The sequence below is a fragment of the Fusobacterium sp. FSA-380-WT-3A genome, from assembly GCF_012843705.1.
GTDB lineage: Bacteria > Fusobacteriota > Fusobacteriia > Fusobacteriales > Fusobacteriaceae > Fusobacterium_B.
Map to the genome: position 1 here is coordinate 115,343 of NZ_JABAFQ010000003.1, position 53,657 is coordinate 168,999.

At 27.1% G+C, this 53,657-nt stretch carries 45 protein-coding genes, 1 pseudogene, 1 riboswitch and 1 other annotated feature (1 of these 48 cut by a window edge); of the genes and pseudogenes, 23 read left to right on the top strand and 23 right to left on the bottom strand.

All coding sequences use genetic code 11. The features are described 5' to 3' along the window. From HF862_RS03695 to HF862_RS03705, 3 genes are all read right to left on the bottom strand, one after another. A protein-coding gene (locus HF862_RS03695) for an autotransporter outer membrane beta-barrel domain-containing protein (RefSeq protein ID WP_170186582.1) crosses the window boundary here: on the bottom strand, positions 1–1,376 show its beginning. It extends 2,719 nt beyond the left edge of the window; only the first 1,376 of its 4,095 coding nucleotides appear in the window; its start codon is at positions 1,374–1,376; the stop codon falls past the left edge of the window. A 798-nt stretch (positions 1,377–2,174) separates the two neighbouring features. Then, complete coding sequence (locus HF862_RS03700) at positions 2,175–2,801, bottom strand: LysE family translocator (RefSeq protein WP_170186583.1); 627 nt, start codon at positions 2,799–2,801, stop codon at positions 2,175–2,177. 14 nt (positions 2,802–2,815) lie between these two features. Next, positions 2,816–3,442 carry a DUF1847 domain-containing protein gene (locus HF862_RS03705; RefSeq protein WP_170186584.1) on the bottom strand — a complete coding sequence of 209 codons (627 nt, stop codon included), beginning with the start codon at positions 3,440–3,442 and terminating at the stop codon, positions 2,816–2,818. 173 nt (positions 3,443–3,615) lie between these two features. On the opposite strand from HF862_RS03705, the gene HF862_RS03710 reads away from it, so the two are divergent. From HF862_RS03710 to topA, 13 genes and pseudogenes are all read left to right on the top strand, one after another. Further along, positions 3,616–4,449, top strand: coding sequence for an MBL fold metallo-hydrolase (locus tag HF862_RS03710; RefSeq protein WP_170186585.1), 834 nt, complete (start codon positions 3,616–3,618; stop codon positions 4,447–4,449). 45 nt (positions 4,450–4,494) lie between these two features. Then, positions 4,495–5,040: a nitroreductase family protein gene (locus HF862_RS03715; protein ID WP_170186586.1), complete on the top strand. Its 546-nt coding sequence runs from the start codon at positions 4,495–4,497 to the stop codon at positions 5,038–5,040. 301 nt (positions 5,041–5,341) lie between these two features. Continuing rightward, positions 5,342–6,865, top strand: coding sequence for a YifB family Mg chelatase-like AAA ATPase (locus tag HF862_RS03720; RefSeq protein ID WP_170186587.1), 1,524 nt, complete (start codon positions 5,342–5,344; stop codon positions 6,863–6,865). Between the two features lie 11 nt (positions 6,866–6,876). Then, the gene (locus tag HF862_RS03725) at positions 6,877–7,833 is read left to right on the top strand and encodes a YheT family hydrolase (protein ID WP_206038997.1); all 957 of its coding nucleotides are present in this window, start codon (positions 6,877–6,879) and stop codon (positions 7,831–7,833) included. Positions 7,834–7,933: 100 nt separating this feature from the next. Then, a complete protein-coding gene (gene galE / locus HF862_RS03730) occupies positions 7,934–8,947 on the top strand; it encodes a UDP-glucose 4-epimerase GalE (protein ID WP_170186588.1) in 1,014 nt (337 codons plus the stop codon). A gap of 237 nt (positions 8,948–9,184) precedes the next feature. Next, positions 9,185–11,923: a DEAD/DEAH box helicase gene (locus HF862_RS03735; RefSeq protein WP_170186589.1), complete on the top strand. Its 2,739-nt coding sequence runs from the start codon at positions 9,185–9,187 to the stop codon at positions 11,921–11,923. 10 nt (positions 11,924–11,933) lie between these two features. Further along, positions 11,934–13,694, top strand: coding sequence for a hypothetical protein (locus HF862_RS03740; protein WP_170186590.1), 1,761 nt, complete (start codon positions 11,934–11,936; stop codon positions 13,692–13,694). Positions 13,695–13,869: 175 nt separating this feature from the next. Next, positions 13,870–14,898, top strand: a pseudogene (locus HF862_RS03745) (asparaginase); the annotation flags it as partial. Between the two features lie 457 nt (positions 14,899–15,355). Continuing rightward, a complete protein-coding gene (uvrB, locus tag HF862_RS03750) occupies positions 15,356–17,341 on the top strand; it encodes an excinuclease ABC subunit UvrB (RefSeq protein ID WP_170186592.1) in 1,986 nt (661 codons plus the stop codon). Continuing rightward, complete coding sequence (gene xseA, locus HF862_RS03755) at positions 17,341–18,543, top strand: exodeoxyribonuclease VII large subunit (RefSeq protein WP_206038999.1); 1,203 nt, start codon at positions 17,341–17,343, stop codon at positions 18,541–18,543. Before uvrB ends, xseA begins: the two co-directional genes overlap by 1 nt. Further along, the gene (locus HF862_RS03760) at positions 18,543–19,304 is read left to right on the top strand and encodes a tetratricopeptide repeat protein (RefSeq protein ID WP_170186593.1); all 762 of its coding nucleotides are present in this window, start codon (positions 18,543–18,545) and stop codon (positions 19,302–19,304) included. Before xseA ends, HF862_RS03760 begins: the two co-directional genes overlap by 1 nt. A gap of 11 nt (positions 19,305–19,315) precedes the next feature. After that, complete coding sequence (gene dprA / locus HF862_RS03765; protein WP_170186594.1) at positions 19,316–20,377, top strand: DNA-processing protein DprA; 1,062 nt, start codon at positions 19,316–19,318, stop codon at positions 20,375–20,377. 30 nt (positions 20,378–20,407) lie between these two features. Next, entirely contained in the window at positions 20,408–22,717 is a 2,310-nt protein-coding gene (gene topA / locus HF862_RS03770; protein WP_170186595.1) for a type I DNA topoisomerase, read from the top strand. Between the two features lie 73 nt (positions 22,718–22,790). On the opposite strand, the gene HF862_RS03775 is transcribed toward topA, so the two are convergent. The 6 genes from HF862_RS03775 to HF862_RS03800 form a co-directional block, all read right to left on the bottom strand. Beyond that, positions 22,791–24,494 carry a carbon starvation protein A gene (locus HF862_RS03775; protein ID WP_170186596.1) on the bottom strand — a complete coding sequence of 568 codons (1,704 nt, stop codon included), beginning with the start codon at positions 24,492–24,494 and terminating at the stop codon, positions 22,791–22,793. Positions 24,495–24,516: 22 nt separating this feature from the next. Beyond that, positions 24,517–25,041 carry a hypothetical protein gene (locus HF862_RS03780; RefSeq protein WP_170186597.1) on the bottom strand — a complete coding sequence of 175 codons (525 nt, stop codon included), beginning with the start codon at positions 25,039–25,041 and terminating at the stop codon, positions 24,517–24,519. Positions 25,042–25,050: 9 nt separating this feature from the next. Continuing rightward, positions 25,051–26,115 carry a branched-chain amino acid aminotransferase gene (locus HF862_RS03785; protein WP_027128062.1) on the bottom strand — a complete coding sequence of 355 codons (1,065 nt, stop codon included), beginning with the start codon at positions 26,113–26,115 and terminating at the stop codon, positions 25,051–25,053. 331 nt (positions 26,116–26,446) lie between these two features. Further along, positions 26,447–27,175: a DNA/RNA nuclease SfsA gene (sfsA, locus tag HF862_RS03790; protein ID WP_170186598.1), complete on the bottom strand. Its 729-nt coding sequence runs from the start codon at positions 27,173–27,175 to the stop codon at positions 26,447–26,449. A gap of 209 nt (positions 27,176–27,384) precedes the next feature. Then, entirely contained in the window at positions 27,385–29,016 is a 1,632-nt protein-coding gene (locus HF862_RS03795) for an amidohydrolase (protein WP_170186599.1), read from the bottom strand. A 2-nt stretch (positions 29,017–29,018) separates the two neighbouring features. Then, entirely contained in the window at positions 29,019–30,404 is a 1,386-nt protein-coding gene (locus tag HF862_RS03800) for an APC family permease (RefSeq protein ID WP_170186600.1), read from the bottom strand. 165 nt (positions 30,405–30,569) lie between these two features. Here HF862_RS03800 and HF862_RS03805 point away from each other — a divergent pair, with 165 nt between their 5' ends. Further along, positions 30,570–31,112: a flavodoxin family protein gene (locus tag HF862_RS03805; protein ID WP_170186601.1), complete on the top strand. Its 543-nt coding sequence runs from the start codon at positions 30,570–30,572 to the stop codon at positions 31,110–31,112. A 196-nt stretch (positions 31,113–31,308) separates the two neighbouring features. Here HF862_RS03805 and HF862_RS03810 read toward each other — a convergent pair whose 3' ends face one another. Beyond that, positions 31,309–32,706 carry a Na+/H+ antiporter NhaC family protein gene (locus tag HF862_RS03810; RefSeq protein ID WP_170186626.1) on the bottom strand — a complete coding sequence of 466 codons (1,398 nt, stop codon included), beginning with the start codon at positions 32,704–32,706 and terminating at the stop codon, positions 31,309–31,311. Positions 32,707–32,860: 154 nt separating this feature from the next. Then, positions 32,861–33,034: riboswitch (Lysine riboswitch) on the bottom strand. 202 nt (positions 33,035–33,236) lie between these two features. On the opposite strand from HF862_RS03810, the gene HF862_RS03815 reads away from it, so the two are divergent. From HF862_RS03815 to gpmI, 7 genes are all read left to right on the top strand, one after another. Then, positions 33,237–33,845 (top strand): ribonuclease HII, encoded by a 609-nt coding sequence (locus HF862_RS03815; protein WP_170186602.1) that lies wholly within the window; start codon positions 33,237–33,239, stop codon positions 33,843–33,845. A 19-nt stretch (positions 33,846–33,864) separates the two neighbouring features. Then, positions 33,865–34,239, top strand: a complete 375-nt coding sequence (locus tag HF862_RS03820) for a YraN family protein (protein WP_170186603.1) — start codon at positions 33,865–33,867, stop codon at positions 34,237–34,239. Further along, positions 34,223–34,441 carry a zinc ribbon domain-containing protein gene (locus HF862_RS03825; protein ID WP_170186604.1) on the top strand — a complete coding sequence of 73 codons (219 nt, stop codon included), beginning with the start codon at positions 34,223–34,225 and terminating at the stop codon, positions 34,439–34,441. The genes HF862_RS03820 and HF862_RS03825 overlap by 17 nt, the downstream gene beginning before the upstream one ends. Continuing rightward, positions 34,413–35,084 carry a ComF family protein gene (locus HF862_RS03830; RefSeq protein WP_170186605.1) on the top strand — a complete coding sequence of 224 codons (672 nt, stop codon included), beginning with the start codon at positions 34,413–34,415 and terminating at the stop codon, positions 35,082–35,084. Before HF862_RS03825 ends, HF862_RS03830 begins: the two co-directional genes overlap by 29 nt. Further along, on the top strand, positions 35,068–35,670 hold the full coding sequence (locus HF862_RS03835) for a hypothetical protein (protein ID WP_170186606.1): 603 nt from the start codon (positions 35,068–35,070) through the stop codon (positions 35,668–35,670). Before HF862_RS03830 ends, HF862_RS03835 begins: the two co-directional genes overlap by 17 nt. Positions 35,671–35,792: 122 nt before the next feature. Further along, a complete protein-coding gene (tpiA, locus tag HF862_RS03840) occupies positions 35,793–36,548 on the top strand; it encodes a triose-phosphate isomerase (protein WP_170186607.1) in 756 nt (251 codons plus the stop codon). Positions 36,549–36,579: 31 nt separating this feature from the next. After that, positions 36,580–38,097 (top strand): 2,3-bisphosphoglycerate-independent phosphoglycerate mutase, encoded by a 1,518-nt coding sequence (gene gpmI / locus HF862_RS03845; RefSeq protein ID WP_170186608.1) that lies wholly within the window; start codon positions 36,580–36,582, stop codon positions 38,095–38,097. Positions 38,098–38,145: 48 nt separating this feature from the next. Here the strand turns inward: gpmI and HF862_RS03850 are convergent, their stop codons facing one another. Continuing rightward, positions 38,146–39,030: a LysR family transcriptional regulator gene (locus HF862_RS03850; protein ID WP_170186609.1), complete on the bottom strand. Its 885-nt coding sequence runs from the start codon at positions 39,028–39,030 to the stop codon at positions 38,146–38,148. A gap of 153 nt (positions 39,031–39,183) precedes the next feature. Between HF862_RS03850 and HF862_RS03855 the strand changes: the two genes are divergently transcribed. Next, the gene (locus tag HF862_RS03855; RefSeq protein ID WP_170186610.1) at positions 39,184–40,350 is read left to right on the top strand and encodes a M20 family metallopeptidase; all 1,167 of its coding nucleotides are present in this window, start codon (positions 39,184–39,186) and stop codon (positions 40,348–40,350) included. A 26-nt stretch (positions 40,351–40,376) separates the two neighbouring features. Next, positions 40,377–41,747, top strand: coding sequence for a YfcC family protein (locus tag HF862_RS03860; protein ID WP_170186611.1), 1,371 nt, complete (start codon positions 40,377–40,379; stop codon positions 41,745–41,747). Positions 41,748–41,907: 160 nt separating this feature from the next. On the opposite strand, the gene rplT is transcribed toward HF862_RS03860, so the two are convergent. The 12 genes from rplT to HF862_RS03920 all read right to left on the bottom strand — a co-directional run bounded on the left by rplT (position 41,908) and on the right by HF862_RS03920 (position 53,539). Continuing rightward, entirely contained in the window at positions 41,908–42,258 is a 351-nt protein-coding gene (gene rplT / locus HF862_RS03865) for a 50S ribosomal protein L20 (protein ID WP_027128077.1), read from the bottom strand. Between the two features lie 35 nt (positions 42,259–42,293). Continuing rightward, a complete protein-coding gene (rpmI, locus tag HF862_RS03870) occupies positions 42,294–42,503 on the bottom strand; it encodes a 50S ribosomal protein L35 (protein WP_170186612.1) in 210 nt (69 codons plus the stop codon). Positions 42,504–42,532: 29 nt separating this feature from the next. Beyond that, positions 42,533–43,045, bottom strand: coding sequence for a translation initiation factor IF-3 (infC, locus tag HF862_RS03875; protein ID WP_170186613.1), 513 nt, complete (start codon positions 43,043–43,045; stop codon positions 42,533–42,535). A gap of 17 nt (positions 43,046–43,062) precedes the next feature. Next, positions 43,063–43,192, bottom strand: a sequence feature (ribosomal protein L20 leader region). A gap of 62 nt (positions 43,193–43,254) precedes the next feature. Further along, a complete protein-coding gene (locus HF862_RS03880) occupies positions 43,255–43,833 on the bottom strand; it encodes a nucleotidyltransferase family protein (RefSeq protein WP_170186614.1) in 579 nt (192 codons plus the stop codon). Then, the gene (locus HF862_RS03885) at positions 43,833–46,112 is read right to left on the bottom strand and encodes a xanthine dehydrogenase family protein molybdopterin-binding subunit (RefSeq protein WP_170186615.1); all 2,280 of its coding nucleotides are present in this window, start codon (positions 46,110–46,112) and stop codon (positions 43,833–43,835) included. Before HF862_RS03885 ends, HF862_RS03880 begins: the two co-directional genes overlap by 1 nt. Then, positions 46,112–46,576: a (2Fe-2S)-binding protein gene (locus HF862_RS03890; protein ID WP_170186616.1), complete on the bottom strand. Its 465-nt coding sequence runs from the start codon at positions 46,574–46,576 to the stop codon at positions 46,112–46,114. The genes HF862_RS03885 and HF862_RS03890 overlap by 1 nt, the downstream gene beginning before the upstream one ends. Position 46,577: 1 nt before the next feature. Then, entirely contained in the window at positions 46,578–47,369 is a 792-nt protein-coding gene (locus tag HF862_RS03895) for a xanthine dehydrogenase family protein subunit M (protein ID WP_170186617.1), read from the bottom strand. 184 nt (positions 47,370–47,553) lie between these two features. Continuing rightward, positions 47,554–48,861: a uracil-xanthine permease family protein gene (locus HF862_RS03900; RefSeq protein WP_170186618.1), complete on the bottom strand. Its 1,308-nt coding sequence runs from the start codon at positions 48,859–48,861 to the stop codon at positions 47,554–47,556. Between the two features lie 175 nt (positions 48,862–49,036). Then, complete coding sequence (locus tag HF862_RS03905; RefSeq protein WP_170186619.1) at positions 49,037–49,414, bottom strand: RidA family protein; 378 nt, start codon at positions 49,412–49,414, stop codon at positions 49,037–49,039. A 31-nt stretch (positions 49,415–49,445) separates the two neighbouring features. Further along, on the bottom strand, positions 49,446–50,654 hold the full coding sequence (locus HF862_RS03910; RefSeq protein ID WP_170186620.1) for a Xaa-Pro peptidase family protein: 1,209 nt from the start codon (positions 50,652–50,654) through the stop codon (positions 49,446–49,448). 167 nt (positions 50,655–50,821) lie between these two features. Then, positions 50,822–52,333, bottom strand: a complete 1,512-nt coding sequence (locus HF862_RS03915) for a sodium-dependent transporter (protein ID WP_170186621.1) — start codon at positions 52,331–52,333, stop codon at positions 50,822–50,824. Between the two features lie 24 nt (positions 52,334–52,357). Continuing rightward, on the bottom strand, positions 52,358–53,539 hold the full coding sequence (locus HF862_RS03920) for a YgeY family selenium metabolism-linked hydrolase (protein WP_170186622.1): 1,182 nt from the start codon (positions 53,537–53,539) through the stop codon (positions 52,358–52,360). Positions 53,540–53,657 lie beyond the last annotated feature (118 nt).

The following is a 53,657-nucleotide window of genomic DNA, read 5'->3' on the forward strand; positions in this document are numbered from 1 at the left end:
TCTTTTCCATTTATTTGTTTTCCAGTACTTTTAATGTTAAGAGTATTTCCAGTTAATGAAGTATTACCACCTTTAGCATAAATTCCAAATGTATTATTATCTTCTGACATAGAATAAATATTTATATTTCCAGAAGTAGAAAGATTTATTGCTCCGTTATCTGTATATAAAGATTTTTCTGTAGCTGCTATATAAAAATCTTTTCCTATAGAATTTTCATTATTTTTTACATCAACTACTCCTTTAGAATAAATACCATTTTTAGATTTTGCTATAATATTTCCTTCTTCATCAGTTTCTCCAATTAAAAGAGAAGTTGTTTTAATATTTGTTGTTCCATCTTTTTCATTCATTATTCCATTTTCTAATGTATTTATTACTACACTATTTTCTGAAGTTATATCTACTTCTCCTATATTATTTTGTATTCCATTAGTTGATGAATTTATTGATAAACTGCTAACAATTATTGTTGTTATTCCACTTGTATCAGTACTGTCTCCTCCAAAAAATCCTTTTTTAGAAAAACATCCATTTATTATCCCACTTCCGTCCATTGCTTCAATATTTATTATTCCACTTTTTTCTGCTTCACCTTTTACTTTTATATTCAATGTTCCATATATATTTTCTATTCCATTTTTACTTGCATTTATATCTAAACTATTTTTTAAACTTAAAGTTGTGTTACTTTCAATTTCTTGTGCTTTTGTAATAAAAGAACCAGCTTCATTTAATCCATTTATTATTCCATTTCCTTTTTCAGCAGTTAAATTAAGTTCCTCTCCATTTATGATAACTTCTCCATATTTTTTATCTCCATTATTATTAATAGCTGCTTGATTAGTATAATATCCTGATGTTCCTTTTGAATGAATATCTATTTTTCCACTTACATAAATTTCTGTTTTTCCTTTTTTATTATCAATACCCTGTCCACCAGAAGTAATTGTTAAACTTCCTACTTTTCTATCTTCACTTCCTATCTCTACATTTCCTTTACATGTTCTATCATCTCCCCAAGAAGTAAAAATTCCATTATCTCCTGAATTAATAGTTATTTCATTAGCAAAAACTTTTACTACTGGATTTATAGCATCACTACTTTGTATTCCATTTGAAGCTGCATTTACAGTTAGATTTCCACTTACATCTATATTCCCATTAAATCCTATTCCTATTTTAGTTCCTTCTGGTTTTGTGCTTACAATCAAATCTCCTTCTACTGTTTTATTTATATTTGATCCCCATAAAGGTCCTATTTCTTCCCCATATCCAATACTACCAGTTATTAAAAAAGTAGTTATCAATGCCAATGTTATTTTAACTTTTTTCTTAAGCCATCTCTTTAAACTTTTCTCAATATTATCTTTCATAATACACCCCCACAGTAATAAATAAATTTTTTTAAAAAAAAAGCAATCTAAAACAGATATAAAAAAACTCTCGTTTTTTTTTATACCATCTCAAATTGCAATCATTACATTTATCCCTTAATAGAAGTTTACTACAAAAAAAAAAATCAATACCCTCTCTATTAAAATAACACTTAATTATCCAAAATATTATTTATATTAAGTAATTTTTATATTAAAATATTACAAAAAATATTTTTTTAGATTACATTTATTTTTTATATTTATATTATAACAAATGACAAAATTTGTCTTTATGCTTTATATTAAATTAATATTATTAGATAATTAAATTTTTATTCTTAATCCTACTCTTAATAAATAAAAAATTTGGTAACAAATAATATAAACTTCTAAAATTTTGGCACAACTTTTATAATCTATATTTGCAATAGTTACATCTATTTTTTATAATTTGTGCCAAAGTGCCACTTTTTCCTATACTCCTATTTTTTTTATAAAATACTTCACAAAAAAATTTTATATATAAGAGAGAGTGATTTTTTTGAAGTTTTGGTAACAAATTCTTTTTAACTTATTTAATATTAATAGTTTATAACTATATTTTTGTAATATTTTTTGGCAACACTTTGGCACATATTTATTATAACATATTATTTTATCTGAAATTAAAAATTTTAAGTTTTGGCACACTTTTGGCAACAACTGGCACATTTTTATTAAATTAGCAAAAAACAAAAAAAGAATATATATTATATAATTTAATTATAAATATATAATATACATTCCTTAATAATATTAATTTAATTTTGCTTTTAATAACATAACTCCCAAAATAATATAAATTATTCCTGAAACTTTTCTCATTATATTTGTTTTTTCTATACCTTTTAAAAGTTTTGAAGCAAATAAAACTAAAATTATTCCATATGTACTACTTGTTATAATAAAACTAATTCCCAAAATTAAAAAAGGAATTATTCCATAACTACTATTTTCATCTATAAACTGTGGTAAAAAAGCTAGAAAAAATATTGCTACCTTTGGATTTAATATATTAGTTAAAATTCCCTGTTTATAGATTTCTAATAATTTTTTTCTTGGAAGATTTATATTTATAATATCTTTTTCTATCTTTTCTTTTTCTAATATACTTCTAAATCCTAAATAAATTAGATAGAAAGCTCCTAAATATTTTATTAAATTAAAGGCAAAAATAGATTTTACCAATATAGTTGAAAGCCCGAAAGCTATTAATAAGGTATGAAAAAGTACCCCTGTAGATATTCCCAAAACTGATACAATTCCAGAACTTTTCCCACCAGATATAGTTCTTCCTAAAATATACATTGTATCAGCTCCTGGAGTTAAATGTAAAATTATACAAGAGGTAAAAAATACTCCATAATTAATTATTCCAAACATTTTTTCTCCACCTTTTACTTATTAAAAAGTTTTTTGTTATAATATCCCTCTGCCAAATAAATAGCTGCCAAAGGATTATGGCCTAAAACTCTATCTTTTACAGCAAGAACTGTTATTGGAGCATCTGAATGTTTTATAAAAAGTGTATCATGCCCAACACATAGACCTAATAATATATTAAAATCTGTTTTCTGTGAATTTAAAAATTCTGCCTGTCCAATGGGATTACACATAGCCTCAAACTCACAATTTGGTCTTACTTGTTTTTCTCTTTCTATTCCTATAAATTTTTTGCTCACTCCACCACTTTTACAAATTATAGAATTTATTTGAAAACCATGATGCCTTAAAATTTTTCCAACTATTTTTGCTTCTTTTGATAATCCTAAACAAAAAGCTAAACCTATTTTTTTATAATTCATTCTTTTAGCAAAATCTAATATTTCTTGAATTCTTGTTAATTGACAATAACCTTCAGATTCCACTAAGGCTGAATTATGAGCTATCTCTAATTCTTCATCTTTATATAAAGATTTTATCTCTTCTAATTTTTCTAATTCTCTACAAGGACAATTAGTTGGTGATGATTCTATATCTCCCTTTGTACAACTATGTTTTTCACATAAATCACAAGTATACATAAATTACCTCCTAAAACTTTTTATAACTGTTATTCTTTAGAATCTTATGTTTTCCTTTTTTCTTTTTACTATTCAAATTATTAGTCAAAGATTAAAAAATTTGAATTTAATATGTTTATATAGTAAAATATTATTACTGAACAAACTATTAACTGAAACGTAGAAAGGCAAAGATGAAAAAAGAAAATTATTACAAAATATCCAATCCTTTTAAAAATATCTATAGGATTTATGAACCAGGAGATATTTTTTCTACTTTAATTATAGGAGAGGAGAAAGCTCTACTTATAGACACAGGACACGGATTTGAAAATTTAAAAGAGGTGGTAAAAAAAATAACCTCTCTTCCTTTAATGGTTCTTAATACCCATGGACATTTAGACCATACAGGAGGAAACTATCTTTTTGATGAAATATATATCAATCCAAAGGATATTCCACTATATTATAAATATGAAAAAGAAAAAAAGATGATGATTGAAACCTACAAAGAATTATATAAAGAAAGAAATCTAGTAATGTGGGCAGATGATTTTAATGAGGAAAAGTTTTTAAAAACAACAACAAAAGCTTTTATCCCTTTAGAAAATAATCAGATTATAGATTTAGGAAATAGAAAATTAGAGGTTATTGAAGTTCCAGGGCATACTCTTGGACATGTGGTTATACTTGATTACGAAACAGGAATAGTGTTTTCTGGTGACGCAGTTTCTACTTCTATATGGATATATTATAACAATGGAATTTCTCCAGAAGAATATATTGAAAATTTAGAAGTTTTAAAAAAATATCCAATAAAAGGATTTTTATCTGCTCATGTAGAAAATTTACTTCCTCAATCTCTAATAACAGAATTACAAAATTTAATTAGAGAGAGAGACCCTGAAAAAAGTAAAGTTTTCACTCATAGAAGAAATGGAGAAAAAGCTCTAATTTTTAGAAAAGATGTTGAAACTTTAGGTAGGCTTTATTTACTTTATTCTATAAAAGAAAAATATAAAGTATAATTTTTTATTAAATCTGGGGTTAATCCCTTTTAGTGAGGTGAGATTATGGATTTTAAAAATTTACAAAATTTACGTGAAAGTTGTCGTGTGTACAAACAAGACAAAGTTCCTAGAGAACTTTTAACTGACTTAATTGAGGTTGCTCGTCTTAGTCCTAGTGGTTGTAACTCTCAACCTTGGCATTTTATCATAGTTGATGAGCCAAAAGCTCTTTCTAATGTAGTAGAAGCTCTTGATGATAACGGACTTACAGGTTGCCCTTGGGGAGATAAAGTTCCAGCTTTTATAGTTATCTGTGAAGAAAAAGCAAAATTAATGCCTGGCGTAGCTGAACATTATGGTTCACAACATTTTGCTCAAATGGATATTGGTATGGCTGCAATGGCTATCTGTTATGAAGCTACTGCTCTTGGTCTTGGAACTTGTATGATTGGAACTATAAATCAAGAAAAAATAAAAAAATCTTTAGGAATTCCTGAAGATAAAATAGTTCGTCTTCTTATTACTGTTGGTTATCCTGCAACTAATGGAGAGCCTAGACAAAAAAGAAGAAAAAATTTAGATGAGATTTTATCATATAATAGATGGTAAAATAAAATTTTTCTAAAATTTAATCAAAAAATTAATAAAGTAATTAAAATAAAAGCTCAAGATTTTTCTTGAGCTTTTATAATTTATTTTTTATCTTTTTACTAAGTTTTTTCATTTATTTTGAGAAAAATATTTTTTAAAATCTTTTTTAGATATCCTTTTTCGTTATAAATCAATTCTTTTTATTTATAATATTTTATATTAATAAAAATTTTTTTATAAAAAACTATTGAAAATATAATATACAAGGAATATAATTAATAAAAAACAGGTATAATATATTAATTAGGAGAAAATATTTATGATAATAAAAGTCAAAAGTTTAGGTTACTTTGGAATTGAATCTTTTTTAACAGAAGTAGAAGTTGATATTTCTAATGGATTACCAACTTTTAATATAGTAGGACTTGGGGATACTGCTATAAATGAAAGTAAAGAAAGAATAAAGGCTGGAATAAGAAATAGTGGCTATAAATTAGACCCAAAAAGAATTATAGTAAATCTTACTCCAGCAAATATAAAAAAAGTAGGAACTCATTTTGACTTGCCTATAACTGTTGTAATTATTTGTGGACAAAAAGCTTTTGACTATAAAAAAGAAATCTTAGAAAATTATCTTTTTATGGGAGAAATCTCTCTTAGTGGAGATTTAAAAAGAACTCAAGGAATAGTAAATGGTGCTATATTAGCTAAAGAGTTAGGATATAAAGGAATAGTAATTCCTTTTGATAATTTAAAAGAGGGAAGTCTAATAAAAGGAATAGATGTAATTGTTGTAAAAAATCTAAAAGACATCGAAATTTTTTTGACAACAGGAGAATTTCAAAAAATAGAAAATTCTACTAATATTGATAAAAAATTAGAAGATATATATAATGAAGATTTAGATTTTTCTCATGTAAAAGGTCAAGAAAAAGCAAAAAGAGCCTTAGAAATTTGTGCTGCTGGTGGACATAATTTTTTAATGGTAGGAACTCCCGGTTGTGGAAAAACTATGTTAGCTAAAAGAATAATGTCAATTTTACCACCTCTTACAGAAGATGAAAAAATAGAACTTACAAAGTTATATAGTATTGCAGGAAAATTAACAGAAGAAAATCCAATAATTACAAAAAGACCTTTTAGAAGTCCACATCATACAAGTAGTGGAGTAGCTATTATTGGTGGTGGAAGAACTCCAGCTTTAGGAGAGATTACTTTAGCCAACAAAGGAGTTTTATTTTTAGATGAAATTGTAGAATTTAAAAAAGATATTCTTGAAAATTTAAGAGAACCTTTAGAGGAGAAAAAAATATCTATAACAAGAGCTGGTTATCGGGTAGAGTTTCCAAGTGACTTTATTCTTCTAGCCTCATGTAATCCTTGTAAATGTGGTATGTACTTTGAACCTAATGGACTTTGCACTTGTACACCTAATGAAGTTTCAAATTATATGAAAAAATTATCTGGACCAATTTTAGATAGAATTGATTTAAAAATAGAGATGACTAGATTATCAGAAGATGAACTTTTAGACAATTCTTTAAAAGAAACTTCTGAAGAGATTAGAAAAAGAGTTATAAATGCTAGAAATCTTCAAAAGAAAAGATTTAATTCAGATAAATTAAATAGTCATATGACGAGAAATGATATTGAAAAATTTATAGTTTTAGATGAAAATTTAAAAATTTTATTAAAGACTGCTATAAAAAATCTTAATTTATCAGCAAGGGCTTATGATAGAATATTAAAAGTAGCTCGTACAATAGCTGACTTATCTAATAGTAAAAATATAGAAAGGGAGCATTTATTTGAAGCTATCTCATATAGAATAACTGAAAGGTAGATGAAAGAAAAATGATAGAATATAAACCAAACTGGCTTTTTAAACACAGACATATAAATACCTGTTTTCCAACTTTATTTAGAAAAATAAGTTTAAACTACACAGAAAGAGAAAAAATAAATACCTATGACGGAGATTTTATCTATATTGATTGGGTAAAAAATAATAATAAAAAACTTTTAATACTTTGTCATGGATTAGAGGGAAGTTCTAAAAGCAAATATATTCAAGGACATGGAAAATATTTTTCTGAAAGAGGTTGGGATATAATAGCCATAAATTATAGAGGTTGTGCTGGGGAAAATCAAAAACCCTCTGCTTATCATGGAGGACTTACAGATGATTTAAAAATCTTGGTAGAAGAAAAAGGAAAAAATTATGAAACTGTTGTAATAGGTGGTTTCAGTTTAGGTGGAAATATTGTACTTAAATACTTAGGAACGGAAAAATATCCTGATAATTTAAAGTGTGGTTTTGCTGTTTCTCCCCCTTGTGACTTCTTTTCGTCTAATAATCAATTAAAGAAAACAGAAAATAAAATCTATGCAATAAGATTTTTAAAAAAGTTAAAAAACAAATGTGAAGAAAAATATATAAAACATCCTGAATGGAGAGAAGTTATAGATATTGAAAAAATAAGGAAAACTAAAACAATAGAAGAGTTTGATGACGTTTTTACAGGAAGATTTTTTGGATTCAATGGGTATAAAGATTATTATTCAAAGGTGAGTAGTAAAAAAGATATGATAAATATTTCTATTCCTACTTATATATTAACTCCATTAGACGACCCTATGATGGGAAAAGAGTGTTATCCTTATGAAGAAGTTAATCAAAATAAAAATATAACTTTAGAAACTCCAAAATATGGAGGACATGTTGGCTTTTCATCTTTTAAAGATTATCCATATGTGTTAGAAGAAAAAACTTACGAGTTTGTAATAAAGACTTTAGAAAAATCTTTTTAAATAAAGTTGATTAAGTTGTAAAAAAAATAATAAATTTTTTTTGAAAAACCTATTTAATAAAGTATAATTATGGTATAAATATTTATTGTGAGGTGAAAATATGGCAGTTTTAGTAACAGGTGGAGCAGGTTATATTGGAAGTCATACAGTAGTTGAGCTTTTAGGAGCAGGAAAAGAAGTTATCATAGTAGATGATTTAAGTAACAGTTCAGAAAAAGTAATTGACAGAATAGAAGAGATTACAGGAAAAAGACCTAAGTTTTATAAATTAAATATTCTTAATAAAGAAGAATTTAAAAAAGTATTTATGGAAAATAAAATAGATTCTATTATTCACTTTGCAGCTTTCAAAGCTGTTGGAGAATCTGTAGCAAAACCATTAGAGTATTACACAAACAACCTTGTAAATACTCTTACAGTTTTAAATACAATGAGAGAATTTAATGTTCATAACTTTGTATTTAGTTCTTCAGCAACAGTTTATGGAAATCCTCATACTTGTCCTATATTAGAAGATTTCCCATTAAGCACAACAAACCCTTACGGAAGTACAAAACTTATGATAGAAGATATGTTAAGAGATATTTGTAAGGCTGATTCTACTTTAAATGTAGCAATCTTAAGATATTTTAATCCAGTTGGAGCTCATGAAAGCGGAAAAATTGGAGAGGAACCAAATGGAATTCCTAACAATTTAATGCCTTATATTACAAAAGTTGCTATAGGAAAATTACCTGTTTTAAGTATATATGGAAATGATTATCCTACTCACGATGGAACAGGAGTTAGAGATTATATTCACGTTGTAGACTTAGCAAATGGACATCTTAAAGCATTAGAAAAATTAGAAACTAGTCCTGGACTTGTAACTTACAATTTAGGAACAGGAAAAGGATATAGCGTCTTAGATATGGTTAAAGCATTTAGTAAAGCTTGTGGACATGACATTCCATATAAAATTGTTGAAAGAAGACCTGGAGATGTTCCTATGTGTTATGCTGACCCTACTAAAGCAAAAACTGAACTTGGTTGGGAAGCTAAATATGATTTAGATAGAATGTGTGCTGACTCTTGGAGATGGCAAAGTAATAATCCTAACGGATATAATGACTAATTAATCAAATATTTTTATTAGACTGTTGTAAGATTTTTACAACAGTCTTTTTTATATATTAAATAATTTTTATAAAATATTTTTTTATTTTAAAAATTTTATTTATCCTTTAAAACTTAAAAAATTTATAATCAGAGGCACTCTTTCAAAAGTATTAATAAAAAAATACCTTCCTTGTCAAAATTAAATTATTATGATATAATATCCATTGGAAATTTTTTTAAAAGGAATGAAAACATGGATAATTTAATAGATGAAAAAAATATATATTTTATGTTATGTTCTGATGAAAATGGTGGTTTTATAAGAGCTATAGACAATCAAAAAAATAAAATCACAGATTTTTCTAATTATAATATAAAAAATGAACATATACAAAATATTATAGCTATACTAAAAGATGTTGAACAGGATGACTTCTTTTCAGGTTGGGGAGATGAGCCTAATAATAAGGAACTTTATTTAGAAGATGCTGCAGAAGTTATTAATAATTTAAAAAATATAGATACCTTTGTAGATGAAAATTTTAATAAAATACTTTGGAGTTTTGAAGAAAATACTCTTACTTTAAAGATTGAAGATATAGAGAATAATGATGCAATTTTAAAATCTCAATTATTACTTAATAAAAAGTATACTGATTTTAAAGTTATAAGTGAAAACCTTATTTTTAGAAAGGGAATTATCTATGTATTTGATAATTTTATAGATGATATTCACTTTATTCAAGAGATGAATACAGAAATTCCAAAGGATTCTGTTGAAGCATATTTATCTCTTGCAAACCACTATATAAAAGATTTAGAAATTTTATATAACGATTTTTCTTTAGAGGAAAAAAAAGATATAGAAGCTATTCCACAACTTTCTATCGAAAAGATTTCAAAAGACAACAGCTTATTTTTAAAAATTGAAACTTTCTTTTCCACAATAAGTGATTCTTTCATAAAAGAACATGATTTAGAAAAATTAATACTTATTAATAATTTGGAAAAGAAATTACTTCTTTGTGAAGTAAATCATAAAACTTTTGAATATGTAATAGATGAAATTATAAAACTTTTATTAAAACATCAAAGAAGTTTTTCTATCCGTTCTGGATATTATTTAGATGAAGGAAATCTTTTAATAATTCAAGAGGATATTGCAAAAGAATTCATTACAAAAGATTTATTTCAACTAGCTTCAAAATATAGAATAGTTGGTTCTGATAAACTAAAAAAATATAATATTAAATTTATAAAACCAAAATTAATCGGAAAATTATCAACTTCTATAGACTTTTTAGAAGGAAATTTAGAGGTTGAAATAGGAAATGAAAAGTTTAGTATCATAGAACTTTTAGCTAAACTTAAAAAAGATTCATATATTGTGCTTGGTGATGGAAGTAGTGCTATCATTAATAAGAAATATATAGAAAAATTAGAAAGAGTATTTGAAAATACAACTTCTAATAATGTAAAAATCTCTTTCTTTGATTTACCTATAATAGAAGATTTAATAAATGAAAAAATATTTGAAGATGGACATAACCCTCAAAGAGATTTCTTTGAAGGAATCAACAATATATCTTTAAATAGTAATCTTCCAAAAATCAATGCTACTTTAAGAGAATATCAAAAATATGGTTACCATTGGATATCATACTTATTAGAAAATAATTTAGGTGCTTGCTTAGCTGACGATATGGGACTTGGAAAAACTTTACAAGCAATCTCAGTTATAACTAATTTACATAGTAAAAAACTAAGTGAAAAAACTCTAATTGTAATGCCAAAAAGTCTTATTTTTAACTGGGAAAGTGAAATCAATAAATTTAGTCCAAATTTAAAAGTAGGAATTTATTATGGTACTAACAGAGATTTAGATACATTTAAAAAATTTGAAGTAATATTAACTACATATGGAACTATTAGAAATGATATAGAAATTTTAAAAGATATAAAATTAGATTTTGTAATTCTTGATGAATCTCAAAATATAAAAAATATTTATTCACAAGCTAATAAAGCTATAATGCTTTTAAATACTAGATATAGATTAGCTCTTTCTGGTACTCCAATAGAAAATAATCTTTTAGAGCTTTATTCTCTATTTAGATTTTTAAATCCAACTATGTTTGGCTCTTTGGATAATTTTAACAGATATTATATTCTTCCAATCCAAAAAGATAATGATAAAAATGCTATGGAAGAGTTAAAGAAAAGAATTTATCCATTTATTTTAAGAAGAGTTAAAAAAGAAGTTCTTAAAGACTTACCAGAAAAAATTGAAAAAACTCTGTTTATAGAAATGAATAAAGAACAGAAGAAATTCTATGAAGAGAGAAGAAGTTATTATTATAATCTAGTTCATATGAGTATCAAAACTCAAGGAATAAATAAAAGTCAATTTAGTATTTTACAAGCTCTTAATGAATTAAGACAAATTGCAAGTTGTCCTGAAAATAAAAATCCAAATATTTTCTCTAATAAAAAAATAGCCGTCATTGAAAATGCTATTGAGGCAGTTGGAAATAACCATAAAGTTTTAATATTTGCTAACTATCTAACTTCTATAAATAGTATTTGTAAAGAATTAGAAAGCAGAGGAATAAAATATTTATCAATGACAGGGGATACTAAGGACAGACATATTTTAGTTGATAAATTCCAAACAGACCCAACTTATAAAGTATTTGTTATGACTTTAAAAACAGGTGGTGTTGGACTTAACCTTACAGCAGCAGATACTATATTTATCTATGACCCTTGGTGGAATAAAACAGTAGAAAATCAAGCAATAGATAGAGCTTACAGACTTGGGCAAGACAATACTGTATTTGCTTATAAGATGATACTAAAAGATACTATTGAAGAAAAAATATTAACATTACAAAAAGCTAAAAGTTTACTTATAGAAAATTTAATATCTGATGAAGGGGCGGATTTCAAATTCTTAAGTGAAGAGGATATTGAATTTATCTTAGGTAATTAAGGAGTAAAAATTGGGAATTAATAAAGATAGATTTAGAAAAGCCTTAGATAATTTTTATACACAGGAGATGTTGTATAATCTTTTTAAAACATATTTTATAAAATGGATTGCTGATGGATATATCGGTATAAATTTAGGACTTTTTGAAGTTTCTCTTTTAACTGAAAATAGTCCTAAAATAAAATTTTTAGATTTAATTGAGCAAGTATTTTCAAAGGAAAAGATATTTTTAACTATTTTTCATACCTTACCAGAAAACATACAAAAAATCTTTACAGAAATTGCTTGGAATGGAAAATATCTTATTTCTCCAGAAGAGAGAGATGTATTTTTTAAAACAAATCAAAAATTTTCATCTATTGTAAATCTAAATGAGAATTATTCTTTCTTTAAATATGGTGAAGATAACAAAAAAAATGAGTTTTTATATTTAGACAATGATATTGTAAGATGGTATAGACAATTCCTACCTAAAAATAAAGAATGTTTTATCTATACAATAAATAAAGTAGATGGATACAAAGTAGGAAATAATGAAGAAAGTATTATTGAAAATTTAGGAAAATATTTTAATTTCTTTAATGATAACAAACTAGAAATCTCTTCTAGTGGAAAGTTATTAAAATCCTCTAAAATTGGAATGCATAAATATTGTAATATTGAGGAATATTATACTGACTTAAATGATTTGGACTTCTTAAAAACTGAAACTATAGCACTTTTCTTTTATATATTAAAAAAAGAATATTTAACTTCTACATATATGAAAGGAAATAACTTAAAGACAATTATATTAGACTTCTTAGATGGTAAAAATATTATAGATGATAATTATACCTTCCCAAGATTATATTTAAATTATCTAAAAGGATATGCAAAACCTAAAAAAACTAATAGTGAAGTTATAAGAGGAATTCATACAATTAGAGATATTTTACAAAATATATCTCCTAATAAAATTATAAGTGTGGATAATATTATAAATTATATAATTTATAATGATAAATTTATTGAAATTTTAAATGTTGATGAAGTATATGAACGTGTATATATTAATGAAGCAAATTATGAAAGAACAAAACTTTTAAATTATGAAGCTTATAGAGACTATATTATAGAGCCCTTTATAAAATCTATACTTTTTATTTTAGGTACTTTTGGAGTTTTAGAGATTTATTATACTGCTCCAAATGGAAAAAATTCTCTTTATCTTAGACACGGTTACTTATCCAAATATGATGGAATAAAAGCTTTTAAACTTACTGAATTAGGGGAATACATCTTTGATAAGAGAGATTCTTTTGAATTTAAGCAAGAGGAAGAGGGAGTTGTATTCTTAGAAGATGATATTTTAATAGCAAGTATTGTTGGGGAAGCTCCTACTAGAGCTTTATTCTTAGAAAGTATTGGTAATAAGATAGCTCAAAATAAATATAAACTTTCATATGAAAGTTTCTTAAAAAAAGTTTCTAATAAAAAAGAAGCTGAAGAAAAAATCAATGAATTTAGAAAGAAAATTTCTGAAACTCCTGGAGAAATTTGGGAGGAATTTTTTGAAGGAGTTAAAGAGAGAATGTCATCTGTAAAATTATTACAAGATTATAGTGTGTTACAACTTAAACAAGATAAGGAATTAATAAGTTTTATTTCATCAAATAAAGAGCTATCTAAAATTATATTAAAAGCTGAAAATTTCCACATTATAATAAAAAATGAAAATATAGATAAATTCCAAGAAATTTTAAATAGTAATGGATATTATTTATCATAAAATAATAATTTTTAAATTTTTATTCTTATAACAATAAGGCTATTGCATTTTATAAAAAAGAATATGCAATAGTCTTTTTTATTTGTATATTATCAAAAATAATAGTTTTTATTTTGTTTATTCTTATAATTTTTTATGATATAATTTTATTGAAAAATATTTTTTGGAGGTACAAATGCTAGAAAAAGTATTAATAATAAATACAGGTGGAACAATTGGGATGGTTCATAATGACCCAAAAGACCCAACTAGCCCATTAAGACCAGCAAATGATTGGAATGAAATAGCAAAAGAACATCCTATTTTAAAAAAATTTCCAACAGATTATTATCAATTTAATCCTTTAATAGATTCTTCTGATATGTCTCCAGAAGTTTGGATAAAAATAGGGGAGCTTATAGAAAAAGAATATGATAATTATAGAGGGTTTGTAATTTTACATGGGACAGATACAATGGCTTTTACAGCTTCTGCTCTTTCTTTTATGTTTAAAAATCTTTCTAAACCAATAATACTTACAGGTTCTCAAGTTCCCCTTCAATTCCCAAGAAGTGATGCTTTACAAAATCTTATAACAGCTATTCAAATAGCTGGAAATGAAATTTATGGAGTTAGACTTGTTCCTGAAGTTGCTATATTTTTTAGAGATACTTTGCTTAGAGGTAATAGAGCCAGAAAAATAGATGCTACAAATTATTTTGGTTTCTCATCTCCAAACTATCCAGCTATTGGAGAGATTGGTGGAGATATAAAAATTATAAAAGATAGAATTTTAAAACCTAGTAATGATAAATTTTATGTAGATAAAAGAATATCTAATCAAGTTATTGTATTAGAACTTTTCCCAGGACTTAACTTTAATTATTTGAAAAAAATCTTTGATGATAATTGTGATATAAAAGGGGTTATCCTAAAAACTTTTGGAAATGGAAATGCTCCAACTAATAAGGAATTTCTTGAAATATTAGAATATATCTCTTCTAAAAATATTGTTATTATTGATATTACTCAATGTACAAAAGGTTTTGTTAAAATGGGATTATATGAAGCTAGTGCCAAACTTACAGATGTCGGAGTTATAAGTGGAGCTGATTTAACTCCAGAAGCTGCTGTAACAAAACTTATGTATTTATTAGGAGCTTATAAAGATATTAAACAAGTAAAAAGAAAAATGCAAGTTGATATTAGTGGAGAACAAACATTAAGTCAATATGATTTTGTGATTGAAAATGATAAAGAGTTTACTGATAATTTTTCTATGGAAATTGTTGTACCTAAAAAATTAAAAAAAGAATATTTAGTAAAAGCTGTTGTTCGTATAAATAAAATTATTGAAAGGGAGTTTGATGATAGAGAGTTAGAAATAACAATGTCTATGGAAAGTTTAGATGACTATAACGATAATTTTATAGAATCAAGTAGCAAAATAAAGAAAAAAATAGACACAACACAAAAAAGTGCCCATATTCTTTTTAATAACTCTGTTAAAAGAATTTTAGATAGTAGTAAATCTGTTAAAATTTCTATGAATAGTAATATGAAAATAAAATGGGAAAATATTAGTTTCTCTATTTTCTCTGAATTAATTTAATTTTTTTGACTTTATTTTATCTATAAAATATTATACAATAGTGTATATGATTTTTTGTTTAGGAGATTTTATGTTTAAATTACATTCTAATTTTAAGCCTACAGGTGACCAACCTCAAGCTATAGAAACTTTGACAAAAAGAATAAAAGAGGGAGTAAAAGACCAAGTATTATTAGGTGTAACAGGTTCTGGTAAAACTTTTACAGTGGCTAATGTTATTGCCAATGTTGGAAAACCTACTCTTATTTTAGCTCCTAATAAAACTTTAGCAGCTCAGCTTTATTCTGAATACAAAAAATTTTTTCCAGAAAATGCTGTTGAGTATTTTGTTTCTTATTATGATTATTATCAACCTGAAGCTTATATAAAATCTACTGACACATATATAGAAAAAGATTCATCTGTAAATGATGATATAGATAGACTTAGAAACTCAGCTACTGCTGCTCTTATAAATAGAAAAGATGTTATAATTGTAGCTTCTGTATCAGCTATTTATGGATTAGGTTCTCCTGAAACTTATAAAAAAATGACTATACCTATTGATTTAAAAACAGGATATGATAGAAACAAATTAATAGAAAAATTAATAAATTTAAGATATGAAAGAAATGATATTGCCTTTGAAAGAGGAAAATTTAGAATAAAAGGTGATGTTATTGATATATATCCATCATATATGGAGATTGGATATAGATTAGAATTTTTTGGTGATGATTTAGATGAAATTTCCACTATAAATACTTTGACAGGACAAAAAATTCAAAAGAATATACAAAGAATTGTTATATATCCCTCTACTCATTATTTGACAGAAGAGGAAAAACTTGAAAAAATAATTGAAGAAATAAAAAATGATATGAATGTAGAAGTTCAAGCTTTTAAAGATAAAGGAAATATTTTAGAAGCTCAAAGATTAGAACAAAGAACCAATTATGATATAGAAATGATACAAGAGATTGGTCATTGTAAAGGGATTGAAAACTATTCAAGATATTTAAGTGGTAAAAAACCTGGAGAAAGACCAGATACTTTAATAGATTATTTTCCAAAAGATTTTTTAATATTTATAGATGAATCTCATATAGGTGTTCCACAAATTGGTGGAATGTACAATGGAGATAGAGCTAGAAAAGAATCTCTTGTAGAAAATGGATTTAGATTAAAAGCTGCTCTTGATAATAGACCTTTAAAATTTCAAGAATTTAGAAATATTTCAAATCAAACAGTTTTTATTTCAGCAACTCCTGGAGATTTTGAAATAAAAGAATCTAAAGGAAATATTGCAGAACAACTTATTAGACCTACAGGGCTTCTTGACCCTGAAATTGAAATAAGAAAAACTGAAAATCAAGTTGATGATTTACTAAATGAAATAAGAGAAAGAGTAAAGAAAAAAGAGAGAGTTTTGGTTACAACTCTTACTAAAAAAATGGCTGAAGAGCTTACAGAATATTATTCTACTTTAGGTGTAAAAGTAAAATATATGCATTCAGACATTGATACTCTTGAAAGAATTGAAATAATTCGTGAATTAAGATATGGAACTATTGATGTTATAGTTGGAATCAACCTTTTAAGAGAGGGGTTAGATATTCCAGAAGTTTCTCTTGTGGCTATTCTTGAAGCTGACAAAGAGGGATTTTTAAGAAGCCGTCGTTCTCTTATTCAAACCATTGGAAGAGCTGCTAGAAATCTAAATGGGAAAGCTATTCTTTATGGAGATATTATAACAAAATCTATGGGACAAGCTATTGAGGAAACTGAAAGAAGAAGAAAAATACAACATGAATATAATGTATTTAATAATATAGACCCAAAATCTATAATTAGAGAGGTTTCTGAAGAAATTTTAAATCTTGATTATGGATTAGATACAGAAGAAATCTCTAAAAAATCTCCTACTAAGAACTTCACTAGTAAAGAAGAGATTGAAAAAGAGATTGAAAAACTTTTAAAAGAAATTAAGAAATGTTCTGAAGAACTTGATTTTGAAACTGCTATAGTAAAAAGAGATAAAATGAATCAGTTAAAAAATATATTATTGGAGTTATAATGAAAGATAGAATCTACAATGTTTCTGAATTTAATAAAATAGTAAAAGAATATGTAGATGAAATTCCTGAATTTCATAATTTTTTTCTAAAAGGTGAGTTATCAGGCATAACTTATTATAGAAGTGGACATCTATATTTCACCTTAAAAGATAAAAAATCTCAGATAAAATGTGTAGCATTTAATTATAAATTAAAAAGAATTCCAGAAGATTTAAAAGAGGGAGATAATGTTACACTTTTTGGAGATGTTGGATTTTATGAGGTTCGTGGGGATTTTCAAATACTTGTCCGTCACATTGAAAAAGAAAATTCAATAGGTGAGTTGTATAGAAAATTAGAGAAGTTAAAAATCAGAATGGAGGAAGAGGGATATTTTTCTCCACTCAATAAAAAACCTCTACCAAAATATCCTACTACAATAGGAATAGTTACATCTTCTATTGGAGCAGGACTTTATGATATAATAACTACAGCTAGAAAGAGAATGGATAATATTAATATTTATGTATATCCAGCTAAAGTTCAAGGAGAAGGTTCCGTTGAAGAGATTATAAAAGGGATTGAAACTCTTGATAAAATTCCAGAGATAGATTTAATTATAGCTGGAAGAGGTGGAGGAAGTATAGAAGATTTATGGTCTTTCAATGAAGAAAAAGTTGCTCTTGCTTTCTTTAATTGTAAAAAACCTATAATATCAGCTGTTGGACATGAAACAGATTTCCTTTTAACAGATTTAGTAGCTGATGTTAGAGCAGCAACTCCTACTCAAAGTATAGAAATCTCTGTTCCTGTAAAAAAAGAGATTTTATCATTATTAGATGATGATAAAAGATATCTTACAACTCTTATAAATGAAAAAATAAAAAATTCAAAATTAATTTTAGAAAATAAGACTCAATCATATGTATTTAAAAATTTTAATAAAAAAATTGAGAATGCTAGAGAAGATTTATATGAAAGAGAATTACTTTTAGAAAAAAATCTTAAACTAATATTGGAAAGAAAAAATCAAAATTTAAAATTACAAGTTGAAAAACTTATAGCCTTAAACCCTTTGAATATTCTTTCGAGAGGTTTTTCTGTGGTTAAATCTAATGATAAAATAATAAAGTCATCTAAAGAGATTAAAAATGGTGATGAACTTTTTATAAAACTATATGATGGTAGTCTAAAAGCTACTGTAAAGGAGATAAAAAAATAATGAAATATTTTTATAAAATTTTATTAATCTGTATTTTAACAGTAAATATTTTTGCTAGTCCTCTTTATTCAAATTCTTCAAAAGATAAAAAGGATGAAAATGTAAAGATTGCCCTTGAATTACAATATCGTGATAAGGATAATCATAATAGACTTACAAAATTTAAAATTCCTATAAAAGTAAAAGAAAAAGATGACCCAAGACCAGCTGATATTGCTACTATTGAAGAGTTAGTAAATAGAGAGAGAGTTAGAGAAAAAGCTGCTGCTATGCTTGAATATTATGAAGAAGCTTTCCGTTATCATATTGAATCTATCAGTAATGATTCAAAAGAGGTATATAAATTAGGAAATTATTATTTTACTCATGGAAAATATGAAAAAGCAAGAGAAGTTTTTAGTAAAAATATAAATAGTATTGAAAATCTTTTTGGAGCTGCTGTAACAAATAGATTTTTAGGTGATTATGATACAGCCATTTTATATTATAGTGAAGTTATTGATATGAATCCAAACTTAGCAGAACCTTATCTTGAAAGAGGTTTGTGTTATAGAAATCAAGAAAAATATAGAGAAGCATTAGCTGATTTGTTAAAATATAAGAAAATGAGAAATACAGAGGAAGCTTATGCTGCTTTAGGAAATCTTTATATTTTGAAAAAAGATTATTCTAATGCTAGATTTGTTTTGAATGATGGAAAAATATTATATCCTAATTCAAAAATTATAAATGAACTTTTAATAAAATCTCATGGTAAATAATAGGTGAAAATATGGATTGGTATAGATTAAGAATTGTGGGAATTAAAGATAGTATTATAGCTAAACTTATGCTCCGTTTTGAAAAATATGAAGATATTTTTTCATTAGATAAAGAATTATTAAAATTATATTTTAAATTTGATGAGGAAACAATTTCTTTAATATATCAGTCTAAAAAAACAAATTTAGAAAAAGAATTGACTTTTCTTAAAGAAAAGAATATAAATATTATATCTTTAAAAGATAAAAATTATCCAACGAGTTTAAAAAATATTTCTCATCCACCTTTATTTTTATATTATAAAGGAGATATATCTATTGCAAATGAAAAAACTATTGGAATTGTTGGAACTAGGCAACCAACTACATATGGAAAAAGAGTATGTGAAAAAATAACAAGTGATTTAGTGAAATCTCAAGTTACTATTGTAAGTGGATTAGCTTTAGGAATTGATACAATTTCTCATAAAACTGCTCTTGAAAATAATGGAAAAACTATTGCTGTTATTGGCTCTGGTTTAGATATAATTTATCCTAGAGAAAATAAAAAATATTGGGAAAAGATTGGAGAAAAAGGGCTTTTAATATCTGAATTTCCTTTAGGTACTGAGCCACTATCATATAATTTTCCTATGAGAAATAGAATAATTGTAGGTTTATCCAAAGGAATTATTGTAGTAGAAAGTAAAGAAAAAGGAGGAAGTCTTATAACAGCTTCTTTAGCTTTAGAAGAGGGAAGAGATGTCTTTGCTATACCTGGAGATATTTATTCTCCTGTCTCATCAGGAACTAATAATTTAATAAAAAATTCTGAAGCTAAACTTATCACTTCTAGTGAAGATATACTCAAAGAATTTAACTGGCCTATAGAAAAATATGATAAAATAAGTTTAAATCTATCAGAAGATGAAACTAAGATATATAATATTTTAGAAAAAGAAAAATCACTAGATGAATTAATTGTAATTACAGGAATAAAAGCTAAAATTTTATTAGCTATATTAATGGAAATGGAAATAAACGGATACATTCTAAGTATTAGTGGAGGAAAATATATTAGAAAAATAAAATAAATTTATTTTATTTTGGAAAGGTTTGATATTATGAAGAAGAATGATAAAAAAAATCTAGTTATAGTAGAATCACCAGCAAAAGCTAAAACTATTGAAAAAATACTAGGAAGTAATTTCCAAGTAACAGCTTCTTTTGGGCATATTAGAGATTTGCCTAAAAGTTCTTTAGGTGTTGATATAGAAAATGGATTTACTCCAAATTATTCAACCATCAGAGGAAAGGGAGATGTTACAAAAAATTTAAAAGCTTTGGCTAAAAAATCAGATAAAGTTTATCTTGCTTCTGACCCTGATAGAGAAGGAGAGGCTATAGCTTGGCATATTGCTCATACTTTAAAACTAGATGAAAATGAAAACAATAGAATAGAGTTCAACGAAATTACAGCTTCAGCTATAAAAGAAGCTATAAAACATCCTAAAAAAATTGATATAAATAAGGTTAATGCTCAACAAGCTAGAAGAATTTTAGATAGACTTGTGGGATATGAAGTTAGCCCTCTTCTATGGAAAACTGTTTCATCTAATACAAGTGCTGGTCGTGTTCAATCAGTAGCATTAAAATTAATTTGTGAATTAGAAGATAGTATAAAAGCCTTTGTACCTGAAAAATTTTGGGATATAAATGGAGAATTTGAAAATAAAATTAAACTAGCTTTATACAAAGTTGATAATAAAAAAATTGATAAATTAAAAGATGAAAAAATAGTTGAAAAAATTAAATCTCTTAAGGGAGAGGAATTTTTAGTAGAAAGTGCTAAGGTTACTAAAAAAACTAAAAATCCACCTGCTCCATTAAAAACAAGTACTCTTCAACAACTTTCATCTTCATATTTAGGATTCTCAGCTACAAAGACTATGAAAATAGCTCAGGGTTTATATGAGGGAGTTAATATAAATGGAACTCATAAAGGACTTATTACATATATGAGAACTGACTCTATAAGAATTTCAGAAGAAGCTTCAAAAATGGCAAAAGATTATATTCTTGAAAATTTTGGAAAAGAGTATGTTGGTGGAGAAGTTAAAAAATCTACTAAAAAACAAGAGAATATTCAAGATGCCCATGAGGGAATTAGACCTACAACTATAGAATATACTCCTGATTATTTATCTAAATTTTTAGATAAAGACCAATTAAAATTGTATACTCTTATTTGGGAAAGATTTTTAATCTCTCAATTAGCTCCTATGAAATATGAGCAATTTGAACTTATCTGTTCAAAAGAAAATATCCAATTTAGGGGAGTTTTAAATAAAATCCTATTTGATGGATATTATAAAATATTTAAAGATGAAGAAGATATTCCATTAGGAGATTTCCCTAATATTAAAAAAGATGATTTATTAAAACTTTTAAAATTAAATATAAAAGAAGATTTTACAAAACCACCTGCAAGATTAACAGAATCATCTCTTATTAAAAAATTAGAATCTGATGGAATTGGTAGACCATCTACTTATGCTACTATTATCAATACTTTAAAAGACAGAGAATATGTTACTCTTAAAGGAAAAAGTTTTATTCCTACAGAATTAGGATACCAAGTTAAACATGTACTTAATGAAAATTTCAAAAGTTTTATGAATGTTAAATTTACTGCTGACATGGAAAATAAACTTGATGATATAGCAGAAGGTAAAGAACAATGGCAGGAAGTTCTTGAAAAATTCTATTCTGAACTTTCTAAATATATTGAAAAATACAAAAAAATTGTTGACGAAGATGAAAATAAAATCATTGTTTCAGATGTTATTTGTCCTTGTGGTAAAGGATATATGATAATGAAAAATGGTAGATTTGGTAGATACCTTGCTTGTAATGAAGAAGGTTGCAAACAAAATATCTCTCTTCGTGGAATAGATATTCCTATGGAAGATATACAAAAAGGAAAAATATTTGTAAAAGATATTTTAGAAGCAAAATTAGAAGAGAAAAAAGGAAAATTAACTGATGTTTTCAGTGATGATGGAGCTAGATTATTACTTAAAGTTGGACGTTTTGGAAGTTACTTAGAAAGTGAAAATTATACTAATGATAATATTAGAGTTCCTCTTCCTGGAGAAATAAAGAAAGCTTTAATGCAAAATCAAGTTTTAATAGAAGATGGTGTTGTAAAATTAAATGAAAGATTACAGGCAATAAAATCTGAAGAAAAGGCTATTCTTGATAAAGCTGGAGTTTGTGAAAAATGTGGACGTCCATTTAGAATTGGTAAAAGTAGATTTGGTAGATACCTTGCTTGTACAGGATACCCAGAATGTAGAAATATCAAAACTTTAGATAAAGATGGAAATATTATAGAAAAAAAGGAAAAAATACCTACTAAAAAGAAAAAATAATTATTAAAACAAAAGCCACCCTTTCGAGTGGCTTTTGTTTTTTAACATTACAAAGGATTTATACCGAAATCAACTACTTAGTTGAATTAGTATTTTTTTTAAGGTCAATTAAAACTTTTGTTCCTTCTACAACTAACATAAAAGCAAGAATAAAGATAAAGAAAATTACAACTGATTGTAATCCATGTACTGCTAATTTTCCTTGACCTGAAATTAATAATGCTATATTAGTTTTAAATGAAATTAATAAAGAACTCATAGTTGCACAAATCATAAATATCATAGGAATAAATAACATTTTATTATTTCTTCCTGTTTTTGCTAACCATACAGAAACTCCTAAGAAACATGGTACAGCAACCAATTGGTTACATGCTCCAAATATAGGCCAAATATTTTTATATCCTCCAAGACATAGTAATCCACCTAAGAATACTGTAATGATTGTAGCTACATACATATTACTAAATGATTTTTTAATTCCTACATTTTCTTCTGGATTTTTAGAAGTAAATAACTCTTGGAATAAAAATCTTCCTAATCTTGTAGCTGTATCTAATGAAGTTAAAGCAAAAGCTGAGAAAGCTAGAGAGATTACTGTAAATGTAGTTCTAACAGCTACATCATTAAATCCCATTGCTCCAAAGAATCCTGAAACTCCTGTAGCGAATACAACAGCTGGTGAACCAGCTGGCATTTGCCCATCTTTAAATAAAACTCCTACTGTAATTAAAGCAATAACAGCTAATACACATTCTATTAACATAGAACCATATCCAATCATTTTAGCATCTTTTTCATTGTCTAATTGTTTTGAAGTTGTTCCAGAACCAATTAATGAGTGAAATCCTGAAATAGCTCCACAAGCTACTGTAATAAATAGATATGGAAATACAAATTGTCCATTAAAACTATTTTTTAATCCTGTAAAGCTTGGTAAATTAATTGTTGGATTTGTAAATACAACTCCAATAAAAGCAGCTAAAATCATAAAATATAATAAGAAACTATTTAAATAATCTCTTGGTTGTAATAAAATCCATACAGGTGTTACTGAAGCAATAATAATATAGACAAACACAAATCCTAACCAAAAATTTTTACTTAAATAAATAGGGAATTTTAATCCTATGTATATACATAAAATTAAAAGAGCCACTCCAACAACTGAAGAAATAACAAGTGGAGCATTTTTTCTATATACTAAGAATCCAAAAGCTATAGCTAGTGGGATAAATAATACAGAAGCTGTAGCTACTGACCCATTAGCTTGAATATATGTTTTTGTTCCATCAGCTGCTATTGTATATCCTTGAAAAGTACTAGCTACAATATCAGCAAAGGCAGCAATAACTAATAAAATTACTAACCAAGCAAATGTTGTAAATAATACTTTACATTTATGCCCAATATATTCTTCTATAACTTCTCCTAAAGTTTTTCCTCCATGTTTTATTGAAACAATGATAGATGAAAAATCTTGAACTCCTCCAAAGAATATTCCTCCAATAACAATCCATAAAAATACAGGAATCCAACCAAAAACTGCTGCTTGAATAGGTCCTGTTATTGGTCCTGCTCCAGCAATAGAAGCAAAATGATGTCCTAATAAAATAGGAGCTTTAGCTGGTACATAATCTACTCCATCTTCCATTGTATGAGCTGGAGTTACTTGTTTTGGGTCTACTCCCCATTGTTTTGCTAACCATGAACCATATGTTACATAGGCTACTAAAAATAAAATAATAGCTAATGATAAAATTAATAAACTACTCATATAAATTTCCCTCTCCTTATCATCAAATTTTTAAACTTTTTTCAAATACACTTATAATTTCTTTAGATGATTTATTATAGTATATTTTATTTTTTATTAAATCTACACCTATAAATCTAGTTGTTAAAAAACCTCTTATAGAAAATAGATATGTTTTCTCAAATTTAAATTTTTCTATTTTTCTTTTTACATTTTCTGAAATTTCATTTGAAGATATAAAAACTATTGATATATAACTTGTCATATGATTTTTAGGAGGATATTTTTCCCCTTTTCTCACATAATCTTTTTCAATACTATTTTTTATTAAAAATTCTATGTTATCTATATCTTTTTCGTTAAGTTTCTCTACTTCTAAGAAAAAAATATATTCAAAATTATTAACTTCCCAAAGATTAACTTCTTTAACTAACACATATTTTTCAGCCTTGGAATTAAAATATCCATAGGCTGAAAAATTATACTCATCAATTTTAAGATTTTCTTCTATATCAAAACAACTTTTATATACTTCCAATAAATTATTTAAATACTCTTTTGATTTCATAAACCTCTCTTATTTAACTTCTCTTGTCCAATTTTTTGTATCTTCTAGTTTACCCCATTGAATACCTGTTAGAGTATCATATAATCTTTGAGTTAAAGCTCCTGTTTTAAAATCATTGATAACAGCAGTTTCTCCTCTATAGAATAATTCTCCTACTGGAGATATTACAGCGGCAGTTCCTGTTCCAAAAGCTTCTTGAAGTTTTCCATTTCTAGCTGCTTCCATTAAGAAATCTATAGTAAAATGTTCTTCATGTACTTTATATCCCCAATCTTTTAAAAGTTGAATACAAGAATCTCTTGTTACACCTGGAAGAACTGTTCCATCAATAGGTGAAGTATAAACTTCTCCATCAACTAAAAACATAACATTCATTGTTCCAACTTCCTCTACATATTTACGTTCAGCTCCATCTAACCAAAGAACTTGTGTATATCCTTTTTGTTGAGCATTGTATTGAGCTAGGATACTAGCTGCATAGTTTCCTCCACATTTTGTAAATCCTGTTCCACCTTTACAAGCACGAACTAATTCTTCTTCAACATAGATTTTTACAGGACTAACTCCTTCTGGATAATAGTTTCCTACAGGTGATAAAATTATTGCAAATAGATAATTACTTGCTGGATGGACTCCTACTGTAGCTTCAGTTGAAAACATAAATGGACGAATATATAGAGAAGTTCCCTCTGCTGATGGTATCCATTCTTTTTCATATTCAACTAATTTTTCTATAGCTTCAACAAACATATCTTCTGGAAACTCTGGCATACAAAGTCTTTCACAAGATTTTTGCATTCTTCTGGCATTCATTTCAGGACGGAATAATAAAACTTTTCCCTCTTTTGTTCTATAAGCTTTTAATCCTTCAAATACCTCTTGAGCATAATGTAAAACAAATGAAGCTGGGCTTAAAGATAGTGGTCCATAAGGAACTATTCTTGCATCATGCCATCCTTTTTCTTTTGAATAATCCATTAAAAACATGTGGTCAGTAAAATATTTTCCAAATCCTAATTTGTTTTGGTCTGGTTTCTCCTTTAACTCTTTAACTCTTTCAACTCTGATTTCCATAAACTTCCTCCTTGTAATGTCTATAAAAAAAACAGCCTTGAGCCAAGGCTGTTTTTTATTTTTTACTTAATTTTTTATAAAATTTTTTTCATTTTATCCCTAGTAAAAAACGGTTACACTAAACAACTCTTAGCACTTATTTTTTGTACGTCAAAACTTCTGATATTCATGCATATCAGATTTATTATACTTATGACAAATATTATGCTAAGTAGTTTAAACATATAACCCTCCCTAAAGTTTTCTTGGGTAAAGTATAAAACATTCTTTAAAAAAAATCAAGTGTTTTTTTTAATTTTTTTGTTTTTCTTAAATTTTTAGTATTTTTTTCTTAAAATATAGTATTTTCTTTAGAAATAATATTAATTTTTTTATCAGTAAAATAAATTTTTCCATTTTTTAATTTTAATTGAATTGGATATACTTCTACACCTTTAGTTAGAGCTTTATAAAAAGTCTCAAAAAATGATTTATCTGTTTTATAATTTGGTATAAAACTATAAGAATCTCTAAAAATTAAAAGTATTACTGCTGCTCTTTCTCCTTTTTCTTTAATTTCCATTAAAGTTTCTAAATGTTTTACTGCTCTTTCAGATGGGGCATCTGGAAATATAGCTATTTTATTTTCTGAAAGTGAAACTCCTTTCACTTCAACCCAAATTTTTTCTCCTTTTTTTTCTAAATAATAATCAAGACGACTATGTCCATTTTTTACTTCAGCTTTCACTAAATCCACTTCTCCAAAAGGTGATATTGAAAAATCTCTTAAAATATTTTCTGAAATATATCTATGAAAAGATGAATTTAAAAGAATATCCTCTCCATCAGGTGCTTTAGCTGAAATTAAATCCCATTCTGTTTTTCTTTTTGTTAAATCTTTAGCTTTTCTAAGAGAAACTTCATTCCCTTTATAAAGTAACTCTTTTATTCTTCCACTATCATGTACATGAACTGTTACAATACCTTTATTTTTTAATTCTACTTTTGAAATAAATCTATTGGGTCTTTCTAAAAACTTTCCCATTTCATTTATTTCAATCTCATATATAACTTTTTCCATTTTACCTCCATAAGTTTTTTTATATTTTATCATAAAAAAATAGATTTTATAATTGGTAAGTATGAAATAAAATTTAAATAATCTATGAAATAATTCAATAAATAGGAAATAATTTATTGAAATATAATTATTTCTTTAAAATAAATGAAATAAAAATAATATTTTTATAAAAAAAGCTATTGTAAAATTTACAATAGCTTTTTAATCTTTTATTTTTGAGAATAAACTATTTTTCCACCAACCATAGTTATAACAGGTTTTATATTTCTAATTTCCATAGGGTCAACTGTAAATATATCTTTATCTAATATAACTATATCTCCATAATAATTTTCTTTTATTCTTCCTTTTCTATCTTCACAAAATTCAGCATAAGCACTACCTATTGTATAGGCATCTATTGCTGTATAAATATCTACACATTCTTCAGGATAAAATCCATTTATTGGTTGTCCATTAGCATCTTTTCTTGTTACAGCAGAATAAATATTTGGGAATGGATTACAAGATTCTACAGGACAATCTGTTCCATAAGATATTTTGCCACCTAATTTATCAAGAGTATTAAAAGCATATGAAGTAGAAGCTAATTCTTTTCCACATCTATCCTCTACTATTTTCATATCATAATCTAGGAATATTGGTTGGTACATAACAAGCATTCCAGACTTTGCAATATCTTCTAACATCTCTCTATCAGTAATTTGACAATGAACAAGAGCATGTCTTAATTTATTTTCACCATCAATAAAAGCTTTTTTATAACATTCTATTGTTTCTTTTATAGCTCTATCTCCAATAACATGGGTAACAACTTGAATTCCATGTTCTTTAGCAATAGCACAATATTGCTCCATCTCTTCTGTTGTTGTAAAATGTTCTCCTGTTGTTGTTGGGTCATCATTATATGGTTTACACATAAGAGCAGTTCTTGCTCCTAAACTTCCATCTTTAAAAAGTTTTAAAGGTCCTAAAGTTATCCAATTTTCTTCTGAATAACCATCTCTAGTAAATTCTCCCTCTGTTACATATTTTTTAAATTCTTCTACATCTGTAAAACAAACTTGATGTCTATAACGAAGAAGTCCTTTTCCCTCTTTAAATAATTTTTTAAACATTGCAAAATGTTCATCTGTTGATTTTACTATTGTCGTTCCTATATCATTACTTTGTACACTTGTAAGTCCATAAGAAACTGCTTGTTCCATACTTTTTATAAGCATTCTCTCTCTATCTTCCATTGTATAATCTGGAATAAGTTTTTTTACAAAGTTACAAGCATTCTCTGTAAAGATTCCATTAGGATATCCATCTTCTCCTATCATAAAAGTCCCACCAGGCCATTGAGGAGAATTTCCATCAATTCCTAATAATTCTATTGCTTTTGTATTTGTTGATAATATATGACCACAAACACGCTCTAATATAATTGGAATTTCTGTAGAAATTTTATCTAAATCAAATCTTGTTGGTATTCTTTTATCTGGAAAATAATCTTGATTCCAACCTATAGCATGGATACAATGTTTTGTTAACTCAGGATTTTCTTTTTTAAATTTTATACATCTTTCAACTAAATCTTCTACTGAAGTACAATCAAAAGTAGATACTTCTTGTAATACTTCAGCAAATTGTATAAGGTGTAAATGAGAATCATTTAATCCAGGAATTACTGTTTTCCCTTCACAATCTATTTTATTACAATCTTCTAAACATAATGGTAAAAGCTCCTCTTTTTTTCCAACTTTTTTTATAATTCCATCTTCTATAAGTATAGCTTCTGTAAATTTTTCTCTTTCAAGATAAACTTTCCCATTAAATATTAAAGTTTGTTTACTCATAACTACTCACCTTTTTTTAATTTTTTATCAAAATACATATAGAAAAATACTCCAACTACTAGAACTAAAGTTCCTAATATAGAGTTTGTTGTATCTTCTATAAATGTATTAATAACTAGTCCTAAGAAAATTACTGCAGTTATTATTACTGATACAGGATATGCCCAAACTTTATAAGGACGCTCTAGAGTAGGATATTTTTTACGACATCTCATTACTGCTACTATTGATAAGAAACTAAATATCATACTTGAGAATACAACTAAAATTGTTAATTGTTCTAAGTTACGTAATAAAACTAAAATTACAGAGATAACTCCTTGAATAACTATAGCAACTGTTGGAACTTTATATTTTGGATGTAAATAAGCATAAGATTTAAAGAAATGTCCCTCTACTGCCATAGCATAATACATACGAGGTTGAGCCATTATTAATCCATTAAGAGCACTAAACATAGCTAATACCATTCCTATAACAACTACTGAAGCTCCAACATTTCCAAGAACTTTTTTAGCTACAGCAGTTCCTAAATAAAAATCTCCACTACCTATCATAGATACAATTTCTTCATGAGGAAGAACTTTAAATATTGAGAAGTTAAATAATACATAAAGTAAAGTTACTCCACCTATACCAAAAATTAAAGATAAAGGTAAATTTCTTTTTGGATTTTTTATCTCTTCTGCTAATGTATTTAAGTTTGTCCAACCTTCATAAGCCCATAAAGTAGCCACAACAGCAAAAGCTATCATTCCAATTAAGCCTCTTTCACTAGTTTCAACAGCAGTTGATACACTAGCTAAAGAAAAATCTGGTTTTACATCTCCTACAAAAATAGCCACAAACATTATTAATAAAATAGGTATTAATTTTGCCACCATTGAAGCATTTTGAAGCCAACTTGAACCTTTAACTCCATAACAGTTATATATAGTTAATACAACTATAAGTACAATAGCTATCATTTTTATTGTAAAATCACTCATATCAAAGAAAGTTCTTAAAGCTGTAGGTAAAGCAATAGCTATACTAGCTACAGAACCTGGTCCACCAATAGCCCAATCAGTAAATCCTGTTAAAAAACCAACTATTGGATGAAAAGCCTCTGTTAAATATACAGTTCTTCCCCCAGCCTTAGGCATTAAAGTTCCTAATTCTGCATAACAAAGCCCTGCCATTAATGAGATTAATCCTCCTATAAGCCAACATAAAAGAGCTAAACCTAAATTCATATTAACTCTTTCTAATACATAAGAACCAAGATAGAAAATTCCTGACCCTATCATGATTCCTCCAATAATACTAACTCCCCCAAAAACTCCAATTTCTCTATTAAATTGAGTTTCTTCAGAGGTTAGATTTTTTATTCTCTCTTGTTCATTCATAAAAACTACCCCCTCTTTTATTTAATTAAAATAAAGTATATTATATATTCTTTCCATTGTCAAGAATTAATATTATAGTAGTTATATTAAATTCTCCTTGACTTTATAATGAAAAAGAGGTAAATATAAAATATGGGTAGAAAACTTTTATTAGGAGGATAAAAAATGAAAATATTACTATTAAATGGAAGTCCAAGATTTGAAGGAAATACAGAAATAGCTTTAAAAGTTTTAAAAGAAGAGATAGAAAAAAATATAAAAGGTGAAATAGAAACTATTAATCTTTCAAAATTACAAATAAAAGGATGTTTAGGTTGTGATTATTGTAAAACATCTGGTGGAAATTGTATTACAAAAGATGATGGACAAATGATAGCTGAAAAAATCCTTGAATCTGATGTTATTATTTTTGGTTCTCCAGTTTATTGGTGGGGAATAACTTCTCAAATGAAGGCAGCAATAGATAGAATATATATGAAAGGCGAATTTTTAGGAGGAAAATCTAAAAAAATAGGTTTGGTTACTGTTGGAGCTGCTGAACTAAGTGATGAAGAATATGATATTATAAAAAGACAATTCAAATGTATATGTGAATATTTAAAATGGGATTTCATTGGAAACATAGATGTTTCTGCTTATGGAAAAGGAGATGTTTTAAAAGATACTGATAAAGTAACTGAATTAAAAAATTTTTGGAAAAAAATCTAAATTTTAATCAAAATAAAAAGGATATTGTATTTTTGCAATATCCCTTTTATTTTTTATTATAAGAAAAAATTTATTTTCATAAAAATATTTCTTATTTACTTCATCAAAAATAATAAACTCACTTTTTTAATATTATCTTTATTATTCAAACTCTCTAACAAAACTACCTTATAGAAAATTTATTGATTATAAAATTTTATTTTTTTAATTTTACTTTTGGTTCTTCAGGAATATTAAATAATGGAATAAATTTATCTAATCCTGTTAAAGTCAAGATTAATATAGAAATTACAACTATTATAGAAAGAAAATTGTATTTCATAATATCTGTTGGCCTAAATTCATAAAGAGGGTAAACAACAGAAGCTATTCCTGTAAAAAATACAGTATAAGTATGCCAAGGAATAAATTGAGAACCAAAAACTCCCATAGCATCACTAAAACATCCATTTCTTAGACGTAATTTATATTTTTCCTCTTCACTTCCCTCTACAGTTTCATCAACTAAATTTTTTATTATTGGTCCTATAGTAACTATTTGAGCCATCTCATCAGCTAAAGCTACATTTCCTAATATAGAAAAAACTCCATTGTAAAACATTAGTTGTCTTACATTTTTAGATATTCTTTTTACTATTCTTGATAATGGTTCAAAAGCATTAATACTTCCCATAATTCCACCAAAAGCTGTTATCCACATCATCATTATAATAACACTTGCTCCAGCACTTGAAAAACCTGTGTACATTAAATCTAAAAATTCTGAAATATTTGGAATTGTTCCTGATATTAAACCAAATACTAGAGAGCTAATAATTCCTATAAAAAGACAAGCTAATGTTGGAAAACCTTTTATTGCTGATATTAAAACAAAAATTAAGGGTAAACACATATATAAAGGTACTCCATCTTTAACTTGATTCAAAAGAATAATTGCCGACTCTCTTTCAGACTTTAAAACTTCCCAAACATTATCAGGAATTTGATTGATAGCCTCATTTACATTTCCACTTATATTTGGTAATCCCATCATAACTGATACTACATAAAAAGTTATTATCCCAACTATAAGACATCCTAAAGACCAAACTCCTTGATGTCTTATTCTATGTATAACTTCTACTTTTTGTATTCCAGAACTTACAACTGTAGTATCTGAAATAAGCCCTATATTATCACCGAAACAAGCTCCTCCAGCAATAGCCCCTAAAGTTAATAGAATATTTCCACCAACTATATGGTTTAACCATAAAAATATAGGAGCACAAGCTGCAAAAGTTCCCCAAGATGTTCCTATTGTAATAGATAAAACACTTGTAACAATTATTCCTGTAACAGCTATTGTTTTTCCTGTTAAACCTAAATTTAAAGACATAATAATTATTGAAGCTCCTACTCCACTAGCCATAAAAGCTTCAGCCATAGCATAGGCTAACATTAAAATAAAAAACACTAACTGAATTTCCTTTACACTATTTACAGCTTTTTCTACAATTTCATTAAAAGAAAATTTTTCAGTTAACCAAGCAATTATTGCTACATATATAGTTGAAATTGGAGCTGCTATCAAAAAGTCCAATTTTATACCAACCATTAAAATTCCTAATAAAACAATAGGAGATAATTTTAATACCTCTATAAAAACTCCTCTTCTCTCGTTGTTTGTCACTTAATCCTCCTCAATAAAAAAGCCTTATATTATTAAAATATAAGGCAGAAAATATAAAATAAACTATATAATTTATAATCTAATTGATAGCTCTACACTAGTAAACTAATGTCAGTCTTATAGATGTTCTCTATAATCCCAAGTGTCTAAAGTTAGCTCTTTAAACCTTTCGGCAAAATTCCCTTTCAATAATAATCTATGCTTGCTAAACTCCTATTATCTAATAATGTCTTTTGCAACCTCTACCTTGAAAATATTAAATTGTCCAATACATATAATAACATTTTTTATATTTATTGTCAATTTTGTTTTTCATTTTCTTATTTATTTTTCTTTCTATGAATGTTATAATTAAATATAAATTTATTTTGAAAAGAATTTAATAAAATTAAAATACTTATTCTACAAAAATAAAAATTTTAAAATTAAATTAATATAAAGTTATAGGAGAAAAGATGAGTAAACTATATAAATTTGATATTGAAAAAGGAAAAATAATTTTAGGAGTAGATGAAGCTGGAAGAGGTCCATTGGCTGGCCCTGTAGTAGCTGCTGCTGTAAGAATAAGAGAATATCATGATTTTTTTGAAGATATTAATGACTCTAAAAAATTATCAGAAAAGAAAAGAGAAAATTTATTTGAAAAAATTTTAACTTTTTGTGATGTTGGAATTGGAATAGCTACTGTAGAAGAAATTGATGAGGTTAATATTTTAAATGCCACTTTTTTAGCTATGAATAGAGCTATTGAAGATATTAAAAGCCAAAATATTGATTATGATATTGTTTTAGTAGACGGAAATAAATTAATAAAAAATTATAATGGTAATCAAGAGTGTATTGTAAAAGGTGATGGAAAATCTTTATCAATAGCTACAGCTTCTATAATAGCTAAAGTTACAAGAGATAGAATAATGTTAAAATTTTCAGAAATATATCCTGAATATCATTTTGAAAAACATAAAGGTTATGGAACAAAACTTCATAGAGAAATTTTATTAGAAAAAGGACCTCTAGAAATTCATAGAAAAACTTTTTTAAAGAAAATTTTATCTAACTCTTAAGAAAAAAGTTAGGTTTAAAATGAAAAAATTTTTAAATAAAAGAGTTCAAGGAGAATATTTTGAAAATTTAGCATTAAATTTTTTAGAAAAAAAAGGTTTTCAATTAGTAGAAAAAAATTTTTATTCTCATTTTGGAGAAATTGATTTAATTTTAAGAAAGGACAATCTAATAATTTTTGTAGAAGTAAAAGAAAGAAGTAATCAAAAATTTGGAAATGGTTTTGAAGCTATTTCTAAGAAAAAATTAAGAAGAATGTTTTTAAGTGCTAATGAATTTATAGCAATAAATAAACTACAAAACTTTAATATCCGATTTGATGCAATAGCATTTGATGAAAATGGTAAATGTTATTGGATTGAAAACATATTGTGGGGTGATGAAATTGGATTTTAGATGTACAAAATGTGGAAGCAGCGATTATTATGTAAAAACAGCAATTTTTCCTGAAAAAGATTCAAAATTAAAAGTTGAATTTGGAACTTACTATCTAAAAATTTGTTCTGATTGTGGATATACAGAAATTTATTCAGCTAAAGTTGTTGATAAAGAACTTAAGAAGGTGAAAAATGTTCCAGAACCTAAACCTGCACCTTAGAAAATTTTTCTTTAACAATAGATGTAGTGTCTGCAATAATCTTCTATCTAACAGTGAAATATATATTTGTAATAATTGTAAAGAAAATTTTTTACATAATAATTCATTAAAAAAATTTAATGATGTATACTATATTTTTAACTATGATAAAAGTTTCAGAAATTTAATAAAAAACTATAAATTTCAAAATAGAAAATATATTGGATTTTTCTTAGGAAAACTTATAGAAAAAACTTTAAAAAAAGTGATAGAAGAAAATAATATAGATGTTATCATTCCTGTTCCTTTAAATAAAAAAAGATTATTTTCAAGAGGATTTAATCAAGTATCCTATACTTTAGATATTTTAAATATAAAATATCATGATGCAGCGAGAATAAAAAATACAAAACATATGAGTCATTTGTTGGATAAAAATTCAAGAAAATTTAATATAAATAAAGCTTTTTATATTCCTTTTCAAGTGGAAAATAAAAATATTTTAATAATAGATGATGTAATAACAACTGGAAACACTATAAGAGAATTAAAAAAAGAAATAAAAAATAGGGGAAAAGTAAAATCTATAACTGTCTTTTCTTTTTCTATGGCATCTAGTTTTAAAAAATATAATTATGGGGAGAATCATGACAATATTAATTGATAACAAAGAGTACATTCTAGAAAAACAATATAATAGTTTTGGAGAAATTATAAATGAAATCACAAAAAAACTTAAAGGAGAGGACAAAATATTAGAAAAAATAGTGGTTGATGGGGTTATACTTTCTAATACTTCTATTGTTGATATTTCAAAAGTATCTTTAATAGAAATTTATACAAAAAGTCACAGAAATATTTTATTTCAATCTTTATATTTATTAGAGGAATATATAGAAGAATATTTTAAAAGTTTAAAAACCTTAGAAGAGTTTGACCTTGAAGAAATAGCTTATGATATGAAAATAAATGAAATATTAAGTTTTTTAAACTGGACTTTAAATCTTTTATATAGTTTAAAAGAAAATACTTATATAGATTATTTATATTTTGGGTATAATGAGTTTTTAGACGATTTTAAAGAAAGTTATAATTCACTCATAAAAGCTCTGACACAAGGAGATTATGAAACTTCTTTTGATATTTTAGAATTTGAAATCTCTGATATGTTGTCTCTTTTAAGTGAAAATATCGAAAATTATAAAAGCGACATTATTTTAGAAGAACAATCATCAAATAATAGTAATTAAATTAATAACGGATAAAAATTAATCAAAAAATATTTATTTATTAACTTATAGAAAATTAGAAATTTTTTTTAGAATGTGATAAAATTAGTTATTAAGATAAAAATATTTAGGAGGATTTATTTATGAGAAAAACAATAATTGCAGGAAACTGGAAAATGAATAAAACAAATAAAGAAGCTGTTGAAATGTTAACAGAATTAAAAGAACTTGTTAAAGGAATAGATTCTGTTGGAATAGTAATTGGAGCTCCATTTACAGCTTTATCTGATGCTGTTAAAGCAGTAGAAGGAAGCAATATTAAAATAGCAGCTGAAAATGTATATCCTAAAGATTCAGGAGCATATACTGGAGAAGTTTCACCAGTTATGTTAAAAGATTTAGGTGTTGAATATGTTATATTAGGACATTCAGAAAGAAGAGAATATTTTAAAGAATCTGATGAATTTATAAACGAAAAAGTAAAAGCTGTGTTAGCTCATGGAATGACTCCTATTCTTTGTATTGGAGAAAAATTAGAAGATAGAGAATCTGGAAGAACTGATGAAGTTAACAAAACTCAAATTAGAGGAGGATTTGCTGGTCTTACTGAAGAAGAAGCTAAAAAAATAGTTGTAGCTTATGAACCAGTTTGGGCAATAGGAACAGGTAAAACAGCTACTCCAGAAATAGCTCAAGAAACTCATAAAGCTATTAGACAAGAACTTACTGAAATGTTTGGAGAAGAAGTTGCTAATGAAATCACTATCCAATATGGTGGTTCTATGAAACCAAACAATGCTAAAGAATTATTAGCTCAAGCTGATATTGATGGTGGATTAATTGGAGGAGCTTCTCTTAAAGCAACTGATTTCTACGACATTATTAAAGCAGCTTTATAATTATTTTATATTATTATAGAAAGGAAAAAAGATGACAAAAAAACCATTAATGTTAATGATACTAGATGGATGGGGAATAAGCACATGTGATACATGTGTTAATGCTATAAAAAATGCACATCCAGAATATTTTTTAAACCTTTTAAAAAATTATCCAAATTCCCAATTAAATGCTTCTGAAGAATATGTTGGATTACCTGCTGGACAAATGGGTAACTCAGAAGTAGGACACTTAAATATTGGAGCTGGAAGAGTTATTTATCAACCTCTAGTAAAAATAAGTAAAGATATCAAAGATGGAACTTTCTTTGAAATTGAAACTTTAAAAGAAGCTTTTGAATATGCTAAAAAACATAATAATAGAGTTCATATTGGAGGACTTTTATCTGATGGAGGAGTTCACTCTCATCTTGAACACTGTTTTGGACTTTTAGAAATGGGAAAAAGAGAAGGTGTAATTATGTATCTACATGCTTTCTTAGATGGTAGAGATACTGCCCCTACTTCAGGAGCTGGATACTTAAAACAAACTGAAGAAAAAATGTCTGAATTAAATTATGGAAAGATAGCTACTATTTCAGGAAGATACTATGCTATGGATAGAGATAAAAACTGGGATAGAACAAAAAGAGCTTATGATAATATGACTATTGGAAATGGTTTAGAATTTTCTTCTGTTGAAGAAGCTATAAAAACTTCTTATAACAAAGGAGTTACAGATGAATTTGTTGAACCTTCAATAATTGATAAAGAAGGAATAATTAAAGAGGGAGATGTATTTATAAACTTCAACTTCAGACCTGATAGAGCTAGACAGATTACAAGAGCATTAAATGATAAAGAGTTTTCTTATTTTGAAAGAGCTATAGCTCCTGTTAAAGTGTATTGTATGAGACAATATGATTCTACAATAGATGCTCCAGTTATATATGTTGATGAAGAAATTAAAAATACATTTGGAGAAGTTATTTCTAAAGCTGGTTTAAAACAATTTAGAACAGCTGAAACTGAAAAATATGCTCATGTTACTTTCTTCTTTAATGGTGGAGTAGAAACTCAATATGAAGGAGAAGTTAGAAAACTTGTTGCTTCTCCAAAGGTAGCAACTTATGATTTAAAACCTGAAATGTCAGCTTATGAAGTTACTGAAGGATTAATAGAAGCTTTAAATAGTAATGAGTATGATGTTTTTATTGTAAACTATGCTAATCCAGATATGGTTGGACATACTGGTGTTGTTGAAGCTACTGAAAAAGCTATAATAGCTGTTGATGAATGTGTTAAAAAAGTAGCTACAAAAATTCTTGAATTAGATGGAACTTTATTAATTACAGCTGACCATGGAAATGCCGAACTTATGGTAGACCCTGTAACAGGAGCTCCATTCACATCTCACACTATTAACAAAGTACCATTTATTTATGTATCTAATCATACAGAAAATATACATTTAAAAGATGGTAAATTAGCAGATATTGCTCCTACTATGTTAAATATATTAGGAATTGAAAAACCTGTAGAAATGGATGGAGAAAATTTAGTTAAATAATAAAATAAAGAGGGTGTTGTATAACAGCCCCCTCTATTTTTTTATTTTTTATTTAAAATATCTTTCTTTATTTTCTAAAATATTTTCTACAATTTTTTTTATATTTTCATCCTTTAATTTTTCTCTTTTTACTAAAAGATATGTCTCCCTCTCAAAAGGTTCCCCATTAAGTTTAACCATAGGGAAAAAATTTAGCTCTTTAAAATTTTGCATATGAATTTTAGGTAGTACTGTCCAACCAATTCCACTTTTTATCATTTCCAAAGAAGCTTCTGTAGAGTTAACCTTTATTATTTCCCCTTGAAATGGTTTTCCCAAATAAATTTTACTCCATTCATCTAAAAAAATTCTAGATTTTACTACAGTATTAGTTTCATATTGAATATATGGTATTTTTTCTAGTTCTTCTATTTTTAATAATTTTTGAGATATTATTCCATAAGGCTCTTTTGAAACAATATATTTTTCTTCATTCCATGGAACATCCCCTCTTAAAATTCCAATGTCTATTTTTTCTTCTTTTAATAATTTTGGTAGTTCATGATAACTATTTCCTGAAATTATATTAATTTTTATTTGAGGATATACTTCTTTTAAGCTCTGTAAAATAAAAGCTAATTTATATTTAGCCATTGTTGTACTTATCCCTAAATTTATTTTCCTTTCTTCTGAATCTTTTATATTTTTTATATTTTTCTTCATTATCTCATATTCTAAAAGAAATTTTTTAGAATATTCAGCTAAATATTCTCCCTCTTTAGTTAAAACTATTCCAGTAGAAAGTCTTTTGAATAAAACTACATCTAACTCTTCCTCTAATTTATTTAATCTATAAGTTAAAGAGGGCTGTGATGTATATAATTTTTCTGCTGTTTTTGTTAAATTTAACTCTTCTGACATAACTTTTATTATTTCGCAGTCTTTTAAATCCATACATTCTCCCATAAAAATTTAGTGATATAAAATTTTTTTAAAAAGCTTATAAAAATTCAGTATTTCATTTTTTTATAATTTTATACTAAAATATTTGTAATAAAACATGATACTGTATACATAATTATATCATATTTTTTTTAAGGAGACAATATGAAAGAGATATTATTAAAAAAATTTGAATCTTTAGAACCTCAATTACAAAATATGGCTAATTTTATTTTTGATAATCCTGAATTTGGTTTAAAAGAATTTAAAGCTTCTAATCTTTTAATAAATTATTTAGAAGAAAATGGATTTATTATTGAAAAAGGTGTAGGAGGATTAGAAACTGCTTTTAGAGCTATTTATGAACAAGGAACTGATGGTCCTTCTATTGGAATTTTAGTAGAATATGATGCCATTGAAGGAATTGGTCATGCTTGTGGTCATCATATGCAAGGGCCTATTGGTGTTGGGGTAGCTGTAGCTTTAAAAGAAGTTTTAAAAACTGAAAATTATAAATTAGTTGTTTATGGAACTCCAGCTGAAGAAACAACAGGTGGAAAGTTAGCTATGTTAAAAAATGGATGTTTCAAAGATATTGATGTAGCTTTAATGACTCATGGAGGCCCAAATACTACAACAGATATAAAATCTTTAGCTATGTGTAAACTTACAGTTACATTTAATGGTATAAAATCTCATGCTGCTTTAAAACCTGAATCTGGTAGAAGTGCTTTTGATGCTCTTCTTCTTACGTTTAATGCTATTGAATTTATGAGAGAACATGTACCAGATGATGTTAGAATGCATTATACTGTTTTAAATGCTGGTGGACCAGCTAATGTAGTACCTGATAAAGCTGTAGGAAACTTTTATTTAAGATCTTATGATAATGCTACTCTTGTAGATTGTAAAGAAAGATTTTTTAACATAATAAAAGGAGCTAGTCTTATGACTGGAACAACTTATGATATTCATATAGATAAAGAAATGGGTGGAAAAATTCCTATTCTTACTTTGAATGATTTAATTATGAAAAATGCTTTAGAATTAAATGCTCCTTCTATGAGCCCACCAAGAGAAAAAACAGGTTCAACTGATTTTGGAAGTGTTATGGCAATAGTTCCAGGAACTTGTTTAAGAATAGCTTTTGTTCCTGAAGGAACAGCTTCTCATTCAGATGAATATTTAAAAGCTGGAAAATCACCAGAAGCTTATAAAGCCATTGACATGGGTGGAAAAATTCTTTTATCTACTATTTATGAAATAATTACAGATAAAGAAGTTTTAAAAAGTATTAAAGATGAATTTGAAAGAAAAACAAATAAAAAATAAATTTTTTAAAGTTTAAGGAGGAAATTATGAAAAAATTTAAAGTTCCACACTCATATGTAATTATTTTTATATTACTTATCTTTGTATCAATTCTTACTTATATTATTCCAGCTGGAGAATATACAAGAATCACTACTGCTAGTGGTTTAAAAATGGTTGATAGTACTAGTTATCATTTAGTTGAAGCTAAACCTGTTGGTATATGGATGATTCCAAATTTTGTTATGAAAGGTCTTATTAAACAAGCTGGTATTATATTCCCAATTCTTGTTATAGGAGGAGCTTTAGAAACTGTTCTTTCTACTGGTATGTTCCATGCTTATTGTAATAAACTTGCTAGAAAATGTTCTGGTAAAGAGAGATTATTTATCCCAGCAGTATTATTACTATTTGCTATTATAGGAATAACTCAATCAACAAATAAATTTATAGGTTTTGCTCCTTTAGGTGTTATGTTATCAGCTACATTAGGATATGATGCCATAGTTGGAGTTGCTATGATTTTATTAGGAGTTGGTATTGGATTTTCTACAGGTATTTTAGCTCCTACAACAGCTATAGCTCAAGAAATGGCTGAGTTACCAGCTTATTCTGGAATTGGATTAAGAACAGTTTCTTTTGTACTTTTCTATCTTGTTACAGCTGCTTACATAGTTTGGTATGCTGAAAAATCTAAAAAAGACCCTACAAAAAGTGCTCTTTATGGGGTTGAAGAAGTACAAACTTTTGATTTAAAAGATTCTAATATTGAAGTTGAGAAAAAACATCCTTTAGTATTAACTATCCTTATTATTTTCTTTGCTATTTTAATGTATGGTTGTATAAAATTTAGTTGGGGACTTGTTGAAACTGCTGTATGTTTTATGTGGATGGGATTTATCATTGGACTTAGTTATGGATATGACCCTAGTAAAATAGCTAGTTGTTTTGTAAAAGGAATTAAAGGAATGTCTTCTGCTGCTATGATTGTTGGACTTGGGGCTGCTGTTGCTTTAATTTTATCAGAAGCTAAAGTTCTAGATACAGTAGTTTATGGATTAGCTAAAATGTTAGAATGGTTCCCTAATTTCTTAAAAGCTCCTGTAATGTTATTTATAAATGTTATTGTTAATGGTTTTGTTACTTCAGGTACAGGTCAAGCAGCTGTTGTAATGCCTGTTATGGTTCCTTTAGCTGATGTTTCTGGAATAACTAGACAAACAGCTGTATTAGCTTATAAATTTGGAGATGGATTCTGTAACTATATTTTACCTCATGCTTCAGCTTTAATGGGATTCTTAGGAGCTACTGGAATTACTTATGACCGTTGGATGAAATTCATGTGGAAATTATTCTTATTATGGATGATTTTAGGGTCAGTTATTCTTTCTTATGCTTATTTTGCTCAATATGTATAAAAGTTCAAAGTAAAAGTATCCCCATTTTTTGATACTATATTATAAAAAGACTGTTGTATTTTATAAAAAATTTTCAACAGTCTTTTTTATTTTTTTGGTTTTTTATTCAAAATAAAAAAGTCAGTTTTTTAATTTTGAAACTGACTTTTATTTTTATATACTATAATGCTGCTTTAGCTGTTTCAGCTAATTTTGCGAATCCTTCAGCGTTGTTTAAAGCCATATCAGCTAATACTTTTCTATCTAAAAGTATTCCAGCTTTTTTAAGACCATTCATAAATGTAGAGTAAGTCATTCCATTTAATCTTGCTCCTGCATTTATTCTTATGATCCATAATTGTCTCATTTTTCTCTTAGTTACTTTTCTATCTCTAGTAGAATAAGCCATTGCTCTCATAACAGCTTGTTTAGCTTGTTTTATAACGTCACCAGATGCTCCTCTAAATCCTTTAGCAGCTTTTAAAACTTTTTTATGTTTTCTTCTTCTTACTATTCCAGTTTTAACTCTCATTTTATCCTCCTATAATATATTCTCTCGAAAACCGATTATCTTCCAACTCCGTATGGTAATAATCTAATCATATCATTTTTATGAACGTTATCTAAAAGCACAAAGTCTTTTTTCATTCTATTTTTTCTTTTTCTAGTTTTTTTAGTTAATATGTGGCTTTTTCCTGAATGTTTAGCTACATATTTCCCTGTTCCTGTTACTTTGATTCTTTTAGCTGTCCCTCTATGAGTTTTCATTTTTGGCATTTTTGTGTTCCTCCTCTCAAATTACAAACCTATTTTTTCAATGATAACATTAAATATTTTTGTGCATCTTTATATCTTTTTTCAACTTCAGCAAATCCTTCAAATTTACTAGCTACATCATCAAGAAGTTCAATTCCCATTTCTTCATAGCTTCTTTCTCTTCCAAATTGTACTAAAGTAACTTTAACTTTATTATCTTTTTCTAAGAATTTTTTGATACTATTTATTTTAGTTTCTAAATCATGAGTATCTATTCTTGTTCTTAATTTTACTTCTTTAACAACTATTTGTTTTTGTTTTTTCTTAGCATCCTTTGCTTTTCTAGTTTGCTCATATTTATATTTTCCGAAATCCATTATTTTACAAACAGGTGGATTAGCGTTTGGAGAAATTTCTACCAAATCTAAATTCTCTCTTCTAGCCGCATCTAATGCTTCAGCTGCTGTCATTATCCCCATTTGTTCTCCAGAATTAGATATTATTCTAAATTCCTTACCTTTTATTTTTTCATTGATTCTAATTTTGTCAGAAATAGCCGACACCCCCTATACTATAATCATATATATAAAAAAACGAGGTCGCACTAACCCCGTCATACAATTTAAAATTAAAAATACATACATTGCTCTTAACCTTATATAAGTATCAATACCTATAAGGTGAGAAACGGGAAGTTTCTTCTTAAAAATATTTAATTCAGCTTTATTATTATAAAATAATTTTTACAAAAAGTCAAGTATTTTTATAAATTTTATTTAAGAAAATCTATATCTTCCAATTGTTTTTTATCTTCTAGCACATATGAAAAAACTTCTTCCATATGTTTTTTTATAATTTGTTTTCCACCTTTATCTCCTTCTATATTTTTTAATTCTCCAATATATTCAGGAGAAAATATACATGGATTTCCTAAATCTTTTCCATCAGATAAACAACCAATTTTTTTATTTTGTTCAAAAAAATTTTTTATGAATTTCTCTAAAGTTTGTATTTTTAAATAAGGTTGGTCACAAACCATAAACATTAAATAATTTTTGTTATTAATTTCATTCAAACCTAAAATGATAGATGAGGAAATCCCCATTTCACTATGGAGATTTTCTTTATATTTTATATTATTTATTTTTATAGTTTTTAAATATTCTTCTATCTCTTTATATTTTGAAACTACTATTATATTTTCTATACTTTCTTTAAATATTTTTTTTAATGAAAAAATATTTTCTAATGTATATTCAAACATATATTTATTATTTAATTTATAAAGTAACTTATTACTTCCAAATCTTTTACTATTTCCAGCAGCAAGTAAAATAATATCTAATTTCATTATTTTTTCTCTAACATTCCCATAAATACTTTTTCTGGTGTTATAGGAAGTTCTCTTATTCTTACTCCTACAGCATTATATACAGCATTAGCTATAGCTGGAGATGAAGTATTTATAACAACTTCCCCTATTGATTTTACTCCAAAAGGTCCTGTTGGTTCATAACTACTTTCAAATTGTACTTCTATTGTTCCAACATCTTTTCTTGTAGGTATTTTATATTGCATAAATGAATGAGTTTGTAAACTTCCTTTATCAGTATAAACTACATCTTCATATAAAGCCATTCCAATTCCTTGAGCTATTCCACCTTCTGTTTGTACTCTTGCTAAAGCTGGATTTACTACTGTTCCACAGTCAACAACTGCTTTATAATTAATAACATCTACTTTTCCAGTTTCTGTGTCTACCTCTACTTCAGCTATTCCTACCATATATGGTGGAGGAGATACTTTTGAAGAATGTGATTCACTTGCATATAAAGTATTGTTATTATTGCACATAGCTTTATTTGCTATTTCTTTTAATGAAATCTCTTTATTATTTTCTATATCAAAAACTTTTTTTCCATCAAACTCAACTTTTTCTATATCTACATTTAAGTATTGAGCTCCTAAAGTTTTAATTTTATCTATTAATTTTTCACAAGTTTTTACTACAGCCATACCTGTTAAATATGTTGTACTTGAAGCATAAGAACCTGAATCATATGGAGAAGTATCTGTATCTACTCCATGAACTATTATATTATCGACACTACAATCTAGACATTCAGCAGCTATTTGTGATAATACTGTATCACAACCTGTACCCATATCTGTAGCTCCTACCATTAAATTATAAAATCCATCATCACTTACTTTTATTGCTACAGAACCTACATCTATATTAGAAATTGAAGAACCTTGCATTGAAAATCCTAGTCCTACTCCTCTAACTTTTCCATTTCCCATATCTCTACGAGGGTATTTATTATCCCAGTCTATCATAGCTTTTGCTCTCTCTAAACATCTATCTAAAGCACAACTATTAGCTGTTTCTCCATAATAAGCTGGCATTAAATCCCCTTCTCTAACCATATTTTTTTCTCTTAATGTTATTGGATTCATTCCTAATTTTTCTGCTAATTCATCTATTATTGACTCCATAGCAAATATTCCTTGAGTAGCTCCATATCCTCTATAAGCTCCAGCTGACATTGTATTTGTATATACTACATCATATCTGAATCTATATGATTTAGCTTTACTATATAAAGGTATTGCTTTATGCCCACTTAATCCAACTGTTGTTGGACCATGCTCTCCATAAGCTCCTGTATTAGATAGTGTATATAAATCAATAGCTTTTATTACTCCATCTTTAGTAGCTCCTATTTTTATTGTTACTTCCATTTCATGTCTTGGACTTGAAGCTGTTTGACTTTCTTCTCTTGTAAATATTAACTTAGAATTTCTACCTGTCATATAAGTAACAAAAGCTGGATAAACTTCCATTATAGCTGTTTGTTTAGCTCCAAATCCTCCACCTATTCTAGGTTTTATTACTCTTACTTTTGATTTTGATATATCTAAAGCAGTCGCTACTATTCTTCTTACATGGAAAGGAATTTGAGTAGACGAAACTATATTTAATCTTCCAAACATATCCATTGTAGCATAAGCTCTAAAAGTTTCCATTGGAGTTTGTTGGTTTGCTTTTGTATGATATGTATTTTGAAGAACAACATCACACTCTTCAAAAACTTTATCTATATTTTCATCTCCATCATTAGCATGAGCACATAAGTTTCTTTTATTATCTGCTCCTACAGGACATAGTGCTTTCCAATTTTCTTCTGGATGTATTAATATTTTATTATCTTTAGCTTTTCTAAAATCTAATACAGCTTCTAAAACTTGATACTTAACTTTTATAAGTTTCATAGCTTTTTCAACTACTTTTTCATTTTCTCCAACTACTATAGCTACTACATCACCAACATATCTAACTCTTTGGTCTAATATAAGTCTATCATATGGACTTGGCTCTGGATAAGTTTGTCCTGCCATAGTAAATCTTTTGTTTGGTACATCTTTATATGTAAATATACTATGAATTCCTGGTACTTTTTTAGCTATATCTGTATTAATTTCTTCAATTAAAGCATGTGCATGAGGACTTCTCAATAATTTTATTACAAGACAATCTTGTGGAGCTATATCATCTGTATATACAGGCTTACCTGTAACTAATGCCATAGCATCTTTTTTCATAATAGATGTATTTACTATTTTCATTATCTTACTCCTCCTCTTTTATAATTTAAAAATGCTTTTACTGCTCTAAATTGTCCCATATATCCTGTACATCTACATAAGTTTCCAACTAAATATTCTTTTATTTCTTCATCAGAAAACTCTTTTAATTCTCTTACCATTGCAAGAACATTCATTATAAATCCAGGATTACAATATCCACATTGGTCAGTTCCCTCTTTAGCCATAAACTCTCCAAATTCTTTAGCTTCATCTTGTAACCCTTCAAGAGTTGTTATATGTTTTCCATTAGCTCTAGCAGCTAATACTGTACAAGATAAAACAGGTTTTTCATCTATCCAAAGAGTACATAACCCACAGTTAGAAGTTTCACATCCTCTTTTTACACTTAAACATCCTTTACTTCTTACATATTCTAATAGTGGTGTATCTGGTTCTATATTATCTTCTATTAATTTTCCATTAATCCATAATTTTATTTCCATATTATTTTTCCTCCACTAATTTTTTTAAAGTTCTTCTCACAAAAACTTCTGTTAATTTTTTACGATACTCTCCACTAGCTCTCATATTTGAATCAAATTTTAAATTTTCACTAACATATTTTGCAAATTTTTCTATATTTTCATTTGAAAAATCTGATAAAATATTTTCATTATCTTCTACTACTTTTGCTTTGTATGGTCTTGCTCCTATAGCAGCATAAATTTTTCCATTTTCAGGAATTGTTACTCCACAAGTTATTACTGGAAAATCTGTAGCTTGGTTTCTAAAAGCAGAATATCCCACTTTTCTTTTATCTTTTTTTATTATAATTCTTACTAATACATCTTTATCATATGGCATATTTACAAAATCTTTTAAAGAAATTACTCCACCTTTATACATTTCTACATAAGTGTCTAATGTAAGAAGAGAAGTTAAAATATCTGAAAATCCAAATCTACTATAAATACTTCCACCTATTGTAACACAATTTCTAAATTGTATACCTACTATATCTTTTAAACTATTTTTTAAAGCATTATTTGTATATTCATTTAAAGAGATATTTTTTTCTATATCTCTAAGAGTTACCATACACCCAATAGTATATTTTTCTTCATCCTCTTCTATTTTATCCAACCCTAATTTTGATAAATCTATTGCCTTAACTATATTTCTATTTTGTAATTTTAGCCATCCTGTTCCACCAAGTATTACATTATTTACATTTTGATTTAATTTGTATGCTTCTTCTAATGATTCTACAGATACATACTCCTTTATTGTTAACATTTACCCACCACCTTTACTTTTATTATTAAATTTTTCCAAGAAAAAAGAGTTGATTTTCCCTAATTATCTAGTAATTAGAAAACAATTAATATTTCATTACAAAATTAATTGTTTTACTCAACTCTTTCACCTCTGTAATATATATTTGCTCTATTTTACCATTATTTTTAATATTTTGTAAAGATTATTTTTCTTTCTTTTTCTCTGGTAAAATTAAATTTAATGTAGTAGCTATTACAAATGTCATAATAATTCCATTTTGAGCGAATATTTGTCCAACCCATTTTGGTAAATGTGCTAATACATCTGGCAAATTTCCTATTCCTACTCCAAGTCCTAATGAGATAGCTATTATTAAGCCTTTTCTATCATCTATTTCATCTCTTAATAAAGATTTTAATCCACTAACAAATATCATAGCAAACATTACTATTGCTGCTCCCCCTAAAACTGATTGGGGCATTACTGTAAATATAGCACTTAATTTAGGAATAAATCCCATAAGAACTAAAACTATAGCTCCTGTTCCTATAACAAATCTGTTAACAACTTTAGTTACTGCTATTAATCCGACATTTTGGCTAAATGTAGTATTTGGTAATACTCCAAAAAATGCCGCTATTAAACTTCCAAATCCATCAGCAATAACTCCACCTGATAATTCCTCATCTGTTGGTTCCCTATCTAATCCTCCATTAGCTATTCCCGATAAATCTCCAACTGTTTCTACAGCTGTAGCTACATACATTATTAACATAGCTATTATTGCATTTAAATTAAATTCTATTCCTACTGGCATTACTTTTGGTAAACTAAACCATGCTGCTTCTTTTACAGCTGTAAAATCTACCATTCCCATTATTATTGCTAAAATATACCCAATGACAATACTTATTAATATAGCTGAAGCACTAATAAATTTTTGTTTACATTGATTTAAAATAATTATCATTATAACTACAACTGTTCCAACTAATATGTGTTTTGGATCTCCAAATTCTGGAGTAAATCCTCCACCAAAATATCTAACTCCAACTGGTAATAATGATAATCCTATTGATATTACAACAAGACTTGTTACAATTGGTGGAAATAATTTTTTTAATGGTTTTATGAAATATCCTAATACCATTTCAAATAAAGCTCCTACAACTGAAGCTCCCATTATGGCACTATAACCATATGTTACTCCAATTGCTTTTGCTGTTCCTAAAAATCCTGAACTTGTTCCCATAACTCCTGGTAATCCGCTACCTATTTTCATAATAGGATAAATTTGAATAAGTGTTGTAACTCCTGCAATAAACATAGCATTCTGAATAAGAGCTGTTTTTAAATTTAGCTCCATTTGTAACATTCCACAAACAATGATAAGAGGTGAAATATTACCTAAAAACATAGCCAATAAATGTTGAATCCCTAAAGGTAGGGCAGTTTTTAGAGGAACTCTTCCCTCTAATTGATAGATGTTCTCATTACTTACTTGTGACATTTTTACTCCTTATTTATATTAATTTTTTTACTTTTTCAAAGGACAAAACATTATATCATATCTTTAAAAATTTACAAGAGATTTTTTTATTTTTTATCAAAAAAACTTTACTAAAGAAAAAAGGACTGAGTTTTCAGTCCTTTTTTCTTTAATTATTATTTATTTTTTAGGGTAATTATTTAACAGCTATTAATTCTATTTCTACTTTTACATCTTTTGGTAATCTTGCTACCTCTACACAAGCTCTTGCTGGTTTTACTTCTCCTAAATATTCATTATACACTTCATTTATTGCTCCAAAGTCATCCATATTTTTTATGAAACATGTTGCTTTTACTACATCTTTAAATGTATATCCTGCTTCATCTAATATTGCTTTTAAGTTTTCTAATGATTGTCTTGTTTGAGATTTTACATCATCTGATACTAATGTCATTGTTTCTGGTACAAATGGTATTTGTCCTGATATATATAAAGTTCCATTTACTTCTATTGCTTGTGAATATGGTCCTAAAGCTGCTGGTGCTTTTGATGTATTTATTATTCTCTTCATTTTTCCTTCTCCTTAAATAATTCTAATAATATTAAATAAATTTAGTTTTTGTTTTACTTAAAGTCTCAGAACCATCTTTTGTTACTATTAAGTTTTGCTCATAATTAACTGTTCCAAGTCCTGGTTGATATAGTCCTTTTTCTATTGCAATATACATATTTTCTTCTAATATCATATCTTCTTCATGAATGAACCAAGGACGTTCCCAAGTTAATCCAATTCCATGTCCCCAATGAGGTGGAAAAGCTGCATACAATGTATTTTCATCTGTTTGTTCAGAAGATAAACTTACTCCTCTTTCTTCTAAGTATCTATCTCCAGCTTCACATAATTCTCTTACAGAAACTCCAGGTTTAACTAGGCTCATAACATATTCACATGCATCTGTTACTATGTCTATTGCTCTTTTTTGTTTTTCTGTAGGTTTTCCTCCAACTACAGTTGTTCTTCCAAAATCACAAATATATCCTTCATAACAAATAATAAAGTCTACTTTAAATAGTTCTCCATCTTGTAATTTTCTATTACAATCATATCCAGGGAAATCAATGCTATGAACAGCATCACTATGAGGCCCTGAGCTTGTTACAATAAAATATAAAACTGCTCCTTCTGAATATACTTTAGCCATAGCAGGCCCTATAACTTCAGCTTCTGTTTTTCCTGCGGCTACATTATTCATTATCATTTCTACTGCTTCTGTTCCTATTTCATTAGCTCTTCTGATAGATTCTATTTCTCTTGGTGATTTTACAAGTCTCATTTTAGAAAGAATATCATCACATGGAACTAATTCTAGTTTTGGCATTCTTTCTTTCATCTCTCTACCAATTTTCCACGTAAGAGTATCTTCATACATAACTCCAACTTTTCCAGCATCCATTTTTAATTCTTTAGCTGTATCAGCTACTAGTTTAAAGAAATCTGTACTGTATCTAATATCTTTAACAGCCACTAAATCTTTTCTATATTCTAATGTTGTTACTATAAGTACTGGTTCTCCCTCCTTAGGAATCATTAAGACACAATGAGATCTTCCTGTCCATAAAGGTGGTTGATCTGGCAAATAACATCTTTGTTGATAGTGATTAGCAAAATAATCTACTCCAGCAAATCTATCCCAAGTTCCTCCTCCTCTAGACCAAATCATTACCCCATTAAGTCCTTGTTTTACTACTTCTTCTCTACATTTCTCTCTTCTTCTCTCAAATTCTTCAAATGGAACATTTTTAGCAAACATATTTCCTCCTATAATTTCTCTATATTATAATTTATAATATTATTGTTCTTCTTTCATTTTTTGATAAACTCTATGAAGACCCCAAGCAAAACCACCAAAATTTAACATTGCACAAACAATCATACACAAAATAGTACTAACTGGCATTTTAATCTCCTCCTCTTTTATTAATCTTGATGTTCTTCTGGAATTTCTGGATATCCTTCTGTTACTGTATTCATATAGTTATTTTCAGCACTTTCCCCTAATTTTTTATTAAATAATAATGTTACTATTATTAATAATCCAACTTGTAATATAACTGTTCCAAAGCTATCAACCACAAATGGATTCCACCAATCATTTGGTCTAGCTTTCATAGCTCCAATTGCTGACCATACAAATAATATAACTATAGCTACTGGTGCAAGGAATCTAACTGATACATTCCACCACTTACCAATATATAATTCATTTTCTGGAATATTAATATATGAACGAGTTTTTTCTACTCCAAATTTCCATATTGCAAAACATGTAAATAAAGAACCTACTAATAAAGCCATTCCCCATACCCAGTCTTGATTATTAACAAAATCTATATCATAAGCTGAAAAGATTCCAATAGCAAATACTACAAAGAATATTATTGTTGTAGCTTTTTTTCTTGACATTTTCATATCCATTAAAGGAACAACTCCTGTATTAAAGAATATTACATTTGCTGTCATAGCTGCAAAGAATAGTGATAAGAAGAATAAGCATCCTAATATACGTCCACCAGCCATTCCTCCAAATAATTGAGTTAAAGAAATAAATGTTAATCCATAGTTACCTGATCTACAAATCTCTTCTGCCACTTCAGGACTAGGAGCTAAAGCAAATAAAGCTGGTAATACGACAAATCCTGCTAATAATGCTGCTGAGTTATCTCCTACACCTTGAAGAAATTCATTTAAAGCTACATCTGATTTAGCCTTAGTATAAACTCCCATTGTTATTACTAATCCAAATCCAGGTCCTACAGACCATGCTGATTGAGATAAAGCTTGTAACCAAGTATTAGAATCAAAGAAAGTATCTGGAGATATAGCAAATAAATATTTTAATCCTTCAACAGAACCTGGTAAAGTCAAGGCTCTTCCTAACATTATTAATAAAACTATATATAATGCTGGAGTTAACCATTTTCCTATTAATTCTATTCCTCTACTTATCTTTTGAGCAACAATTACTGCAGTCAAAAGAAGTAATCCTACAAATATCCCTACATTTATCCATCCATTTGAAACACTATCAAATAATTGTACTAATTCCTGTGTTGTTTTTCCTTCAAATCCTTTCAAAGAGATAAATGCATATCTTAGACACCAACCCATAACAACTGTATAATATCCTGTTATTGCAACAGTAGTAGCCGCCATAAAAGCTCCCATCCAAGCATATTTTTTTCCTATAAAATCCTTAAATGCTCCAGGTGCTCCATGTCTTGTTAATCTTCCCATTACCATTTCTGCTGTAATAATAGGTATAGATATTGAAAATAAAATTATTGTCCAAGCTAGAACAAATGACCCTCCTCCATTTAAAGCTGCCATTCTTGGAAATCTCCATACATTTCCTGTTCCTACTGATGCTCCTATTAAAGTAAGTATTAGACCCCATCTTGATGAGAATACTTCTTGACCTTTTTCTTCCATAATTCCAACCCCTTTCTCCCTTTTTTATTTTAGATATGCTTTCAATATAGCATAATATCCTTCAATTCCTCTATAAGCTTGTTCTAACTCTATATATTCATCTATTGTATGTGCTAAACTTTCTTTAGAAGGTCCATATCCAATAGTTTTTATTCCTAATTCTCCTGCATAATGAGAAGCATTAGTACAGAAATACCAACAACTTACAGGTGGTTCTTGTCCTATTTCTTTCAAAGCAGTTTTAGCTTTTTGTATATATTCTTCTTTTTCATCATAAATCCATCCAGGAAAAAATCTTTTACAAACTATATCATTTCCTGTCCAACATTTATCTTTTCCATCAGAATAACTTACTTTTGCTTTAAATTCATTATCTTCTTTAGTTAATTTATTTATGATATCTTGTATAGGTTTTAAAACATCTTCCATTGTCTCACCAACAAGTAATCTTCTGTCATAAGTAGCCATACAATAATCTGGTACTACTGAAGCTCCTGGATACGGAGATGATTTTATATCTGTTAATTCTAGTACTCCATCTCCTAAGATTTCGTGATGTGAAAATGGAATTTTTCTTATTTCTTCTATTAACTTCATCATTTTATAAACTGAATTTATTCCTTCTTTTGGATTTGAAGAGTGAGCTGGTTTTCCAAATGTTTCTACTACTATTTCACCTCTTCCTTTTTGTCCTACTTTTAAATGAAGTTGTGAAGGTTCTCCTATAATTACATAATCTGGCTTAGCATATTTACTAATACTTCTTGCTGCTACTCCTTCAAAACATTCTTCATGTACAGAACCAGCAACAAATAGCTCTCCAGCAAATTCTTTATTTAAGTCTTTAGCTAAATATCCTCCAGCTAATGCCATTAGACATAAAGCACTTTTCATATCTGTACTTCCTCTACCATAAAGTTTTCCATCTGAAACTTCTCCCCCAAATGGTTCTTTAGTCCATTGACTTTCGTTTACAGGAACGGTATCCATATGTCCTTCACATAATATTCTTGGTCCTTCATATTTTCCTTTTACTGAAGCTATTACATTTCCGTATTCATCTACATGAACTCTATCATATCCTAGTTCTAAAAATAATTTTTCTAAATATTTAGCAAATTCTCCTTCTTCCCCAGAATAGCTTTTTATTTGAATAGCTTTCTGTAATACTTTTACTACTTCTTCTCTTCTTTCTTCTGTTAGCATTTCTTTGCCTCCGAAAATATTATTTATTGTTATAAGCTCCATCCCAAACTACTTTTCTATATCCTTCTACATCTGTATCTCCTTCTGTACTGATACAAAGTATTCTTGAGTTTTCATC

Excerpts from the sequence above, each read along its gene's own strand:
- HF862_RS03700 (WP_170186583.1), bottom strand. The coding sequence starts at position 2,801 with ATGTTTGGAATAATTAATTATGGAGTATTTTTTACCTCTTGTATAATT.
- HF862_RS03705 (WP_170186584.1), bottom strand. The coding sequence starts at position 3,442 with ATGTATACTTGTGATTTATGTGAAAAACATAGTTGTACAAAGGGAGAT.
- HF862_RS03710 (WP_170186585.1), top strand. The coding sequence starts at position 3,616 with ATGAAAAAAGAAAATTATTACAAAATATCCAATCCTTTTAAAAATATC.
- HF862_RS03715 (WP_170186586.1), top strand. The coding sequence starts at position 4,495 with ATGGATTTTAAAAATTTACAAAATTTACGTGAAAGTTGTCGTGTGTAC.
- HF862_RS03720 (WP_170186587.1), top strand. The coding sequence starts at position 5,342 with ATGATAATAAAAGTCAAAAGTTTAGGTTACTTTGGAATTGAATCTTTT.
- HF862_RS03725 (WP_206038997.1), top strand. The coding sequence starts at position 6,877 with ATGATAGAATATAAACCAAACTGGCTTTTTAAACACAGACATATAAAT.
- galE (WP_170186588.1), top strand. The coding sequence starts at position 7,934 with ATGGCAGTTTTAGTAACAGGTGGAGCAGGTTATATTGGAAGTCATACA.
- HF862_RS03735 (WP_170186589.1), top strand. The coding sequence starts at position 9,185 with ATGGATAATTTAATAGATGAAAAAAATATATATTTTATGTTATGTTCT.
- uvrB (WP_170186592.1), top strand. The coding sequence starts at position 15,356 with ATGTTTAAATTACATTCTAATTTTAAGCCTACAGGTGACCAACCTCAA.
- xseA (WP_206038999.1), top strand. The coding sequence starts at position 17,341 with ATGAAAGATAGAATCTACAATGTTTCTGAATTTAATAAAATAGTAAAA.
- HF862_RS03760 (WP_170186593.1), top strand. The coding sequence starts at position 18,543 with ATGAAATATTTTTATAAAATTTTATTAATCTGTATTTTAACAGTAAAT.
- dprA (WP_170186594.1), top strand. The coding sequence starts at position 19,316 with ATGGATTGGTATAGATTAAGAATTGTGGGAATTAAAGATAGTATTATA.
- topA (WP_170186595.1), top strand. The coding sequence starts at position 20,408 with ATGAAGAAGAATGATAAAAAAAATCTAGTTATAGTAGAATCACCAGCA.
- HF862_RS03775 (WP_170186596.1), bottom strand. The coding sequence starts at position 24,494 with ATGAGTAGTTTATTAATTTTATCATTAGCTATTATTTTATTTTTAGTA.
- HF862_RS03780 (WP_170186597.1), bottom strand. The coding sequence starts at position 25,041 with ATGAAATCAAAAGAGTATTTAAATAATTTATTGGAAGTATATAAAAGT.
- HF862_RS03785 (WP_027128062.1), bottom strand. The coding sequence starts at position 26,115 with ATGGAAATCAGAGTTGAAAGAGTTAAAGAGTTAAAGGAGAAACCAGAC.
- sfsA (WP_170186598.1), bottom strand. The coding sequence starts at position 27,175 with ATGGAAAAAGTTATATATGAGATTGAAATAAATGAAATGGGAAAGTTT.
- HF862_RS03795 (WP_170186599.1), bottom strand. The coding sequence starts at position 29,016 with ATGAGTAAACAAACTTTAATATTTAATGGGAAAGTTTATCTTGAAAGA.
- HF862_RS03800 (WP_170186600.1), bottom strand. The coding sequence starts at position 30,404 with ATGAATGAACAAGAGAGAATAAAAAATCTAACCTCTGAAGAAACTCAA.
- HF862_RS03805 (WP_170186601.1), top strand. The coding sequence starts at position 30,570 with ATGAAAATATTACTATTAAATGGAAGTCCAAGATTTGAAGGAAATACA.
- HF862_RS03810 (WP_170186626.1), bottom strand. The coding sequence starts at position 32,706 with ATGGTTGGTATAAAATTGGACTTTTTGATAGCAGCTCCAATTTCAACT.
- HF862_RS03815 (WP_170186602.1), top strand. The coding sequence starts at position 33,237 with ATGAGTAAACTATATAAATTTGATATTGAAAAAGGAAAAATAATTTTA.
- HF862_RS03820 (WP_170186603.1), top strand. The coding sequence starts at position 33,865 with ATGAAAAAATTTTTAAATAAAAGAGTTCAAGGAGAATATTTTGAAAAT.
- HF862_RS03825 (WP_170186604.1), top strand. The coding sequence starts at position 34,223 with ATGAAATTGGATTTTAGATGTACAAAATGTGGAAGCAGCGATTATTAT.
- HF862_RS03830 (WP_170186605.1), top strand. The coding sequence starts at position 34,413 with ATGTTCCAGAACCTAAACCTGCACCTTAGAAAATTTTTCTTTAACAAT.
- HF862_RS03835 (WP_170186606.1), top strand. The coding sequence starts at position 35,068 with ATGACAATATTAATTGATAACAAAGAGTACATTCTAGAAAAACAATAT.
- tpiA (WP_170186607.1), top strand. The coding sequence starts at position 35,793 with ATGAGAAAAACAATAATTGCAGGAAACTGGAAAATGAATAAAACAAAT.
- gpmI (WP_170186608.1), top strand. The coding sequence starts at position 36,580 with ATGACAAAAAAACCATTAATGTTAATGATACTAGATGGATGGGGAATA.
- HF862_RS03850 (WP_170186609.1), bottom strand. The coding sequence starts at position 39,030 with ATGGATTTAAAAGACTGCGAAATAATAAAAGTTATGTCAGAAGAGTTA.
- HF862_RS03855 (WP_170186610.1), top strand. The coding sequence starts at position 39,184 with ATGAAAGAGATATTATTAAAAAAATTTGAATCTTTAGAACCTCAATTA.
- HF862_RS03860 (WP_170186611.1), top strand. The coding sequence starts at position 40,377 with ATGAAAAAATTTAAAGTTCCACACTCATATGTAATTATTTTTATATTA.
- rplT (WP_027128077.1), bottom strand. The coding sequence starts at position 42,258 with ATGAGAGTTAAAACTGGAATAGTAAGAAGAAGAAAACATAAAAAAGTT.
- rpmI (WP_170186612.1), bottom strand. The coding sequence starts at position 42,503 with ATGCCAAAAATGAAAACTCATAGAGGGACAGCTAAAAGAATCAAAGTA.
- HF862_RS03880 (WP_170186614.1), bottom strand. The coding sequence starts at position 43,833 with ATGAAATTAGATATTATTTTACTTGCTGCTGGAAATAGTAAAAGATTT.
- HF862_RS03885 (WP_170186615.1), bottom strand. The coding sequence starts at position 46,112 with ATGAAAATAGTAAATACATCTATTATGAAAAAAGATGCTATGGCATTA.
- HF862_RS03890 (WP_170186616.1), bottom strand. The coding sequence starts at position 46,576 with ATGGAAATAAAATTATGGATTAATGGAAAATTAATAGAAGATAATATA.
- HF862_RS03895 (WP_170186617.1), bottom strand. The coding sequence starts at position 47,369 with ATGTTAACAATAAAGGAGTATGTATCTGTAGAATCATTAGAAGAAGCA.
- HF862_RS03900 (WP_170186618.1), bottom strand. The coding sequence starts at position 48,861 with ATGTCACAAGTAAGTAATGAGAACATCTATCAATTAGAGGGAAGAGTT.
- HF862_RS03905 (WP_170186619.1), bottom strand. The coding sequence starts at position 49,414 with ATGAAGAGAATAATAAATACATCAAAAGCACCAGCAGCTTTAGGACCA.
- HF862_RS03910 (WP_170186620.1), bottom strand. The coding sequence starts at position 50,654 with ATGTTTGCTAAAAATGTTCCATTTGAAGAATTTGAGAGAAGAAGAGAG.
- HF862_RS03915 (WP_170186621.1), bottom strand. The coding sequence starts at position 52,333 with ATGGAAGAAAAAGGTCAAGAAGTATTCTCATCAAGATGGGGTCTAATA.
- HF862_RS03920 (WP_170186622.1), bottom strand. The coding sequence starts at position 53,539 with ATGCTAACAGAAGAAAGAAGAGAAGAAGTAGTAAAAGTATTACAGAAA.